This is a genomic window from Picosynechococcus sp. PCC 11901, from assembly GCF_005577135.1.
Lineage (GTDB): Bacteria > Cyanobacteriota > Cyanobacteriia > Cyanobacteriales > MRBY01 > MRBY01.
Genome location: NZ_CP040356.1, coordinates 37,305 through 88,148 on the forward strand (window position 1 = coordinate 37,305; position 50,844 = coordinate 88,148).

Annotated in this window: 41 protein-coding genes and 5 pseudogenes; 21 read left to right on the top strand and 25 right to left on the bottom strand. The window is 45.1% G+C overall.

The features are described from left to right. Positions 1-216: 216 nt before the first annotated feature. Genes FEK30_RS00225 through FEK30_RS00240 form a run of 4 tightly spaced genes read right to left on the bottom strand, consistent with a single transcriptional unit; the run spans position 217 to position 2,098 of the window. On the bottom strand, positions 217-738 hold the full coding sequence (locus FEK30_RS00225) for a hypothetical protein (RefSeq protein WP_138071037.1): 522 nt from the start codon (positions 736-738) through the stop codon (positions 217-219). An 11-nt stretch (positions 739-749) separates the two neighbouring features. Further along, positions 750-1,094, bottom strand: a complete 345-nt coding sequence (locus FEK30_RS00230) for a hypothetical protein (protein WP_138071039.1) — start codon at positions 1,092-1,094, stop codon at positions 750-752. Then, entirely contained in the window at positions 1,087-1,749 is a 663-nt protein-coding gene (locus FEK30_RS00235) for an acetate and sugar kinases/Hsc70/actin family protein (RefSeq protein ID WP_138071041.1), read from the bottom strand. The genes FEK30_RS00230 and FEK30_RS00235 overlap by 8 nt, the downstream gene beginning before the upstream one ends. Next, positions 1,730-2,098 (bottom strand): acetate and sugar kinases/Hsc70/actin family protein, encoded by a 369-nt coding sequence (locus FEK30_RS00240; RefSeq protein ID WP_138071043.1) that lies wholly within the window; start codon positions 2,096-2,098, stop codon positions 1,730-1,732. The genes FEK30_RS00235 and FEK30_RS00240 overlap by 20 nt, the downstream gene beginning before the upstream one ends. A 147-nt stretch (positions 2,099-2,245) precedes the next feature. Here FEK30_RS00240 and FEK30_RS16590 point away from each other — a divergent pair, with 147 nt between their 5' ends. The 8 genes from FEK30_RS16590 to FEK30_RS00280 all read left to right on the top strand — a co-directional run bounded on the left by FEK30_RS16590 (position 2,246) and on the right by FEK30_RS00280 (position 10,926). Continuing rightward, positions 2,246-2,407, top strand: a complete 162-nt coding sequence (locus FEK30_RS16590) for a hypothetical protein (protein WP_168191081.1) — start codon at positions 2,246-2,248, stop codon at positions 2,405-2,407. Between the two features lie 85 nt (positions 2,408-2,492). Continuing rightward, positions 2,493-3,764: an IS256 family transposase gene (locus tag FEK30_RS00245; RefSeq protein ID WP_138071019.1), complete on the top strand. Its 1,272-nt coding sequence runs from the start codon at positions 2,493-2,495 to the stop codon at positions 3,762-3,764. Between the two features lie 1,988 nt (positions 3,765-5,752). Continuing rightward, entirely contained in the window at positions 5,753-5,977 is a 225-nt protein-coding gene (locus tag FEK30_RS00255) for a hypothetical protein (protein WP_030008031.1), read from the top strand. Further along, entirely contained in the window at positions 5,974-6,366 is a 393-nt protein-coding gene (locus FEK30_RS00260) for a type II toxin-antitoxin system death-on-curing family toxin (RefSeq protein ID WP_030008032.1), read from the top strand. Before FEK30_RS00255 ends, FEK30_RS00260 begins: the two co-directional genes overlap by 4 nt. A gap of 243 nt (positions 6,367-6,609) precedes the next feature. Further along, the gene (locus FEK30_RS00265; RefSeq protein ID WP_255447801.1) at positions 6,610-7,095 is read left to right on the top strand and encodes a hypothetical protein; all 486 of its coding nucleotides are present in this window, start codon (positions 6,610-6,612) and stop codon (positions 7,093-7,095) included. Positions 7,096-7,100: 5 nt separating this feature from the next. Further along, positions 7,101-7,442: a hypothetical protein gene (locus FEK30_RS00270; protein WP_065711970.1), complete on the top strand. Its 342-nt coding sequence runs from the start codon at positions 7,101-7,103 to the stop codon at positions 7,440-7,442. Further along, positions 7,442-10,207: a putative type IV secretion/conjugal transfer ATPase gene (locus FEK30_RS00275; RefSeq protein WP_138071049.1), complete on the top strand. Its 2,766-nt coding sequence runs from the start codon at positions 7,442-7,444 to the stop codon at positions 10,205-10,207. Before FEK30_RS00270 ends, FEK30_RS00275 begins: the two co-directional genes overlap by 1 nt. Before the next feature lie 2 nt (positions 10,208-10,209). Next, positions 10,210-10,926: a hypothetical protein gene (locus FEK30_RS00280; RefSeq protein ID WP_138071051.1), complete on the top strand. Its 717-nt coding sequence runs from the start codon at positions 10,210-10,212 to the stop codon at positions 10,924-10,926. 119 nt (positions 10,927-11,045) lie between these two features. Here the strand turns inward: FEK30_RS00280 and FEK30_RS00285 are convergent. Beyond that, a protein-coding gene (locus FEK30_RS00285; RefSeq protein ID WP_138071053.1) for an IS5 family transposase occupies positions 11,046-11,839 on the bottom strand; the annotation gives its coding sequence in 2 pieces (ribosomal slippage) (positions 11,046-11,506 and positions 11,506-11,839; 795 coding nt in all). A 96-nt stretch (positions 11,840-11,935) separates the two neighbouring features. On the opposite strand from FEK30_RS00285, the pseudogene FEK30_RS00290 reads away from it, so the two are divergent. Together FEK30_RS00290 and FEK30_RS00295 are read left to right on the top strand one after the other, a co-directional pair. Continuing rightward, positions 11,936-14,048, top strand: a pseudogene (locus FEK30_RS00290) (N-6 DNA methylase); the annotation flags it as partial. A gap of 550 nt (positions 14,049-14,598) precedes the next feature. Continuing rightward, positions 14,599-15,392 (top strand): IS5 family transposase gene (locus tag FEK30_RS00295; protein ID WP_138070974.1). Its coding sequence is split into 2 segments (ribosomal slippage): positions 14,599-14,932 and positions 14,932-15,392, totalling 795 coding nucleotides; the frame shifts between segments, so codons are not numbered across the junction. Here the strand turns inward: FEK30_RS00295 and FEK30_RS16595 are convergent. Beyond that, positions 15,389-15,529: a hypothetical protein gene (locus tag FEK30_RS16595; protein ID WP_168191082.1), complete on the bottom strand. Its 141-nt coding sequence runs from the start codon at positions 15,527-15,529 to the stop codon at positions 15,389-15,391. The two genes, FEK30_RS00295 and FEK30_RS16595, sit on opposite strands and share 4 nt — an antisense overlap. A gap of 121 nt (positions 15,530-15,650) precedes the next feature. Here FEK30_RS16595 and FEK30_RS00300 point away from each other — a divergent pair, with 121 nt between their 5' ends. The 5 genes and pseudogenes from FEK30_RS00300 to FEK30_RS00320 all read left to right on the top strand — a co-directional run bounded on the left by FEK30_RS00300 (position 15,651) and on the right by FEK30_RS00320 (position 19,923). Further along, positions 15,651-16,124 (top strand): double zinc ribbon domain-containing protein, encoded by a 474-nt coding sequence (locus FEK30_RS00300; protein WP_138071056.1) that lies wholly within the window; start codon positions 15,651-15,653, stop codon positions 16,122-16,124. A gap of 198 nt (positions 16,125-16,322) precedes the next feature. Next, positions 16,323-16,565 (top strand): annotated as a pseudogene (locus FEK30_RS00305) (IS1 family transposase); the annotation flags it as partial. 315 nt (positions 16,566-16,880) lie between these two features. After that, complete coding sequence (locus FEK30_RS00310) at positions 16,881-17,699, top strand: ABC transporter permease (RefSeq protein WP_138071058.1); 819 nt, start codon at positions 16,881-16,883, stop codon at positions 17,697-17,699. A gap of 39 nt (positions 17,700-17,738) precedes the next feature. After that, the gene (locus tag FEK30_RS00315; protein ID WP_138071060.1) at positions 17,739-18,491 is read left to right on the top strand and encodes an ABC transporter ATP-binding protein; all 753 of its coding nucleotides are present in this window, start codon (positions 17,739-17,741) and stop codon (positions 18,489-18,491) included. A gap of 136 nt (positions 18,492-18,627) precedes the next feature. Then, a complete protein-coding gene (locus FEK30_RS00320) occupies positions 18,628-19,923 on the top strand; it encodes a glycosyltransferase family 4 protein (RefSeq protein WP_138071062.1) in 1,296 nt (431 codons plus the stop codon). A 40-nt stretch (positions 19,924-19,963) separates the two neighbouring features. Here the strand turns inward: FEK30_RS00320 and FEK30_RS00325 are convergent. From FEK30_RS00325 to FEK30_RS00360, 8 genes are all read right to left on the bottom strand, one after another. Continuing rightward, positions 19,964-20,912 (bottom strand): IS630 family transposase gene (locus tag FEK30_RS00325; RefSeq protein ID WP_138071064.1). Its coding sequence is split into 2 segments (ribosomal slippage): positions 19,964-20,573 and positions 20,572-20,912, totalling 951 coding nucleotides; the frame shifts between segments, so codons are not numbered across the junction. An 80-nt stretch (positions 20,913-20,992) separates the two neighbouring features. Continuing rightward, the gene (locus FEK30_RS00330) at positions 20,993-22,081 is read right to left on the bottom strand and encodes a glycosyltransferase family 4 protein (RefSeq protein ID WP_138071066.1); all 1,089 of its coding nucleotides are present in this window, start codon (positions 22,079-22,081) and stop codon (positions 20,993-20,995) included. A 60-nt stretch (positions 22,082-22,141) separates the two neighbouring features. After that, positions 22,142-24,565 (bottom strand): ELWxxDGT repeat protein, encoded by a 2,424-nt coding sequence (locus FEK30_RS00335; RefSeq protein WP_138071068.1) that lies wholly within the window; start codon positions 24,563-24,565, stop codon positions 22,142-22,144. Between the two features lie 88 nt (positions 24,566-24,653). Then, positions 24,654-30,359, bottom strand: coding sequence for an ELWxxDGT repeat protein (locus tag FEK30_RS00340; RefSeq protein ID WP_138071070.1), 5,706 nt, complete (start codon positions 30,357-30,359; stop codon positions 24,654-24,656). A gap of 88 nt (positions 30,360-30,447) precedes the next feature. Further along, positions 30,448-34,005 (bottom strand): cadherin repeat domain-containing protein, encoded by a 3,558-nt coding sequence (locus FEK30_RS00345; RefSeq protein ID WP_138071071.1) that lies wholly within the window; start codon positions 34,003-34,005, stop codon positions 30,448-30,450. A 109-nt stretch (positions 34,006-34,114) separates the two neighbouring features. Further along, positions 34,115-35,791, bottom strand: a complete 1,677-nt coding sequence (locus tag FEK30_RS00350; protein ID WP_255447802.1) for a beta-barrel domain-containing protein — start codon at positions 35,789-35,791, stop codon at positions 34,115-34,117. 35 nt (positions 35,792-35,826) lie between these two features. Further along, positions 35,827-38,886 (bottom strand): peptidase domain-containing ABC transporter, encoded by a 3,060-nt coding sequence (locus FEK30_RS00355; RefSeq protein WP_397428993.1) that lies wholly within the window; start codon positions 38,884-38,886, stop codon positions 35,827-35,829. Positions 38,887-38,920: 34 nt separating this feature from the next. Beyond that, positions 38,921-39,664 carry a peptidylprolyl isomerase gene (locus FEK30_RS00360; RefSeq protein ID WP_138071075.1) on the bottom strand — a complete coding sequence of 248 codons (744 nt, stop codon included), beginning with the start codon at positions 39,662-39,664 and terminating at the stop codon, positions 38,921-38,923. Positions 39,665-39,864: 200 nt separating this feature from the next. Here FEK30_RS00360 and FEK30_RS00365 point away from each other — a divergent pair. Then, a pseudogene (locus FEK30_RS00365) lies at positions 39,865-40,359 on the top strand (transposase family protein); the annotation flags it as partial. 22 nt (positions 40,360-40,381) lie between these two features. On the opposite strand, the gene FEK30_RS00370 reads toward FEK30_RS00365, so the two are convergent. Then, a protein-coding gene (locus tag FEK30_RS00370) for an IS5 family transposase (protein ID WP_138070974.1) occupies positions 40,382-41,175 on the bottom strand; the annotation gives its coding sequence in 2 pieces (ribosomal slippage) (positions 40,382-40,842 and positions 40,842-41,175; 795 coding nt in all). Positions 41,176-41,273: 98 nt separating this feature from the next. Between FEK30_RS00370 and FEK30_RS00375 the strand changes: the two are divergent. Both FEK30_RS00375 and FEK30_RS00380 read left to right on the top strand, forming a co-directional pair. After that, positions 41,274-41,882 (top strand): annotated as a pseudogene (locus FEK30_RS00375) (IS4 family transposase); the annotation flags it as partial. 119 nt (positions 41,883-42,001) lie between these two features. Beyond that, positions 42,002-42,418 (top strand): annotated as a pseudogene (locus FEK30_RS00380) (transposase); the annotation flags it as partial. Here the strand turns inward: FEK30_RS00380 and FEK30_RS00385 are convergent. From FEK30_RS00385 to FEK30_RS00420, 10 genes are all read right to left on the bottom strand, one after another. Further along, entirely contained in the window at positions 42,404-43,675 is a 1,272-nt protein-coding gene (locus FEK30_RS00385; protein WP_138071019.1) for an IS256 family transposase, read from the bottom strand. The pseudogene FEK30_RS00380 and the gene FEK30_RS00385 sit on opposite strands and share 15 nt — an antisense overlap. A 24-nt stretch (positions 43,676-43,699) precedes the next feature. Beyond that, on the bottom strand, positions 43,700-45,577 hold the full coding sequence (locus FEK30_RS00390) for a DEAD/DEAH box helicase family protein (RefSeq protein WP_138071077.1): 1,878 nt from the start codon (positions 45,575-45,577) through the stop codon (positions 43,700-43,702). Positions 45,578-45,865: 288 nt separating this feature from the next. Beyond that, the gene (locus tag FEK30_RS16600) at positions 45,866-46,018 is read right to left on the bottom strand and encodes a hypothetical protein (RefSeq protein WP_168191079.1); all 153 of its coding nucleotides are present in this window, start codon (positions 46,016-46,018) and stop codon (positions 45,866-45,868) included. Between the two features lie 291 nt (positions 46,019-46,309). Then, a complete protein-coding gene (locus FEK30_RS00395) occupies positions 46,310-46,519 on the bottom strand; it encodes a helix-turn-helix domain-containing protein (protein ID WP_138070983.1) in 210 nt (69 codons plus the stop codon). Positions 46,520-46,558: 39 nt separating this feature from the next. Next, positions 46,559-46,810, bottom strand: a complete 252-nt coding sequence (locus FEK30_RS00400) for a hypothetical protein (RefSeq protein ID WP_138070985.1) — start codon at positions 46,808-46,810, stop codon at positions 46,559-46,561. Further along, positions 46,794-47,390, bottom strand: a complete 597-nt coding sequence (locus FEK30_RS00405; protein ID WP_138071079.1) for a nucleotide-binding protein — start codon at positions 47,388-47,390, stop codon at positions 46,794-46,796. The genes FEK30_RS00400 and FEK30_RS00405 overlap by 17 nt, the downstream gene beginning before the upstream one ends. A gap of 54 nt (positions 47,391-47,444) precedes the next feature. Then, on the bottom strand, positions 47,445-47,852 hold the full coding sequence (locus FEK30_RS00410; RefSeq protein WP_138070989.1) for a type II toxin-antitoxin system HicB family antitoxin: 408 nt from the start codon (positions 47,850-47,852) through the stop codon (positions 47,445-47,447). Positions 47,853-47,863: 11 nt separating this feature from the next. After that, on the bottom strand, positions 47,864-48,223 hold the full coding sequence (locus tag FEK30_RS17260) for a type II toxin-antitoxin system HicA family toxin (RefSeq protein ID WP_397428990.1): 360 nt from the start codon (positions 48,221-48,223) through the stop codon (positions 47,864-47,866). Between the two features lie 103 nt (positions 48,224-48,326). Further along, positions 48,327-48,458 (bottom strand): hypothetical protein, encoded by a 132-nt coding sequence (locus FEK30_RS16940; protein ID WP_255447803.1) that lies wholly within the window; start codon positions 48,456-48,458, stop codon positions 48,327-48,329. A 625-nt stretch (positions 48,459-49,083) separates the two neighbouring features. Beyond that, positions 49,084-49,503 carry a hypothetical protein gene (locus tag FEK30_RS00420; RefSeq protein WP_062436943.1) on the bottom strand — a complete coding sequence of 140 codons (420 nt, stop codon included), beginning with the start codon at positions 49,501-49,503 and terminating at the stop codon, positions 49,084-49,086. A 197-nt stretch (positions 49,504-49,700) separates the two neighbouring features. Here FEK30_RS00420 and FEK30_RS00425 point away from each other — a divergent pair, with 197 nt between their 5' ends. The 3 genes from FEK30_RS00425 to FEK30_RS00435 form a co-directional block, all read left to right on the top strand. After that, positions 49,701-50,045, top strand: a complete 345-nt coding sequence (locus tag FEK30_RS00425) for a hypothetical protein (RefSeq protein ID WP_138071081.1) — start codon at positions 49,701-49,703, stop codon at positions 50,043-50,045. Positions 50,046-50,059: 14 nt separating this feature from the next. Then, a complete protein-coding gene (locus FEK30_RS00430) occupies positions 50,060-50,257 on the top strand; it encodes a hypothetical protein (RefSeq protein WP_138071083.1) in 198 nt (65 codons plus the stop codon). Positions 50,258-50,316: 59 nt separating this feature from the next. Next, positions 50,317-50,844: antirestriction protein ArdA (locus FEK30_RS00435; protein WP_138071085.1), on the top strand; the 528-nt coding region annotated here is incomplete at its 3' end.

Genomic DNA, 50,844 nt, shown 5'->3' on the forward strand with positions numbered 1-50,844 from the left:
ANATGANTTAANGAAAAAAGAGTTGCACAAAAAAGATGCCAAGAACAAAGGCGATCGCCATCAGAGCCAAGATGGTGAATAAAGACTCACAGAAGCGGTCAAATTCCCGGCGTTGACGCCGCCGAAAGGAAATTTTCTGTTCAATCTCAGCTTGTTGAAGCTGTAATTGTTTGTCCCGGATTTTCAACGCCCGTTCATGTTCCCGACAAAAATCCATTAAGAATCGGAGGAGGAACTCTCTGGCAGCACAGACGACTCCCCCGGCAACACAGAAATATCGAGGATATCATCCCCATAAAGAGCAGCATCAAACTTGCGTTGGAACTCTTCGGAGCGTCCAATCTCATTGATACGCTTCCAGAAAGACTCAACAACAATTTTACGAGCAGCAGCCCGTTGTTCCTTGAGAACATCAGGGGTTTCCCGAATGATCTGCTCAGCAAAAGTCGTCGATTTCTGCTGTAGGAAGTCAGTCAGTTCCGACTCTAAAGCTAAAGTTGGCTCTGAAAGATTCGCAGAATCTAAGGCCTGAACTGTGGGAGTTTGATAATGGAGGACATCAAGAGCTTCTTTACAGGAAAGATTATCTTTGTCCATCAGCTGCCAAACTTGATCAAAAATATCAATTTGTTCAGGTAAAAAATCTACGGCATTATGGTCAAAACCGAGAGCCTTAAGAATTTTATTGACCTTAGCAGTCGAAGTAGCGTAACGAGAAACAAGAGTTTGCTTATCCATGATGTAAAAACCTAAAAATTGTCTTGAATGTCAAAAATGTTCAGGGAATCTTCCTGTATCACCGCATCAGGCTGAAATCGAACAGCATTAGATGAGGTTCCATAAGTTGCCAATAAAGTTCTAAGAGCAGAAATGTCCTGTTCCAAGCGGCGAATTGATTCCTGTGCCTGCATCGCAATTTGGTCAGGGGAAGCACCTAATCTCTGCAAAACATAGGGATAACGCGAGATGAGCAAAATATCCTCCAATTCCTTTTGCAATGTGCAACCGGGGATATTTTTTAGATCCTCAATGATCTGACGGAGTGGACTGTTGTTGGAGGAATAAAAAGAATGTCGAAGCCGCTCCCTAGACATGGGTAGACCCTTCCAAACTAAGTAATAAACCATAACAATCAGTAAAACGATGGGCCATCACAGAATCGGCAACACCAGACTTAAGGACAGCACGGGAAAGATGCTTGGCCCAGCCCAACTTACAGGAGAAAAAATCAGCAACTTGACGCTGGAATAGAAGAGCAGTCCCGCCGCCACAAAGCACGTAATCAGCAGGATATTGTTCAGCCAAAAAATCCTGTAGCTGTTGCCAATACGCAGGTAAAACAGCGTCAACAGCCCTTTGCAGATCCCGTGGAAAATGGCGACTTGTAAAAAGCATTTGAGCCAACGTAATCTCATCCTTATAGCCAGTGCGGGCCTTGACCTCTTGGACGAACCAGCGAAAGCCCAGATCATTGGTGACGGATTCTTCTAAAACAGGAAAACCATTTTCAGTCACAAGCCACGAGGCATTACGATGACCGATCACAAAAATAGCGACTCGTGCGGCACGGATATCGAGGGTTTTCGGCAGACCCTTTAAAAAGAGTCCAGCCCCTTCTGGTCGGATGGCAATTTTAGTAAAGGCGAACGATTGAGCCCGACCGCAATATTCAACGGCGGCGGCAGCCAGTTGTAAATTTTGGGTCAACTGCTCTTTGGTGGCATATTCATCAAAAGGGTAAGAGAACACCCAGCTCAATCGGCAAGGCACAATGCTCATGGTTTTGAATGTGGGATAAAACCCCCAAAATTTTGTAGAGCGCTTTTGTAAATTTACGATCCTGATTGCGAACAGCTGAACCGTAAAATTTTTTCGCAGCAGCCCCAAGCAGATAACAGCCATCAGGATCACTCACCCAAGCATTTTCAATGTGCGGATAGGCATGATTGGGCTGAAGACGACGATGATGGGGATAGTCGAGGGGAACCTCGGCACAGTAGGGCGTCATCGCGAAACATTTAATGGAATGGTTTGGCAGCTGATAGGCGACTTTAGTGGCACTACTACCAGGGTCAATGGCAATTTTGAGTAACGTCATAGAAATACCTCCTGTCTGAATAGAGCGAAGAGGCAACAAAGTTCGGATAAAAATCAGAAAAAGTTTTGGGAAAGGCAGAAAAAAAGTTTTGCAGGGGAAAAGGAGTTTTTGGGAGGGTGCCAATTATTCGCCAGGTTTGCGCCACAAATGCGCCATTTTTCGGCGATCGCCACAGAACAATTATCTGACGTAACCCAAAAGTTCCTGACACCGATTCGGGGTATCCAGCGGTTGTTCTTAGATTTGGACTATGTCGTTGATCCAGAAGTGGGTAGCGATCGCGTCGATACCCTCAAGCTGTTTTTATAGAGTTATGTTTATTTCTGGTGTATGGAGGAGAGGAAAGAAAAAGCGTATCCTGCTGAATTAAGCAAAAACCAACAAGGATACACCCATGGATAAAGATAGTCTGATTTCGTTACCATCACCAGAAGCAACAGGAACTTTCCAAGACACATTAACGGAAATCCTACGTAAAGGTGCCTGTCAACTCATCGCCCAAGCAGTAGAAGAAGAGTTACAAAATTTTCTAGCTCAGTACAAAGACCAACGAGACAAACAGGGACGAAAAATGGTGGTACGCAATGGCTATTTGCCAGAACGCTCAGTCATCACAGGTATCGGAGAAGTCCAGGTAAAAGTACCAAAGGTACGAGACCGCAGCGGCAGCGGCATAAAATTCAATTCCTTGCTGCTGCCACCCTACCTAAAACGCAGCAAGAGCACAGAGGAGTTACTGCCATGGCTATATCTAAAGGGCATCTCAACAGGAGATTTCCAAGAAGCCCTAGGGTCATTACTGGGAGAGGAAGCAAGTGGATTGTCTCCAGCAACGATTAGTCGCCTGAAGCAGAAATGGGTCGGGGAGCATCAAGCCTGGCAACAGCGTTCCTTGCAACAAAAGCGCTATGTGTATGTGTGGGCAGATGGGATTTATTTCAACATCCGCGCCGAAGAAAGACAATGCATTCTGGTGCTCATCGGTGTGACGGAAAACGGCGAGAAAGAATTGCTAGCCCTAGCGGCAGGATATCGTGAATCGGCATTGAGCTGGAAACCCCTGCTGCTGAGCCTCAAACAGCGCGGCTTGGCCATCGCTCCAGAACTGGCCATTGGCGATGGTTCTCTGGGATTCTGGAATGCCTTGGCTCAGGTTTATCCCGAGACCCGCAAACAACGATGTTGGGTACACAAAACGGCAAATATCCTCGATAAATTACCCAAGAAACAACAAATGGAAGCGAAGGAGGGCATTTGGCAGATTTATCGCGCTGGGACTAAAGCCGATGCTCTACAAGCCTATGAGCGTTTTATCCAAACCTATGAAGCCAAATATCCAGAAGCGACAAAATGTCTGGAAAAAGACCGCGATAGTCTGTTTACCTTCTTTGATTTTCCAGCACCCCATTGGCAGCATATTCGCAGTACCAATCCCATTGAATCGACTTTTGCGACCGTGAGATTGAGAACCGATAAAACCAGAGGATGTGTTTCCAAGGCAACGATTCTGGCCTTGGTATTCAAACTAATGCAGAGTGCTCAGAAACGGTGGTTGCGCATTCGAGGCTTCAAATATCTTGCCGATGTCATTGAAGGAGTTCCATTTAAAGATGGATTGAAAGTTCAAAAAACACCCCCATCATCTCAACAACAGGATGCCGCTTAATTCTTTCTCATACACCAGATTTGACAATAGCCCCTTCTCGACTGAGGCGGGCCTCTAGATGGGCGAGATTCTTAGTTTTAGGGGCTGGTTTCATGGAGGTACGAAGGAATGACAATTGACCATACTCCAAATATATCCGGCAATTTGCCGTACATCTATGAATGCCCGTACTATCGAAATATCACTATACTCCCCGACAGATAAAGCCACTCCAGTAAGTCTACAGAAGGATTTTGACCGATATCTCTCCCTTATAGATCCATCTCCTAGCGTCGAGCTAATTTTCTCTATCTTACGAGTCCGGTTTCAACTACCAAGGCAGCTAAGCCATCATTGGTTTGGCTCTATCAGGGAAGTTTGTAAAGTTTTATTAAATTATTACTGCTTCAATGCCCTTAAACAGACGATGCCATAATCCACGACTTTCCGTCACAGTGACGTAGCAACGCCAGATTAGCTGATATAAATCTCTCCTAGGGGGCTTTCCCTTTCCTGGAGAAGATCCTGTAGAATTAGAGAAATTTAAAAAAGACGAGGGTCAGCGGAAAAGCCCAAAAGCTAGAATCCCACCGACCCATCGAAAAACTTTTGACCGGGTTTTCGATGGTTATATTCTAGCAGCTTTTTTGCTGATTCTCCAACCCCCCCATCTGGAGAATAAAAAAANTGACTGCTTTTGCCATGATTACCGCCGATAGTGACTNCCTCCTCAACCAAGTCAGTCGCTGCGCCGCNACCCTCTACAACTGGCTTCTACGCAAACGTCCCGCCGGTACAACCTTTGAAGTAGACCTCGATACTTTCCGCCACTGGACTGGCAAATTCCGCAAGAAACCCTACTGTTCTAAGTGGATCCGNCAGGCCNTGACCGAACTCGCAAACATTGGTCTCGTCGATATTCAGCGCCAGTACAACAGCAAAATCTACAAACTCGCCGCTTATCGTCCCGGGAATAAAACTTCCCAAATNGAGAACAAAACTTCCCAGTTTGGGAATAAAACTTCCCAAAAACGCGCCTCAAACCCTGATGCTGCCGTACCTTCTTATATAGATACTAAAGATCCAACAGATCAGGCTTGTTCTGCTGTTCAATTAAAATTTTCTTTTTTGGATTTCCAGGCTACTGATGTACTGGAACAGAAAACTCAGTCTAGCCAAAGGAACAATGTTAAAAACCATGAAGCTGGAAATGCAGTAACTGGTGAAACTCACAAATTAGACCAAAAGCAAGAAAAGCTGCCGGGCCAAAGTGTAGAATCAACAAGAAATATCAATGGGGATGATGGTGGGCTGATATCTGGGGAACAAGTAATTAATCCACAGGAAGTGGCTGAAACCATGACTGGGGACAAGACTGGGGCTGTTGGGTTTGCCAAGGAATTGAGGCAAAAAGAGAAAGAGAAAGATAAGCGAACTCCAGTTCAGGAAGCTAGGAACGTTACAACTCAAGCCATTGAGGAAAAACAACTGCAGACGGAAGAAGCGGATAAAGCGGATGTGGTGGTAAATNCCCAAGCCAAGGCTCATTTGGAACGGCTTGATGATCTAGGGATTGTGNTGAATCCTTCTCTGGTGCGGTTAGTGAAAACGACGGCGGCAGAAATTATTGAAGGGGCGATCGCCGCCTATCAGCGGTATCGGCGTGACCACTATGTGAAAAATCCAGCGGGCTTTTTTGTNTATGCAGTCAAGAATGCAGTGGCCAACAATCACACAAGCGAAAGGGCGAATTTCTTCTACTGGTTTGAGGCGATGAAGAAGTTGGGGCGTTTGGGTTACTACGAAGAGGTGGATGGGGATTATCTGGTGCGGGATGGCATTCATCTGGTGTCCTGGCAGGTGCTAGTGGACCGGGGCTGGACTTGTGAGTATTTGCAGAAACGACTGCAGCGCTAACTTGGCTAATACTCTCGGTAAAGTAGAGATTCACAATTGATCTTTAAAATCTGCTTTTCAGATCCCAAACACCAATCACACCACAAAAAACCATGGCGATTACTATTGCACTACCCGATGATCTTGCAGAACAATCCATCGCTCTTGCGCTCCACCTCGACCTTTCCTTGGAAGCTTTGACTGTTATGGCTCTTGAGGAAATCTTGGATAAGCATCGACGCCAGTCTCCGGCAGATTTAGAGTTGGCGCAAAAAATGAAAATTGCCCAATGTGGTATCGAAAAATATCAGCAAGCCTTAATTGAGTTAGCCCGATGAAAAAACCGATTTGGTTAAATGCCGCAGATATTTATGGCATCCATCAAGCAGTGATTGCAGCATCAGGTGGACAGCCCGGTATTTTAGCTGCGGGGTCAATTATGGCAAGTTTGCATAAAGCGAAAAATGTTTTCTACTACTCCCAGAATCGAGATCTTTGTGATTTAGCGGCAGTCTATGCCTATGCCTTTACCAAAAATCATTGTTTTGTCGAAGCAAATGAGCGAGTGGCTTTGATCGTTGTCTATACGTTTTTAGCGATTAATGACGTTGAATTAAATGCGCCACCAGCAGAAGCTGCTAGGCTATTTCGGGAAATATCTATGGGCCAGGCTCCCCAGGTTACAGAAATCGAAAAAATATCTTGCTGGTTAAAACGTCATACCTAGTTCAAAGCCTGGAGATTGGTTGCGCTGGTTGGTTACCCATAACGTTATGGGTAATCGCGCTAATGACTCACTCATGTTCGGAGCCTAGAGCCTCTCAAGCTTGGATGATTCTCCTCTTTTGCCCAGGTCTCGAAAAAATAATTTTGCGACTTTATCCGAATCTGGAATGCCCTTTGCTCTTAGGGATTGAAGCGTTCAAAGTTTTTTATGTCGCACTCAATTCATTTCAGACCCACTCGTTTGGTGGAAACCCTCAGCGTTCCCCTCAGTTTGTTATTGCTGAAATCGGGACAGCCGTCTTGGGCAATGATTCCCCTCTGTATCTATGCCCTTCTATTCACTCCCCAAGGGCTACGGGCATTTCAACGGTTAAAACCTCGGTCTAAATTCCTTGCGGCCCTGACTGGGTTAGCGATGCTGGGTTTATGCATCAGTCCTCCGGTAATGGCGATCGAGTATTCGTTCTTACTCCAAGCCACTCAAACCGCGATGGAAACCTGTATTTTCAGTCAAATTGCAGGTTTAGCGGTATTGTCTGGGTTAATTTTTACGGCGATTCGGGGCAGTGTTGTCCTTGGTTTAGCGTTCGTTGCCTTTGAGGCTTGGCAGGAAAAACGGAAACAGCAGGATTCTTCAGAGCAGATTAAAACGATTGTCTACGCAATTGTTTCCATTGTCGTGGTGGGGGCAATTGAACCGCTCATCATGGGTAGTGGTTGTGGGGGCTAAACATCATGTCTGTGAAAAATACGAAGGTCAATAAATCTTTTCGTCGCCGCGCCAATTTCTTTATCTTCAGCCCTGAACACATTATCCCGTTTGGCTTGTCGCTGTTTTTTGGCTTTATCGTTGTCGGGGTTTGGTGCCAAGCAAATTTTATCTGGGTCATGGTTTATACCTGTGCGCCCTTCATTACTTGGCTGATTGTTGCGGGTCACTCTCCGGCAAGAACAGCGGCGAAATATCAGCAGCCGCCCCGCTGGCGTCGCGGTCGGGGGCGACATTCGATGTGGCTTAAACGGACGCCGACTGTGGCAGTTAGTCGGCAAGTTTCAATTCAGGAGGAACTACGGTAATGGGTTTAGCAACGGCAGTTCAGGCTTTGCGGGGTTCTATGCCCACGGATTATTTGCCTGCAATTGAGAATTTTTTGGATCTCGTCAAAATTGTTTGTCTGCGAAAAGGGGGTCATGATGTCTGGGCGATCGCCAATACCCAAGGGGATTTAACCCAGTTTTCCTTTAGTGCCAGTTATCAGTGTATCCATAGCAATGAAGCCCATGAGCCTTCGATGGCGGGTTTACTATCGGTCTTGAAGGGGTTATCGGAGCAGGAAAAGCTCACTTTTTCGACCCAAGTAAATTCCCATTTCGAAGCTTCTCGAACGGAGCATTTACCGAATCCAGCGGCACAATTGCTTTGGCTGAACAAGGATCATACCCGCCGCCATCTCGCCCACAGCAAACAACGCAAACAAATTACCTATCGCATTGATAGTACGTTTACGGTCGATGGGTCAGCAGTGGATTCGGATAATGGGGTCGAAAAATTCTTCTCCAAAGTGATTCGCCGTTGGGAAGCTCTGTTCACCGATACCGAATATGAGCGGGAATACGACCAGTTGTTGACGCTATTTCAGTCTGCTTACCGGGCGGGAATTGAGTTTGAAAAAACCCTCTATGCCACGCTGAAACTAGATCAGGCGCAACTCTATGATGGCGATCGCCTCTGGGAGATGCTCAATCAAGCGATCGGCGGAAATTCGGCATTACCTTACTATTTGTTTGTCGATCTTGATGATCCCCAATCGGAAATTCTAGAGTTCAATCGAGCGGGTGAAAGGCTGATGGGACAACCGTTATCGCTATTATCCCAGCTCTTTACCGACGACAATTTTCCACGGGCGCATCAGGAACATCTCTGGCTTCCCGCACGGCAAGAATATTGCGCGATTCTGGGTTTTGAGGATTTGCCCGACGAGTTCACTTCACCGGAACATAAATATCGTTGGCTCTGGGATTGCTTGATTTCACTGGATCTCAGTGATTATGACCTGATTACCCAATACAGTTATGCCTCGGTGGATGGCGTGCGCAAATCCCTACAAAATTACACCAAACAGCAGCTCCGCACCTCCAACAAAAATGGGCAGGCAGACCAAACGGCGGTGGTTACCTCCGAGGAGGCGATGGAGGCGCAACGGCTGATTCAGCAAGGGGATTATCCGGTTTATGTCGGTGTGGCAATTCTCGTTTATGCCCCTGATTTAGACATTCTCCGCGATAAACTCACCCTCATTCGGAAGGGGTTCAATCGTCCCACTCGCCTGTTTCAGGAACGGGATTATGTCTGGCGAATTTGGCTACAAACTTTGCCGATCAAGTTGGAATTATTGTGGCGTTGTGCGGGTTTTGTGACGGGTGATTATCGGCTCTCCATCAATGCTTCAGCGGCGTTGGGCTTGGTCAATCTCACGGGCATCGTCAATCAGGCGGAGACAGGCACGGAATTTATCAGTATTCAGGGAGGCGTACCGTTTCGCGCCAGTCTGGAGGATGAATTTGGCAGTCCGCGCCACGGGGTCGTCTACGGCAGAACGGCTTCGGGTAAGTCAGTTCTGGTGGGCGATATGCTCGTGGAAGCAGCGTTTACAGGGGCGCAGATTACCTCCATGGATTTGGTCGTACCGTCTGAAACTGAGTCTTTAGAGGAGTCCCAGAAGACTTCCTCTACCTATTCGGCGTTGATTAAATTTCTTGGTGGCACGGAGTTTGATCCTTCCCGTGAAGCATCCAATATTTTAGAATTGCCAGATTTTTCTAACTTTTCGCCCCAAACTCAACTGGAGCGACGGGAGGCGTTTGTGGAATCTATTGAGGCAATGTTGCAAGCCTTGGTGCTGGATGGGGTTACTGATTCGGGTTTAGCCACGCAGGTTGAGTTTATTCTCACGACGGCGATCGCTCGTTTTTATCGTGATCCCGAAATTCTTGACCGCATTGCCCAGGCTCAAAAACAGGGAATTCATTCTGCGGCATGGCAAGCCTATCCGACCCTCCAAGATTTCTACGAGCGGATCAATTATTCACTAGTGCAAAACGACGACGAGGGGCAACGGCAGGCGGTTAATTTCATCCGTTCCGCCCTGATGAGTTGGATTGAAGGGGCAATGGGTAAGCAGATCGCCCAACCTTCTAGCGTTGATTTTTTCCGCACACCCTATCTGCAATTTTCCTGCCTCAAACCCAGTTCTGAGAAGAAAGCACGGGTTTTGGGACTGATGATTTGCAATATCGCCCAACGGCGCGCCCTGCAATGTTCCCGCTCTATTTTTTACATCGATGAAGCTTCTATCTGGCTCGAATATGCCGGTCTAGCAAGATATGTCGGTGTGCAAATGGCAACGGCGCGAAAGTCTGGTTTGACGGTTATTTTAACCACCCAAGATCCAGTGATCATCGAAACCAATGCCGCCAGTGCCAAGATGCGTACCAATCTTTCCTTGCGAATTACGGGACGAATCAACGGCGATGACATTGACCATTACCAACGAATCCATCGCACGCCTGAAGCCATCATCAGCGAAAACGTTGCCAGTACCTTTAAGGCCGACCCCCGTCGCGGCACTTCCCAGTGGCTCGTGGATGGCGATCGCCGCTATACCCACGGACGCTATTTTGCCAGTCCGATTCTCGTCGGTTTACTCGTCAACAACAAAGCACAGGTCATTGCCCGCGATCGCTTTTTTGAACAATACCCTAATCCCCTCGAAGCCGCTGCTCGGTGGGGCGCCCACTTCCAAACCTGTATGCAACAGGGCAAACAATTAGAGGATTTTTAACCATGAAAAACCGCACCAAAAAACTATTGATCATCATTCCCCTTTCCACGAGCATCATCCTCATTTCCACCGCTAAAAGCGAAGCCTCAGCCCTCGACATTCTCAGAAACACTTGGAACCAAACTACCCAAATTATTTCTGGTGCCTTTGAAACCTATGTCGCCAGCCATGTTGAAGACTTCCTTCAAGTCTATGTACCCCAAGGGATCGAGGCGATCTCAGGCGCATTAGGCTTGCCAGATCCCAGCGGTATTTTTGCAGAGATTCGTGACCAAGCCACCCTCAATCAAACAGATATTAACGACATTGCAGAAGGCATTTTAAGACAAACCGAAGTCGCTGCCGGTACTTCTAGTACCCTTGGAGAAATTGTTTTTTCTGCTGAAGGCCAACAAAACACCGAACAATTGGCGGAAACTGCCACACAAATTTCCAGCTCATCGGGCGAACTGGCAGAGCAATGTCAAAGTCTGAATATCACTCAGGAAGTTATGAAATGTATGACGCTACAGATGGCCAATGAAACCCAGCTTTCCCGCATTCAGATCGAGCAGAATCAGCAAATTCTTCAACAGCTTGCTACAAATAACATCGCTCAAGCTAATGTTGTCAAAACCCTGACTCGCGATGAACGCACTAAGCAAGCAGCACAGGATCAGGCTGCCAATCAGATTCTCCGTGAGGTGCAATTTAATAATGCACTAGTTGATGATCTTTAAGCTAGTTTATTTTCTTGAATAAAAAAGGAACAAGTTTCAAATTGGGCTTGTTCCTTTTTTATTCACTCGGCGATTCTTAGCTCTTTAGGACAATTAGAGACCATTTATAAAGTAAATCTTTAGGAAACTAGCCGACGCAACATCAGACGACTCATGGAAGCATAAATCCCTGCCTCCGACACTTCTGATAATTGCTCATAGTCTTTACTAAGGCGACGATAATAATTCAACCAACCAAATGTACGTTCAACAATCCAACGCTTCGGGAGTACCATGAATTCTTTACTGTTTCTNCTAATCACTTCCACCTTGGCTTGCACCATTAACCAGAGACTTAAGGCAAAGCGTCCTCCTCGATATCCAGCATCTACCCACATCAACCGCAATCGCTTCAACATCTGCTGTTGCTGCTCCCTTAGCTCCATCACTGCAGCAAGGGCAAAGGTTCGTTCTGAGCTATTTCCCTCGGAGACCATCACTTTGTAAAGTAACCCTAAACTGTCGACTAGCAAGTTTCTCCGTCTTCCTTTGACCTGTTTCCCGCCATCGAAGCCATAGACATCGCCCTTTTTTCTGTCGTCTTGACCGATTGGCTATCGGCAATCAGGACGCTAGGTTCTGGGGTTTTCCCCACTGCTTGACGGCAGCGAGTCCGCAAAGCATGGTTGATGTTTTCCCAAACTCCCTGCCTCTGCCATTTGCGATAGTAGTAGTACACCGTGGAGGAGGGAGGAAAGTCCTTGGGCAGATAGGCCCATTGACAACCGGTTTTGAGGAGATAGAAAATCCCATTGCAGACCTGTCGCATATCAGTAGTACGTGGATGACCGCCGGACTTTGGAGCAGGAATCAAGGGTTCTAGTAAAGCCCATTCTGCATCGGTCAGGTCACTGGGGTAAGAAGCTTGAGACATTGGTGCTATTCTCCTGTGTCGTTACGCTTATGCTTGACCTTAACGACTTCACGGGCAAAAATCCTGTTCTCTTTATCTTTACTTTATAAACACCCTCTAAAAAATAAGATTCAAGATCTNNNTGANCGAGCGNAGGAAAAGTGGGAGGGGGTCTTTAGTGAGGATTCTAAGATTACACTCACGCCTTCTCATTTATCAGTTTGTGTGCGATCGCTGGAAAATGTAAAGCTGTTCAACTCAAATTTAGACGTGATTGATGAAGCGTTTGAATATTTGGTGAACCAGAGTAGCAAAGGTGAGAAGGGGCAATATTTTACGCCGCGCTACGTGATTGATATGTGTGTAAAGATGCTCAATCCGCAAGAGGATGAGTACATGATCGACACGGCGGCGGGTTCGTCTGGGTTTCCTGTACATACAATTTTTCATGTGTGGAAGCAAATCCTAGAGGATGAAGGGATCGAGGCGAGTCATCTTTTTACCATCGAGGAAAAGCCCCATCGTTGTACGGAATATGTGGAGAAACGGGTTTTTGCGATTGATTTTGATGAAAAGTCGGTACGGGTGGCGCGGACTCTAAATCTTATTGCTGGGGACGGTCAAACGAATGTAATGCGTCTGAATACATTGGATTATGACGGGTGGGACGAAATCACTAAAGAGGAGTCGTGGAATGATACTTACAATGATGGTTTTAAGCGTTTAAAGAAGCTGCGGAAGAATAGCAATAGTTATAAAGAGTTTAAGTTTGATGTTCTTATGGCGAATCCGCCGTTTGCTGGGGACATCAAGGAAGGGCGCATTATTCATAAGTATGCGTTGTCAAAAAAGCCGAATGGTAAGTGGCAAACGAAAGTCGGGCGGGACATCCTGTTTATTGAGCGGAATCTGGATTTCCTGAAGCCGGGGGGCAGAATGGCGATTGTTTTACCGCAGGGTCGGTTCAATAATTCGTCGGATAAGCAGATTCGGGAGTTTATTGCGGAGCGTTGCCGGATTTTGGCGGTGGTGGGTTTGCATGGGAATACTTTTAAGCCACACACGGGCACAAAGACATCGGTGTTATTGGTGCAGAAGTGGAATGATGATCCGAGGGCTGGGGCGTTGTGTCCAAGGCAGGATGATTACAATATCTTTTTTGCGACCATGCAGAAGTCGGGTAAGGATAATTCGGGGGAAAAGATTTATCGGCGAATTGTGCCACCGGATGAGGAAGGTTTATCGGAGAAGGAAAAGGACAGGGAGTTATTGCTCGATGAGCATCAGCATTTGGTGATTGATCATGATCTGTTTAACCATGAGGGGTTAACGGAGGATGGCATTGCTGAAGCGTTTATGGAATTTGCGAAGAAGGAAAAGCTCAGTTTTTTTGAACAAAGCCCATTTGTTACGCCGTTTGATCAAGAAAAGTATGAGCGGTTAATGGATGGGCTAGAAGTTACAGAATTATCTTTAATTGATGTTTTAGAAGATAACAGATCTATCAGAATAGATAGTGAATATTTTCAATGGTCTTATTTGAAAAAACTAAAGCAAATTAAAAGACATAACTATCAATACGTTAGTGATTTTGCTTATGTGACGGATGGGATTCACGAATCAATCGATTTTGATGTAAATAGTCCAATCAATTTGATTTCAGCAAAATCTCCTAAAGAAAATATTTTTGATCTATCGAGAAATGAATGCATCTCTAATGTCCAACACAAGAAGAATCCAAGAACAGCTTTGAGTGAAGGAGATGTGATTCTATCAACTGTTGGAACAATCGGAAACTGTGCTGTCGTAGACTCCAATATTTTACCTGCAAACTCAGATCGACATGTAGGGATTATACGAGTTGAGAAAAGTTTCAAGCCTTACTTTTTATCTACATTTCTCTTATCTAAATATGGCAGATTCCAAACACTGCGAGAATCTACTGGCAATGTCCAACTCAACTTATTTATCTACAAAATAAAGTCTCTTAAAGTTCCTGTTTTTTCAGACGATTTTCAAGAAAAGATTGAGTATACTGTTTGTTCTGCCTTATATATGTTAAAGCAATCAAAAAAAACTTATCAAGAGGCTGAAGATCTATTATTGTCGGAGTTGGAGTTAAAGGATTGGGAGCCGACGGAGGAGACAGTTGCAGTTAAGCGTTTTTCTGAGTCATTTTTGCTGGGCGATGCAAGGTTAGATGCTGAATATTACCAACCCAAATATCAGAAAGTAATGAAAATCCTGCAACAATCTAGTTTGTGTATTGGGGATGTTACAAAATTGCAAAAACAAAAATTTAAACCATCGAAACAAGGAGTCTTTAATTATATTGAGATTGGCGGCTTAAATAGTGATGGTATTGCAAATGGGGAAGCCGTGAATATGCAAGATGCTCCGAGTAGAGCACAGTGGATTGTTCATAAAAATGATGTTATCACTTCTACCGTAAGACCAATTCGTCAACTATCAGCATTAATTGAAGCAGAGCAAGATCATTATGTTTGTTCGTCTGGATTTGCAGTTTTAAAGCCCATTAAGATAAAGCCAGAATTGCTGTTAGTCTATCTTCGTTTACCAATTGTCTGTGAGATTTTGGATCTCCATACAACAGCTAGTATGTATCCTGCGATATCAGTTCAGGACTTGCTGAAGATTCNAATTGCAATACCAAGTGATGTTAGAGGGTGTTTATAAAGTAAAGATAAAGAGAANAGGATTTTTGCCCGTGAAGTCGTTAAGGTCAAGCATAAGCGTAACGACACAGGAGAATAGCACCAATGTCTCAAGCTTCTTACCCCAGTGACCTGACCGATGCAGAATGGGCTTTACTAGAACCCTTGATTCCTGCTCCAAAGTCCGGCGGTCATCCACGTACTACTGATATGCGACAGGTCTGCAATGGGATTTTCTATCTCCTCAAAACCGGTTGTCAATGGGCCTATCTGCCCAAGGACTTTCCTCCCTCCTCCACGGTGTACTACTACTATCGCAAATGGCAGANGCAGGGAGTTTGGGAAAACATCAACCATGCTTTGCGGACTCGCTGCCGTCAAGCAGTGGGGAAAACCCCAGAACCTAGCGTCCTGATTGCCGATAGCCAATCGGTCAAGACGACAGAAAAAAGGGCGATGTCTATGGCTTCGATGGCGGGAAACAGGTCAAAGGAAGACGGAGAAACTTGCTAGTCGACAGTTTAGGGTTACTTTACAAAGTGATAGTCTCCGAGGGAAATAGCTCAGAACGAACCTTTGCCCTTGCTGCAGTGATGGAGCTAAGGGAGCAGCAACAGCAGATGTTGAAGCGATTGCGGTTGATGTGGGTAGATGCTGGATATCGAGGAGGACGCTTTGCCTTAAGTCTCTGGTTAATGGTGCAAGCCAAGGTGGAAGTGATTAGTAGAAACAGTAAAGAATTCATGGTACTCCCGAAGCGTTGGATTGTTGAACGTACATTTGGTTGGTTGAATTATTATCGTCGCCTTAGTAAAGACTATGAGCAATTATCAGAAGTGTCGGAGGCAGGGATTTATGCTTCCATGAGTCGTCTGATGTTGCGTCGGCTAGTTTCCTAAAGATTTACTTTATAAATGGTCTCTACTGCTTGGGCGATGAGTTGACAGGCACCTTTACGTAGGATTTCCGTTAATGTGTCTTGGAAAGTTCCTGTTGCTTCTGGTGATGGTAACGAAATCAGACTATCTTTATCCATGGGTGTATCCTTGTTGGTTTTTGCTTAATTCAGCAGGATACGCTTTTTCTTTCCTCTCCTCCATACACCAGAAATAAACATAACTCAGAATATTTTTAGTACACATACTATTCACTACATTGTGACAGCCACTTCTGATTCTGAAAAAACGCCTCTCCCCAATGAATCCATCGCCCATTATCTGCAGCGGGTACGCCGTCTACTCGGTCTTTCCCAGAAGGAGGTGGCGGCCAAGGCTCAGATCCATGTTCAAAGTCTGGGCAAGATTGAGCGTGTCCAAACTGGCACAATTCATGACAAAACGCTTAATGGCCTCGCCTATGCGCTTCAAATTCCGGTAGACCATTTGGACTCTCTACAGCGAGGGGTTGCTATTAGTGATGCCAGTACTTTCCGCTTTTGTCCCCAATGCTGGACGCCAGGGACACCGCCTGAGCCGCTATGGATGCATCAGCGGGCTCGTTTCTGCTTTGAGTGTGGCTCTGTGCTTCGCTCTCGTTGCCATAGCTGCCAAGAACCCATCACTTCTCTTCGACATCGATTTTGTCCCCTCTGTGGCACGCCTTACAAAGAATCAAAGGAATTAAATGATTGAGGCTTGAAACGTATACCCAGCAAAGCTTCTAGAATCTACTTGCACTTTTTTACATGTATCTCGGCATGACCTCTACCTTCTCATCATTACATATTGGGCACTACCTCGACCGAAACGATTAACCAAGCTTTGGGGATTACCCAACGGTATCAATTTAGTTATTTCGATAGTCTAATTGTTGCGAGTGGGGTATATTAGCGATGTGGAGTCTTCTACACGGATGAGTNGGAAGCCTACCGTGGNGTATTCCCTTCAAAGCGTCATCGGGTGGTTAGCAAACAGANTGGTAAAACCAGTTATATTGAGCGCTTTAATTGTACTGTGAGGCAAAGGATGTCACGGTTTGTGAGACGCAGTCTAGCCTTCTCCAAGTGTGTATTNAATCACATTNGACTATTGTGGAATTTCATCCATCACTACAATTCATCATTACCCCTTTAGTACTACCAATATTTGAAGTACTCATAATTTCTTACATCTTAAAATATCTCTCTGTACTCTTCACAATATTGATCAATGAAGCTCGCTGTTGGGTGAGCATCACGACGTAGATGTTTTCGGACTTGTAATTCTACATCCATTGCAGCCTATACCTTCCAGACTCTCTTCTTCTCACTATTATATTCCCAATAATCGGAAAGTGACAGAAGAGGGGTATCTGTACTTTACTAGACTTAAAGATACTATGTTATGGAATCTTTGATATATAATATTCTCGAACTTTTTAAATCTTATATTAAAGCCAATTAAAAAATAATGAAATTAAAGCTATTCACTCACCAGGATAATCAATACTTGAGTTTAGGAAGACCGCATTATTTTGAACTATTACATGTTTTAGTAGATCGTAATCTCAAAGTACGCTATCGTGGGTCTTTCCTTGGAGTTTACTGGTCTTTATTAAATCCTTTGATTATGACTGGGTTATACACAACAATTTTTGGGGCGACATTTGCAGAGTATTATGATAATTCTATTGTTAACTATATTCTGGCAGCATTGACAGGTTTGATCGTAATCAACTTTTTTTCAGCGTCAACATCCCAAGCTCTCAGTAGTATAGTAGGAAATGGTCAGCTTTTAAACAAAATTTGTCTTCCAGTCAGTGTGTTTCCAATCTCAATAATTATGGCTAATGTTTTTCAATTTATGATGGGATCCTTCCCACTATTAGCTATTGTCACTTTGATTAAATCTCATAGTCTATTCAACACAATTGTTGTTCTTTTACCTTTCACTGCACTAGTATTGTTTGTTATAGGTATTAGTCTATTAGTAAGTTCATTGTATGTTTTTTTTCGTGATTTACCTTATTTTTATGAACTAGTAGTCTTTGTTCTTTGGATTAGTAGTCCAGTTTTTTACCCAGCAGAGATTGTTTCGCCACGAATAAAACCATTTTTAAGTATCAATCCCCTATCTCGCATTATTGAAAGCATTCGCCAAATTACTTTATCAGGTAGTACGCCTGATTTTTCTCTCATTGGTGCGGCATTATTAAGTGGTTTATTTTTTGCAGGATTAGGTTGGTTTTATTTTCGAAGTACACGATCACATTTTATGGATTTATTGTGAGCATAACCTACATAAAAAACAACTTAATTCAATACAACAATGAATATAATTACACTAGAACATGTTAATTTATGGCGGCGAACCCAAGAAGAATTTTCCTATGACCTCAAGAAAACAATTTTATCTATTGTTGAAGGAAAATATCGCAAGCCTGCTAAAAAACTAGTACTTAAAGATATTAATTTTGAAGTTGAACAAGGTGAAAAAATTGGAATTATTGGTAGCAACGGAGCTGGTAAATCTACTCTTTTAAAAATCATCTCTGGGATTCTTGATCCTACTAGCGGAAATGTAAGTGTTCGTGGTAATATAGCGCCGCTGATAGAATTAGGGGCAGGATTTGACACTGAAATTTCCGTTCAAGATAATATTTTACTTTATGGCGTCTTACTCGGCTTTACTAGAAACGAAATGAAGTCTAGAACAAATTCTATTTTAGAGTTTGCAGAATTAGAAGAGTATCGTTATGTGCCAGTTAAAGCTCTTTCTTCTGGGATGGTTGCTCGCCTTGGTTTTTCTATTGCCACGGATGTCCAGCCTGATATCCTTATTCTTGATGAAGTATTATCAGTGGGCGACGAAAGCTTTAAAAATAAATGCCAAAAAAGAATAGAGCAATTTTGGAAGTCACATGTAACAATCTTAGTTGTTTCTCACTCAATGGAGTTTATTCAAGAATCTTGCAATCGAGCAATTTGGCTAAATGGAGGAAGAATTGAAATGTCGGGAAACACAAAAAATATTGTAAAATTATATCTAGAAAATGCTAACTTTAAAAAAACATCATTATGAAGATTTTGTGTTAGCTTTATTATTCTAGTTTTAAATAGAAACCATGTTTTTATTGTAGTAATATTTTTGCTGAAACAATTACCTAAATAGCTAACATCAAACCTTGTAAGATTCTATTAGAAATAAGGGAAATTTTATGAATTTAAGCTCAATTAACGTTGTTGTAGATGGATACAATTTAGAAATGCAGAAAGGGACTGGTATAAAGACTTATGCTGCTACTCTAATCAAAGCACTTATATCTCTCAATGCAAACGTAGATGTACTATGTAGTCGTCATATAGGGAATACAAAATATATGGACTCTACATTCTTAGCTGAAACTACTTTCTTTGACAGGCATGACAACAAAAGCTATTCAGCTTTTGATTTATTACGGTTTTTTATTGGGCAATATTTTGGTGGCGTCAAAGAAATTCCAATTACAAATTTTGTCATAAAACAAGAGGGAGATTTTGTCTTTGAGATGCTAGCAGAAAAAGGCAAGATATTTAATAGTAGTGGTTGCTATAATATGGCAAATGCTTTATATGGCGCCTTAAAGCTCGATATATGTATTAATGTTCCCAAAAAAGTGGATATTTGGCATGCCACCTATCCTATGCCAATCAAGCTAAAAAACGCGAAAACAATAACAACTATTCATGATTTAATTCCCCTTAAGCTTCCATTTACGACTCTAGATAATAAAAAGCGTTTTTTTGATGTTGTTAAAAATGCAATTGAAAAATCAGATCTGATTTTGACAGTCTCTGAAAATTCGAGACAAGATATTCTTAAATCTTTTGATGTAGACCCTGAAAAAGTATTTTTAACTTATCAACCTATTATTGAAAAATCAATTTTTTTTAAAAAAAAGTTAACTAGTAAGGTTTTAGAAAAATATTCATTACAGGTTCATAACTATATTCTTTTTGTCGGTGCAATAGAACCAAAGAAAAATGTACGGAGACTTATAGAAGCATATAAAGGTTTAGACAAAGAGATGAAGCTAGTTATAGTTGGGAAAAAAGCATGGCTTTGGGAAAATGAACTGAAAAATCTTGAAAGCATGTTTGGAAGAAATTTTCCAAGGAAAGTCAAAATCCTTGACTATTTGCCGAGGGCAGACCTTGATTATCTTTATCATGGTGCTTTTTGCTTTGTTTTTCCATCCATGTATGAAGGATTTGGACTACCTCCATTAGAAGCAATGTCATTTGAGTGTCCTGTGGTCACTTCACAAGTCTCTTCTTTACCAGAAATATGCGGCAATGCTGCTATATACGTAAATCCCTATGACTCAAATGACATTAGATCAGGAATTGAAAAATTAATTAACAACCCTCAAATGAGACACCAGTTAGTTGAGTTAGGTAAAGAGAGAGTGAAGTTTTTTAACTCAGAAAACTATACAAAAAGAATTTATGAAGCATATCAAAAAGTGATGTAATTTCTTGATTCGGTCAAAGAANTTACAGCGTTTTTCGGTCTTATGAGGCGGAGTAGCAACAATGGGTAAACCAATTCTGCAAGTCTTGGCTTGATACTTGTGAGAAGGCGGCCTCAATCCCTTGTGCGAGCTCTGGATAAGTACGGGCTCCCCACGAACGTAAAATACTTTTGACTTTGGAGAAACAATTCTCAATCGGTGAAAAGTCTGGCGAGTATGGAGGAAGAAATATCAGTCTTGCACCAACTGCTTCAATACAGTCCCTAATGGCTTTCCCCTTGTGGATAGAGCAGTTGTCCATAATCACACAGGCTCCTTGCCATAACTGAGGTACTAACTGGCGATGTATGAAAGCTTCAAAAGTGAGACCATCACTACTGCCCAGTAGATTTACATTGGTCAGTACCTTCTCAAGACTAATGGCACTAATCATGGATACTCGTTTCCCCCTTTTGCTGGGACGTTTCCCATGGGCACGTTTTCCCCTGGGTGCTCGACCCCGTAATCGAGTCAGCGCTAAATCAACCCCTGATTCATCAATAAAGATCAAGTCTTTTACTAAAATCTCCCGCACCAGTTGCCAAAATTCATATCGTTGCTGCTGTACTCGTTCTGTTTCTTTCTCATCGGGATGCAGTGTTTTTTTTGAGGGTTATCTTGAGTTTTTGGAGCATCCGAAACATTGTGGTCACACTAATCCTGACGCCAACGGTTTCTTCGAGAAGGTCACAGAGTTCGGCTAAGGTTGCATCATTATGCTGCTTTACTAGCTGTTGCAGGGTGATGAGTTGAGTCTCATTGAGTTTAGTGGGGGTTTGTTTGAGGCGCTGCTTGGGTTGAATATCTCCTGTTTCACGATATTGCTTAGTTAGTTTACGCACGAAACTGTAGGCAACCCGGAATTGCTCAGCAATTTGGCGCTGTGATAGTTTGCCTTCGAGATAGGTGTCAATAATTTTTTGGCGTAAATCAACAGAGTAGGGTCGCACTGCAAATTTTGATTGGGTAGATTACAGCTTTATCTTACTCGCTATCGCTTTACTAGCCCGAAAAATGCTGTAAGAGAACTTTATAGAAAGTGTTCTAGAATTTCAACCGTTGCTTGTCCTGTTTTTTCCCAACTGAAAAGTTTCGCTCGTGCCAATCCTTTGTCCACAAGATTTTGTCTTAAAGATGAATCTTTAATGATCACCTGCATTGCATCTGCAATCTCATCGGTGTGATAAGGATTAACTAGGATTGCAGCATCTCCAGCAACTTCAGGTAGTGAAGAAAGATTAGAGGTGATCACCGGAGTTCCACAAGCCATTGCTTCTAGTACAGGCAATCCAAATCCCTCCCAGAGAGATGGAAACACCAAGGCAATCGCCCCGCTAATAATCTTTGGCAATGCACTATAGGGTGTATAATTCAAAAATTTGACAGACCCTTCCAAATCTAACTCTTGAATCTGTTGCTTAAGCTGAGGCGTATACCGTTGATCTATAGGCCCCACAAGCTTCAACTGAACATCTTTATAAGCTGTGTTTTTCTGAAATTGGTAGAAAGCATCAATTAAGCGCTTGAGGTTTTTATGGGAATCATGGCGGCCGATATAAAGAAAATAAAACTCAGTAGATTTTACTGCCATAGGCTGAAAATACTTAGAATCATATGCCAAGAGAATAGGGGTGATTTTTTGACTAGAAATTCCATAAGTCGTAACTAAATCGTCCGCCGTCGATTGAGAGACTGTGAGAATATGTTGTGCTTGCCGACAAACTTGAGGAACATAATATTGATAGTAAAAAGATAAAGGGGAAAATCGACCCGGAAAACGAACCGGGATCAAATCATGCACTGTTGTAACAAAACTTACTTTCTGGCAAAGAGGAGCTTCTGGTACAGGAGAAAATAATAATTGAGAAGATATTTGTTTGTATATTTTGGGCAGCTCATATTGCGTCCAAAACAAACGCTTAAAATGTCCTTTTTTGCCATTTTCAGAAGTCATTCCTCGGGGAATAGAATATCTTTTAAACTCTGAATAAATTTTGTTGCTTAATAGGGTGGGGTTAAGCGAGCATAGATGAGGAATGATATTTTTTAAATAGGTGCCAATTCCCGTAGGTTTATCAAAGTCAACAGAAAGATTAACTAAAAAATTTGAGGTGAGCATTTATAAATGTTTATTTTTGAAATTTATTGATTACAACATAAAAATCCTAGATGTTTTTTTCTAAATAATGGATTGAATGGCATCGGCATTACCTGTACTGGTCAGGTAATCCATCATCTGCTGCTCGCTCTGATAGTTCGCATATTGGATATTTCCATCCGCATGCATCAGTGACCGTAGATACGCCGTCCCATCTGCCACCTTCCAGTACAACTCCTGGAATCCATCGCCATCATAATCATTTGCATCTCGCATGATTAAATTGTCTATCTCTAGATCATTCTGGAAGCGACGTTGGCTATCAAATGGCCCACCGATCTTTTCTGGTTCATCGGCTAGGGTTGGGTCGATGTAAATCCCCACTACACGGGTAGTTCCTCCGGCTCCATTACGAGAATAGTCAATTTCTCCCGTGAGGGGATCAGCTTCTACTGTTGCCCATCGTCCCGATACACGATTCGTAAAGATTCCTTCCCGACGACCATTCCCTTGCACATCAAATTGCCCTTGGTATTTGTAGCCGTTGACAACATCACTGGCGGCATTATCTAGGCCATGCAGATTGCCATCATAGTCTCTTATCGAGGGCAGGGCATAGGTTTGACCCTGAATAAACGATAAATCAGGGTCTTCATTGATATCTTCATCTATTGCCTCATCGATCACCCATAATTGAGTGCTATTAGAATCATCATCAGCACTGAAAAAGAGTTTATCTTCCACTACTGTCAAATACTTAGGACGAGACGATTCGAAGCCAGAATTAATATCTTTGACGAGTTGAGTGCCAGCGGCTGTGCCATCACTTACCCACAATTCATAACCATTGGCGTTATCACCATTAGCACTGAAAAAGAGTTTATTACCCACTGCTTTTAAATTCTCAGGCGAAGATGAGCCAGAGCCAGGGCGAATATCTTTAACGAGTTGGGTGCCAGCAGCAGTACCATCACTCACCCATAATTCTTTACCATTGACGCCATCATCAGCTGAAAAAAAGAGTTTATCTCCTACCGCCGTTAACCAAAGGGAAGACGAGGCAGTACTAGGGCTAATATCTTTAATCAGTTGTGTACCAGTAGCCGTGCCATCACTCACCCATAATTCAGTACCGTTGAGGCGGTCATTCGCTCTGAAAAAGAGCTTATCTCCTACTGCTGTTAAATCTCTGGGACTAGACGAGCTAGAGCCTGGATTAATATCTTTAACGAGCTGGGTACCAGCGGTCGTACCATCACTCACCCATAACTCATCACCATTGATACCATCAAGAGCAGAGAAAAAGAGCCGATCTCCCACTGTTGTTAAATACTCAGGACTAGACCGGCCCGAACCAGGATAAATATCTTTGAAGAGTTGTGTACCAGTAGCCGTGCCATCACTCACCCATAATTCTCGACCATTGACGCCATTCTCAGCAGTGAAAAAGAGCTTATCTCTTACTGCTGTTAAATATGCAGGAGAGGACGAGCTAGAGCCAGGGTTAATATCCTTAATGAGTTGTGTACCAGTAGCCGTGCCATCACTCACCCATAATTCCCGGCCGTTGACGCCATTTTCGGCTCTGAAAAAGAGCTTATCTCTTACTGCTGTTAAATATGCAGGAGAGGACGAGCTAGAGCCAGGGTTAATATTCTTAATGAGTTGTGTACCAGTAGCCGTGCCATCACTCACCCATAATTCTCGACCATTGACGCCATTCTCAGCAGTGAAAAAGAGCCTATCTTCTACTGTTTTTAAATACTGGGGAGAAGACCAATCGGAGCCAGGGTTAATATCTTTAACGAGTTGTGTGCCAGCTTCGGTGCCATCACTCACCCATAACTCATCGCCATTGACGCCGTCGTGAACAGCGAAAAAAAGCCTATCTCCTACCGCTGTTAAGCCACGAATAGGGGATGAACCAAAGCGGATATCTTTAACGAGTCGCGTATTGGCAGCAATAGTGCCATTACTCGCTTCAATCTCAATCTCCTGACCGTCAAGTTGAATCGTCGTAGTGTCATCTTCATTCTGTAGCCGCGTCAGTTCGGCCCCAGAGAATTCCTGCCCGACCACTAACCCCGCAAAATATTCCCCTTCATCGCCTGGAGTATCTGTCGCTTTCAGTTCNCCATCTAGCCAATGGCCAATCTCCTCCAGGAGCACCGCTGTGATCTGTTCCCCACTACCCTGACTGAGTAAGTCTGCCGAGAGGTAAATCCGATCAGTCTGGGCCGCAAAGGCACCATTCGCCTCACCCAACACATCTGCAGGCAAAATCTCGATGGGAGCAATGTCACTAAAATCACTCGTGAGCCATCTCTGTCGGATAGTCTCAATTACCCCAGGGTCAACCTCATCCCCAAAAACGGTGCGAATAATCTCTGAAAAGCGAATCCCATCACTGGCAACCTCCGTAAGTAGAGTTTCAATGGCGCTCACTTGAGAAGAAAGTTCTGCAGCGAGGGTATCGGGGAGGGTTCCTTTGATGATAAAACTCATGGCGGGCACAAGGGCAGATTGTGAAGAGTACTATAAGACTAATCACCCACCGCCTAAGTGTCAATACTTTTATTTCTCTTTTTAATTTCTAAATAATGGATTGAATGGCATCGGCATTACCTGTACTGGTCAGGTAATCCATCATCTGCTGCTCGCTCTGATAGTTCGCATATTGGATATTTCCATCCGCATGCATCAGTGACCGTAGATACGCCGTCCCATCTGCCACCTTCCAGTACAACTCCTGGAATCCATCGCCATCATAATCATTTGCATCTCGCATGATTAAATTGTCTATCTCTAGATCATTCTGGAAGCGACGTTGGCTATCAAATGGCCCACCGATCTTTTCTGGTTCATCGGCTAGGGTTGGGTCGATGTAAATCCCCACTACACGGGTAGTTCCTCCGGCTCCATTACGAGAATAGTCAATTTCTCCCGTGAGGGGATCAGCTTCTACTGTTGCCCATCGTCCCGATACACGATTCGTAAAGATTCCTTCCCGACGACCATTCCCTTGCACATCAAATTGCCCTTGGTATTTGTAGCCGTTGACAACATCACTGGCGGCATTATCTAGGCCATGCAGATTGCCATCATAGTCTCTTATCGAGGGTAGGGCATAGGTTTGACCCTGAACAAACGATAAATCAGGGTCTTCATTGACATCACTGACATTAATGGTCAGGACTTTTGTGAAAGTACCGCCATTGCCATCATCTGTTTGTATTTGGACTTCAAAACTATTTTGGGTTTCGTAATCGAAGACAGCATTTGTCTTGAGTTGCTCGCCGTCAATGGTAAAGAGACTGTTGTCACCGTAGCCATTCGTCAGGCTATAGGTGTGACTATCTCCTATATCTGGGTCTATCGTGGATAAATTGCCTACTACAGTATCAATCGATAAATTTTCTTCAATGACGTTGCTGCTTAAATTCAAATCTGTAGGCGCTTGATTCAAGTCATTATTCCCATGGTCAGTAATCTCAAATCTGAGACTAGCGACATCATTATTTTCATTGAGATCGTAGGTTGAGCTTTCAATGTAACTTGTCGTTTCCAATAGTCCTAGCTCATTAGGTGCTCGCACCGTGATATCAATCTCACGACTACCGCCAGCAACGATAGTTCCCAACTCAAAAGAATATTGATCATCTTCTCGGTCTTCGGAGTTTACAGTAGAGGATATTATTTCGAGGCCTTCCGGAAGCTGCTCGCTGAGGATGACATTCTTGGCATCTGTACTGCTGTCATTGCGAATGCTTACCCTGTATGTGAACAGCTCATTTGCATAGGTCTCGGCTCCGAGCAGTATTTTTGCCACTGCAATATCTGTTGATTCTGTGATCGTGATGGTCTCTGTCGAATAATTGCTCAATACTGGATTGTTCGACTCGTCTAAGGCCATTGAGTATATGTAGTATTGTCCCGGAGCAATCCCTTCCGTATTCCAGATATAAGTGCCATCCCCATCTGTCTCTGTCACACGACCTGCTATGGCTAGACCATCATAGTCTTGATTATCATTGTCATAAAAGAATCTAATCTCAGCATTCGAATCAGGATCTGTTGCTCGGAAATTAATCGAAGCTTGGTACTGCGAGGGATCATAACTAAGGGAGTTAATACTCACAATTGGTGCGCTTGAGTCGGTGAAAGCTGAATACTCTACATTGCCTAGACCGGTCTCGTCCACCAACAAAATATCCCAGATGCCAGCTTCTGGATTATCAATGACGACAGCCCGTGAAGTCTCTGAGCTGAGAATGTCAACGATTTGAATGTTATTTGTTGCAAATTCTGCCTCTGTGATCTCCGTTCCATCTGGCTTGATGATTTTGATAGCAGCTGATTCATTGACATTTTCCCAGACAGCATTTAAAACTAACCAGTCCGAATTCTCCTCGACTAAATAACTGCCAATTGGCAATAGGAAGTTACCAATATTCGCTTCTACGTCACCGTCAAAAAATACTTTGACTGACGCATTTTGTTCACCAATTACAGGAATATTTATTTGCCCCGATACCCGGATAAAATCATTGGATAAATCATCATCATTACTAAAATCTAAAATATATTCAGCACTGCCTAAATTCACTGCACTTGTGTTGAATTTTAGTAGGCCTAATCCCGGAACATTACCAACTTCTAGGGCTGCGCTGGGTATAATAACGCTTGCTTCTCCTGCTGCATACAGGTTGAAATTTTTATCTGCCCTAAAACTACTGGATGCTTCTAGGAAATTCGCAACTTCGATATCCCAGTTTCCTTTGAGGAATCCTTGATTCCAATTGAATTCTGCATCGCCTTCTCCTGTCGCTAAACCATTAATGAATTGGATTGTCCCATTTCCTGATAGCTTATCTTTATCGAGACTGCCAGATATATCTAAACTGAGCAATGAACCACTAAATCCACCGCCTAGCCACTCTGGCAAGATTAGGCTAATGGTTGGCCCTGCTGTTATTCCTAACTCGCCACCAAATGTAATTGGCTCCAAGGCGGTCGGTGCCACATTGTTGATTGAGCCGCCAATATCTTGTAAAAACGCTCCTGTTGTCCCTATTGGTCTGTTTAAATCCTCTAAGAGGATACCGATTGAATTGAAATTACCATCCTGAAACCCTAAGCTACCCGTTAAAGATATTCCTGTGGGAATTAATAAGGAAGCCTCGCCGGTAAGTGTCTGAAAAATAGTATCCACGCTTAGGGTTGCTTGATTAAGCTCCCATACATTAGGCACAATCACAACTTTTTCTACACTAATTGTGCCGACTATATCTAGCTCTAGAGACGAATCAACTTGCAGAAAGTTTTCGCCACTGACATCAGCCGTAACATTATACAGGCTAGGAATTGATAGGATTCCTTGTATTTTAAAGAAGTTTTCTGGGTTTTCTATATAGCTAACTCTTAGTGCTTCGGCTTCGACTTCTAATAGGTTTAGAATTTTAAAGGATTGATCTGGAAAGTCAACTGTTCCACCTGTGTCTTGATCATCACCAATGCCTAATTCTTCTAAAATTGGCAGCAATTCTTCCCCAATTTCTTGTCTTTTTTGTTCTGTGGTACTTCTAAACAGTAGTGAGGCGATTAGTGCTTGGGTCTCTGGAAAGCTGCTTGTTGCGGTCAATGCCCCTAATAAAAAAGCAAAGTACTCTGGATCTATATATGTAAAAAATTCTGAGTTGAGTTTTTCTACACTACTAAAGCTAGTGATTTCAATTTCTGTTGGCTTAATTAAATTATTTGTACTATTGTTTTCCTGGCCGTAACTGATGAAGTCCGTTAGGAATGGATTGAGGTGTTTATTAAAGCCGCCGCTTGTTACATACTCAACAAATCCTGAATAGGATACGAGGTTATAGTTGCCTTCGATAAAGGCTTCTCCTCCCAATGAAACGAAATCTCCTGATACGATATAGTGCTCTACTTCTTCGGTGTTTTCTCGTCTAAATTTTTCGGCAAAATTTTCTGATATTCCTGGTGAGTTGAATGTGAATACGTCGCCTAATGTTCCGCCTGTACTTGTATGGTCTGCTGCTGCGAGTTGGCTGAGGGCCCCCCCTAGGCTATGCCCGACTATATTTGGCGATTCGTATTGCCCCAGCCATGTCAAAATTTCATTTTTATTTTGGTCATATTGTGTAAAGCCAATACCATTTGGGTCTAAGTCGGCAAAGACATCGAAAAATAAATCATTGGTCGGCTCTGTCCCCCTGAAGACAAGGGTTGGTGACAGGGTCGATGATACTAAACCCAGGCCGTATAGCCCGGTATCAGGGTCGTTGAAAATACTGTCCACCGTAAAACTGACTTCTGGGGTGAAATCAATTTGTGCTCCACTTTCCCAGGTTTTATAAGCAATATCTTTGGCCAGAAATTCGTAAAATTCTGCGGTTGGGTCTTGGATGCCATTGGATGGGGGGGGAACAGTATCATCACCACTATCAACCACCCATAATTCTTGACCATTAACGCCATCATCAGCAGCTAAAAAGAGCTTATCTCCCACCACCGTCAAAGCAACTGGGCGAATATCTTTAACGAGTCGAGTGCCGGATTCTGTGCCATCACTCACCCATAATTCCTGACCATTGACACCACCATCATCAGCATTGAAAAAGAGCTTATCTCCTACTGCTATTAAACCTTTGAGATTGGATGATCTAAAGCCGGGACGAATATCTTTAACGAGTTGTGTACCAGCCGCCGTACCATCACTNACCCANAATTCATCACCATTAACGCCATCATTGGCANNNAAAAAGAGTCGATCTCCTACTGCTGTTAAATNCCCAGGATTAGACGAGTTAGAGCCAGGATTGATATCTTTAACGAGTTGNGTACCAGCTTCGGTACCATCACTCACCCACAATTCTCGACCATTAACGCCATCAAAGGCCGTGAAAAAAAGCCTATCTCTCAATGCTGTCAGCTTGTCAAGAACAGATGTACTAGAGCCAGGGTTAATATACTTAACGAGCTGAGTGCCGGCTTCTGTGCCATCACTCACCCATAATTCATAGCCATATCTATCACCAATACCGCTATCAGCAGTGAAAAAGAACTTATCTCCTACTGCTGTTAAACCTCTGGGACTAGACGAATTGAACGAGTTCGAGCCAGGGTAGATATCTTTAACGAGTTGTGTACCAGCAGTCGTACCATCACTCACCCATAATTCATCACCATTAACGCCATCACTGGCAGAGAAAAAGAGCCGATCTCCTACTACTATGAAACCTCCAGGAAAGGACGAGTTAGAGCCGGGGCGAATATCTTTAACTAGTCGAGTGCCGGATTCTGTGCCATCACTCACCCATAATTCAAAGCCATTAACGCCATCATTGGCACGAAAAAAGAGTCTATCTCCTACTGCTGTTAAACCCCCAGGATCAGACGAATTGCCGAACGAGTTCGAGCCAGAGCCAGGGTAGATATCTTTAACGAGTTGTGTGCCAGCTTCGGTGCCATCACTTACCCATAATTCATCACCATTAACGCCATCATTGACACGAAAAAAGAGTCGATCTCCTACTGCTGTTAAATCTCTGAGAAAAGACGAGCCAGGGGAGATATCTTTAACGAGTTGTGTGCCAGCAGCGGTACCATCACTCACCCATAATTCAAAGCCATTTTCGCCATCACTGGCAGAGAAAAAGAGCCTATCTCTCAATGCTGTTAAATCTCTGGGAAAAGACGAGTTAGAGCCAGGGTCAATATCTTTGACGAGTCGCACGTCAAGGGTCGTGCCGTCATTGGCTTCAATCTCAATCTCCTGACCATCAAGTTCGATCATCGAAGTATCATCTTCCATTTGCAGCCGTGCCAGTTCAGACTCAGAGAATTCCTGCCCGACCACTAACCCCGCAAAATATTCCCCTTCATCGCCTGGAGTATCTGTCGCTTTCAGTTCCCCATCTAGCCAATGGCCAATCTCCTCCAGGAGCACCGTTGTGATCTGTTCCCCACTACCCTGACTGAGCAAGTCTGCCGATAGATAGATCCGATCAGTCTGGGCCGCAAAGGCACCATTCTTCCCACCCAGCACAGCCGCAGACAAAATCTCTATCGGGGCAACATTGCTAAAGTCCCCCGCCGCCCAGCTCTCTCGGATAGTCTCAACCACCCCAGGGTCAACCTCATCCCCAAAAACGGTGCGGATCATCTCTGAGAAGCGAACCCCATCCCTGGAAACTTCCGTTAACAAGGCTTCAAGGCTGCTCACTTGAGAAGAAAGTTCTGCAGCGAGGGTATCGGGGAGGGTTCCTTTGATGATAAAACTCATGGCGGGCACAAGGGCAGATTGTGAAGAGTACTATAAGACTAATCACCCACCGCCTAAGTGTCAATACTTTTATTTCTCTTTTTAATTTCTAAATAATGGATTGAATGGCATCGGCATTACCTGTACTGGTCAGGTAATCCATCATCTGCTGCTCGCTCTGATAGTTCGCATATTGGATATTTCCATCCGCATGCATCAGTGACCGTAGATACGCCGTCCCATCTGCCACCTTCCAGTACAACTCCTGGAATCCATCGCCATCATAATCATTTGCATCTCGCATGATTAAATTGTCTATCTCTAGATCATTCTGGAAGCGACGTTGGCTATCAAATGGCCCACCGATCTTTTCTGGTTCATCGGCTAGGGTTGGGTCGATGTAAATCCCCACTACACGGGTAGTTCCTCCGGCTCCATTACGAGAATAGTCAATTTCTCCCGTGAGGGGATCAGCTTCTACTGTTGCCCATCGTCCCGATACACGATTCGTAAAGATTCCTTCCCGACGACCATTCCCTTGCACATCAAATTGCCCTTGGTATTTGTAGCCGTTGACAACATCACTGGCGGCATTATCTAGGCCATGCAGATTGCCATCATAGTCTCTTATCGAGGGTAGGGCATAGGTTTGACCCTGAACAAACGATAAATCAGGGTCTTCATTGACATCACTGACATTAATGGTCAGGACTTTTGTGAAAGTACCGCCATTGCCATCATCTGTTTGTATTTGGATTTCAAAACTATTTTGGGTTTCGTAATCGAAGACAGCATTTGTCTTGAGTTGCTCGCCGTCAATGGTAAAGAGACTGTTGTCACCGTAGCCATTCGTCAGGCTATAGGTGTGACTATCTCCTATATCTGGGTCTATCGTGGATAAATTGCCTACTACAGTATCAATTGCACTGTTTTCATCTACTGTATTGCTGCTGATATCAATATCTGTGGGGTCTTCGTTTACATCTCCTACATTAATCTCGAATATCTTGGTGTAGGTGCCGCCATTGCCATCGTCTGTCTCTACTTCGATTTGATAGCTGCTCTGGGTTTCGTAATCAAAAACGGCATTTGTTTTTAACTCGTTGCCTGCAATGGTGAATAAGCTGTTATCGTCATAGCCGTTGGTTAAGACATAGGTGTGGGTATCTTCTGGGTCTGGGTCTGTGGTCGAGAGAATCCCTACAGAAGAGCCGACAGGTGCGTTCTCATCTACTGTATTGCTGCTGATATTAATATCCGTGGGGTCTTCGTTCAAGATAGGAGTTGAAGCAAACTTAATCCTAAAAGCAGCTTCATTGTCTGGATTAATATTTATTTGGGAGATTGTATCTCCAATTAAACCATTACCCATTGTTGCTGTGAGGAAACTGCCATCGTCGTAATAGCGACCTCGCACAGTTCCTAAGTAGCCATAACTTGGTTGACTATCTGCTAGACCGACTGCGGAGAGAAAAATTGCATAGTTATCTCCTACGGTCATTGGGGTTTGATTGCGGAAGAAAATAGATTGATATGCTGAACTTCCTCCTGAATCTGTTCGGAGGATTGTGGTTGCATCTCCAACTTCGATAATTTCGTTAGTGTCTAATTTCACTAAAATGGGTTTAATATCTAAATCATCGGGAGATGCATTAAGCGTGAAAGATGCGGCTTTCAGTTCAATTTGACTGTATTGATTACCTGCGACAAAAGATTGTCCAAAACCTTTATTTTCCCAAGAAGAGCTATCACCCAATGGCGATGTTCCACCAACACCATTCCAATACTCAAGTGTACTAATAGGACTTTCGTTAATATCTTCAATATTGATGGTAAAGTTTTTTGTAAAGGTACCTCCTTTACCATCGTCTGTTTTTATTTCAATTTCAAAATTATTTTGAGTTTCGTAATCGAAGACGGCATTCGTCTTTAGCTGTTCACCATCAATAGTGAACAGACTGTTATCACCGTAGCCATCTGTTAGTCTATATGTGTGTGTGTCTTTTATATCAGCATCAGTTGTTGAAAACGTACCAACTACTGTACTGATAAAACTATTCTCTAATACATGTGCATTATCCAGAGAGATATTTGTTGGAAAATGGTTAGTATTAAAGCGTTGAGCATAAATGCCATATCCACTTCCGTCTTGTCCATCTGAAGACCAAGTAACAACAAAGTCTCCACTATTTAGTGTTGTTACTGATGATAAAATTTGATTGTTTAAGCTGTAAGTATTGACTTGAAACTCAGCTCCCACTGGAACACCATTAGCATCAAAACGTTGCCCATATATTCCGCGATAGCTTCCATCTTGAAAGTCAGATTGCCAAACAACAACAAAACCTCCATTATTTAATCCTATTACTGATGGTTGTTCTTGATAGCTCAAGGCATAAGTATTAATTTGAAACTCGGCTCCCACTGAAACACCATTGGCATCAAAACGTTGTCCATATATACCTCCTTGATCACCATCTTGAAAATCAGATTGCCAAACAACAACAAAACCTCCGTCATTTAATCCCGTTACTGATGATTGCCACTGAGAATCATCAATATAGGTATTAATTTGAAACTCAGCTCCTACTGGAACACCATTGGCATCAAAACGTTGTCCATATATTCCAGATGCACCACCATAAGTTCCTACTGAGCCACCATCTTGATCGCTTGAGGTCCAAGTAACAACAAAACCGCCACTATTCAGATTTGTAATCGAGGGACTTCCCTTCGAACTCCCAGCATGAGTATTAATTTGAAACTCAGCGCCCACTGGAACACCATTGGCATCAAAACGTTGTCCATATATTCCGGTAGATAGAAACGGATAATCGACATTTTCATCTTGAGCGGATTGCCAAATAACGAGAAAACCTCCATTATTTAATCCTATTACTGATGCACCATCTTGCCAATTTGTTGTATAAGTATTAGCTTGAAATTCAGAACCAATAGGATTTCCGTTAATATCAAAACGTTGACCATAGACACCATACCCACTTCCATCTTGACCATCTGAAGACCAAACGACAACAAAGCCTCCATCATTTAATCCGGCTACTGACGAAGACCTTTGATCGTTTGTTGTATAAGTATTAACCTGGAATTCGCCATCTGCCCTTACAAGATTCGATGACTGTTCAACAGCAATTTCCTGACCTTCAACAAGGATAGTCGCGTTGTCATCTTCTGCTTGCAGTCGCGCCAGCCCACCCTCAGAAAACTCTCTACCCAACACCAAACCCGCAAAATATTCCCCTTCATCCCCTACCGTATCTACGGTGTTCAGCTCACTATCTACCCAGTGACCTATCTCTTCTAGAAGTACTGCTATAATCCTTTCTTGACTTGCCTGGGCTAAAAACTCTGCCGAAAGATAAATTCGATTCGTCTGAGCCGAAAACCCTCCATTTGCCCCATTCAATACATCTGCAGACAATACCTCTATGGGAGCAACATCGCTAAAGTCACCCACAAGCCAAGCCTGTCGAATTGCCTCTACCTTTGCAAGATCGAAATTCTCACCAAAAACCTTATCAAAAACCTCGTAGAAGCGAGTCTCATTGGCTGCGATCTCTCTGAGAATGACTTGAACAGCGGCGGCATGGTCTGAAACGTTACTTGGAAGCGTGCTGGAGGTGCTTGCCTTGATGACGAGACTCATAATTTTGTAAAGACATATTGTGGCTTGTACAAGAATCTTAACGAAGTATTACTTTAGTGTCAATTAAATTAAAAGTTCATCATGAAAAATATGATCAGCTGTATCAGCTTTATGATTGAAGCCGTTTGAGACTGTCAACACGCCGAGTAAACAGATCAGTCAATAGGCTTAGGACAGACCGCTTCTCTTGAATCTGGATGTTAACGCTAACAGACATACCAGATTGTAAAGGTAAGCCCTTTAAACTTTGCTCTTCTAAAGCAATTTTCACAGGAAAACGATAGTAAGGATAAATATCATCAGGCGGTAAAGCGTCAGAACCAACACTAACTACTTGTCCTTTAATATCGCCAAACTTGCTGAATGGAAATGAATCAATCCGAATATCAGCACTGACCGATTGCTGGGTATTTTGTTCTGCCTGGAAACGCTCAAGGACAAAGCCAATGTCACGGTTAGTGACAAACACTTCAGCAACTAGAGCGTCATCGGGGACAATTTTGAGGAGAGCTTCAGCCTGACCAGCACGGGAGATAAAACTGGGGCTGGCTTGGAGATCAAACACCGTACCAGCAATTGGAGCTTTCACTTCCTGGTAGGCCAGTGTTTCATTAACCTGGGCCAGTTGGCTTTCAACTTCTGATAAGCGTTTGTTATTTTCGACAATAATTTTGTTTAATTCGCTATCGATCGCTGCTAAACGCTGTTGGGAATCGTCTACTTGTTCCCGTTGGGAGCGATCAACGGATGATTTAATGTTAGTTAACTCTGCTTGGGCTTGACGGATATCCAATTGTAAACGCTGTTCTTCTTTGAGAAGTTGGTCAATTTCGGCGCGACGACCATCAATTCGCTGTTGTTGTTGTTTGCGTTCGATTTCACCACTAGAACGTTGTTCGATTAGTTGGGCTCGGCGATCGCCCACTTGCTGTCTTTGGCGTTCAATTTGGAGAGCGGGAATAGCTCCCACGAGTTCAGGGTCTTGCACGCGATTTAAGATTTCGGTTTCAATGCGTAGGCTTTCTGCCGATTGTTTTAGGGCTTCTTGGTTGCGATCATAAATATCTGCAAGCACCTGTTGATCGATGGTGAGTTGTGTCCTGGCATTCGCCAATTGTGATCTGGTTTGTGCTAAACGTTGTTGCAATTGCTGTAATTCGAACTGAGCAGCCATCACCCGGGATTCAGTTTCCTGTTTTGCAGCAGATACTCGTGCAGTTTGGCTAGAACTGAGTGGACTACTATTTTCACCAATTTGGGCACGGAGCACTTGGGTTTCGTTAATGAGACTGAGACGATTTAGGGCTAGAGCGGTCACCTCTGACGGTAATTTCATGCGGGCAATCTGCTGCTGCAAAATCTGAACATTCGCAGTGTCGCTAAGAATGGCACGGTAAAGCTGATTTTCTTGGATCAGGGATTGTTTAATCGCCAGGAGAGATTCCTGGCTGGCATCGGCAGCATCAGAGTTAAAGGTCAACAAAATCTCATCTTTTTCTACCTGATCACCATCTTCTATGAAAACGTCTTGGACAACACCATTGATAGGAGCTTGAACTTCCTTAACAGTTTCTTGAGGTTGTAGTTGACCGGTGGCGGTTATAACTTGCTCGATTTTGGCGATCGCCGCCCAAGCAACCGTGGACACAGTGACCCCAAGAATTACCCAAATGACGGCTCGGGAGAAGGTGGGGGACTGGCGTAATATCACAGGCTGATCAAAGACGGGTTCCTCTGGTGTCTTGCCGCTTGAATCTTTTGAAAAGCTAGGAGTAGTTTGAGTCATGGTTTTGGCGACCGCTTCAAGAATAATATATGGTCTTATGTTCCACTACGAGCCTGCTGCTGATAAAGGCTATAGTACCTGCCCCGCATGGCCATAAGTTCACTATGAGTACCTTGTTCCGCCACATAACCTTCGTGCATCAAGACAATAACATCTGCATCTTTAATCGTATCTAAGCGATGCGTAATGAAAAAAACTGTCGTATCATTAAACGCTTCTTTCAGGTTATTACAGACTTCCCGTTCTGTTAAATAATCCAAAGCACTTGTGGCTTCATCTAGTACTAAAATTCGGGGTCGTTGTAAAACCGAGCGGGCGATCGCAATCCGTTGTTTTTGCCCCCCTGATAGGGTGGCTCCCCGTTCCCCCACCTGGGTGTTATATCCATTCGGCAAGGATTCCATAATAAAATCATGGGCCGACGCCACCCGGGCCGCCGCTTCAATTTCCTCCGGTTCCGCCTCCGGATTGGTCAAGGCAATATTCTCCTGAATGGTTCCTTCAAACAAAAGGGTTTCCTGAGGCACAACCCCCACCTGCCGCCGCAATGAATACAACTCCACTTTATTCACGTCGTAACCATCGATGAGAATCCGACCCGATTCTGGTTCATAGAGTCGTGAGAGCAATTTAGTCAGGGTACTCTTGCCTGCACCACTCTGGCCCACAATGGCGACAAATGTCCCTGCCGGGAAATGCAGGTTTACATTGTTTAGGTTGAGGGGGCCATGTTTTTTAAAGCGGAAACTGATATTTTCGTAGGTGACGGCCCCTTTAATTTGCGGCATCGGCATATTTTCGCGATCCGCTTCCCCTTCCTGGGGATGATCGACGATATCCGCCAAGCGCTCTAGGGAGATGGAGGTATCCTGGAAATTTTGCCAGAGTTGGGTTAAACGCAGAATTGGCGAGGTGACATACCCTGCAATGATCCGAAAGGCGATTAATTGTCCGAGGGTGAGCACTTCTGGCCCCTGCAAAACCAGAGAGGTACCGTACCAGAGCACCAACAACCCCGACAGTTTATTAAGGAAATTGCTAATTGAACTGGAGGCCGTTGAGGTGATCACCGTGTTAAATCCAGCGGAGACATACCGGGCATATTTCTCCTGCCATTTCCAGCGAGATCTCAGTTCAATGTTCTGGGCCTTAACGGTTTGTACGCCAGTCATCACCTCCACGAGATAGGATTGGCTCTCGGCATTTTTCTCGGCCCGATCCCGCAATTGATAGCGGATAATGGGGGAAAAGATTAACGTTGCGACGATAAAGATGGGGATGACGCTGAGGGCGACGGCAGCTAGTTTGCCGTGATAGTAGAACATCACAAGGATATACACCACGGAAAAAATGGCATCGAGCACCACCGTCAGGGCTGTACCCGTTAAGAATTGCCGAATTTTTTCGAGTTCTCCTACCCGGGTTGAGATTTCTCCCACGGGGCGTTTTTCAAAGTATTGCAGGGGGAGACGGAACAAGTGATCGATGATCTCCGAACCGAGATTCATGTCAATCCGGTTGGTGGTATCGACAAATAAGTAGGTTCTGAGGCTACTGAGGACAGCTTCAAAGATCGCGAGAATCAGCAGCAAAGCACCATAGATCTGCAGGGTATCGCTACTTTGCTGCACGATGACTTTATCAATGATCTGCTGAATAATCAGGGGATTGGCCAGGGCAAATAATTGCACCAGGAATGAAGCTACTAATACTTCAATGAGAATCCATCTATATTTTTTGAGGGAAGGAATAAACCAACTGAGGCCAAACCTTTCTTCGGGGGCATATTTACTTTTTTGAAGGAGAAGGACATCAACGCCGGTTTGTTCGTCTCCCCAGCCTGAAATAAAATCCTGGGGGGAACGTTTCACTAGACCGAGGGCCGGGGCACCAATGGTGATTTCTTTGTCGCTCACCTGGTAGATGACGGCCAGTTCGTCGCGCCATTTTACTAGTAGGGGCGTTGTTAATCGAGTGATGGCTTGGGGGGGGATTTTCACCAGATGGGCATTGAGCCCCATCAACTCGACAATGGCACCGCAACTGGGTAGGGACAGTTGGCCGTAACGGCTAAGCTGCTCTTTGAGGATTCGTCGGATACTGTCTCCCCTGAAGCGCATTTTGTAGTGTTTCGCCAACATTTGCAGGCAGGCGATCGCCACTTCCTCTTCTTTTGTTCCTTTGATAAATGGGTAATGGCGAGTTTCTGTGTCTGCTTCTGGAGGTAAGTCTAAAACTTCGACGGGGGCATAGGGAATCTCTTCTGCTTCGATTTCGGAGACTTCAGCCTTTTCCCCTGGGGTTTGCTCGAAGGGATCCGGCCATGTTTTGGGTTCTGCTCCTGACGCTTCTGGGATGGCTGTTACTGCTGCTGAGGAGGCCCATATTGCAGTGGGAAATCCAACTAACCGGGCGGCTTGATTGCCTTTGATGACAACGGTTGCAGCCGATATTAATGGGAGACGTCCCCGGGGCGGATATCCTTCTAAGAGTCCACCACTGCTCACAAACCAGATCCGCTCTGATTCTTTGAGGGGTCTGATGGCTGGATTGTCCTCGCCATAAATCCCTGGAGCCAACTCGTATACTATGGCGGTTTCACTGGCCTGTTGCGCCATGTCCTTTACATTCCGCCTGATTTTTGCCTGGTGGGCAAAATCCTGGGACAGGAGTTCAAAGGCTTCTGTTAGGCTGCAACTTTCTTTGAAGGTCTTTTTCAGGGGCGCTGATTCCTCCAGTAAAGTCAAAAATTCTGTGTTTGTCAGACTTAGGCAGATTGTTTCGGTGGAGGCGATCGCCGTTTCACAGGCCATTCCCCTGACGGCGTTAACGGCACCCATGACGCCACCCTTGCCCCTTAGGGCCAGGCTGATTGGCTGTTTAGTCTGGGGGTCTTTCCCCAAGACTCGCACTTGTCCTTGATAGACGACTGAGATTTGATTTGATTGCTTCCCCTGTTCCAGGATCGACTGTCCCATTCGATAACGGAATGGAGTCACCTGGTGGCTCAATTTTGCCCTGATTGCTTCAGATAATTGATTAAAAGGGGGAGTTGTGGCAAAGAATTCTTCGTAATCCCTAACTTCCATGGACAAATAATAATCGTTTTTGATCGTTAATAATTGATTTTTAGTCCTGGTAGGACTCAATCACCAGTTTCTCTTGGATAGCTTCCCTCAACCATTTTTCAAATTGTTCGTTAATCAGTCGTTGCCGCATAGCTTCGTCCAGCTTGGCGGGCAACATTTTCTCAAGGCGCAACACAGCATACCATTCCCCAATTTTGATAGGGGGGTTCACCATCCCTGGCTTGGCACTTTTTAAGACCGCTACAATCTGCGGGTGCGGAATACCTAGTTCGACAGGGCCCACTAATCCCCCCGTTTGGGCTTCTGGCCCTTGGGAATATTGCTTTGCCAGCTCCCTAAATGTTGAACCATCATCTAAAATCCGGAAATATAGTTCCTGGGCCATATTTCCATCTTTGGTTCGCAGTAATGAATAGGTCACTTGATCTAATTGATGCTTTCGCTCAACAAAGTAAGCTTCTAGATTACTGCCCCATGTCACCTGTTTGAATTTTTCTATTTTTAAGGGACGGGTTGCCACCGCCACCATTTCTGCTTCGTCTAATCCATTTCTTGCCAGCCAGTTTTTTAACTCCGCTTCGCTCTGAATTCCCTGCTTCTGCATCCATTGATTGACTGTTATTTGAATTTCCGTTTCATTAACATCTAAGTTCCCCGTTTCTTCCATGGCTTGGTCTAGGATGATTTCTGCTGCCAATCTTGGCCATAGTCCATATTTCGTCAGTAATTTTGTTACTTCTACTGGGCCTAATTCTTGGCCTCCAATAGCAACCTGAATCGTCATTTTTTCTGCTGGTCCCCTATCGTCTTCTAAAACTATCTCCATACAATATCAACTTAGGGGCTTTAGAGCCCATTTATAAAGTAAATATTTAGNTGGNCNNACNTCTAAANNTTNNGCNGGTCCTCAGTACAGGACAAAAACTTGAAAAGGATAGAGGGAGAGGGTTTGATAGGAATTAGAAGATAACCAAGCAAACCCTCATGAGTCAGATTAGCGAAATTCGCGACCAATTGCGACCCCATATTGGATGGCATGGAGCCAGACTCTCCTTCGTTGCGATGTTCCTGATAGCATTATTCCGGGCGAAAACCGTCAATCTCGCCGAACTCGCCACAGTCTGGGGAGGTGACGCCACTGAGGAGTCCAATTACAAGCGCATGCAGCGATTCTTCAAGTCCTTTGAGGTCAACCTGGATAAAATCGCCCAGATGGTGATGAATATCGCGGCTATCCCGCAACCTTGGGTCCTGAGTATTGACCGCACCAACTGGTCATTCGGAACAACGGATTTCAATATCTTGATGCTGGGTGTTGTCCATGAAGGCATCGGTTATCCACTGATGTGGACAATGCTGGAGAAGAAGAAGGGCAACAGCAACAGTACAGAGCGCATGGATTTGTTCGAGCGTTTTGAAATCTTATTCCCCGATGCGGAAATTGCCTATCTTACAGGGGACCGAGAGTTTATTGGTAAGAGACCATTTATAAAGTAAATCTTTAGGAAACTAGCCGACGCAACATCAGACGACTCATGGAAGCATAAATCCCTGCCTCCGACACTTCTGATAATTGCTCATAGTCTTTACTAAGGCGACGATAATAATTCAACCAACCAAATGTACGTTCAACAATCCAACGCTTCGGGAGTACCATGAATTCTTTACTGTTTCTACTAATCACTTCCACCTTGGCTTGCACCATTAACCAGAGACTTAAGGCAAAGCGTCCTCCTCGATATCCAGCATCTACCCACATCAACCGCAATCGCTTCAACATCTGCTGTTGCTGCTCCCTTAGCTCCATCACTGCAGCAAGGGCAAAGGTTCGTTCTGAGCTATTTCCCTCGGAGACTATCACTTTGTAAAGTAACCCTAAACTGTCGACTAGCAAGTTTCTCCGTCTTCCTTTGACCTGTTTCCCGCCATCGAAGCCATAGACATCGCCCTTTTTTCTGTCGTCTTGACCGATTGGCTATCGGCAATCAGGACGCTAGGTTCTGGGGTTTTCCCCACTGCTTGACGGCAGCGAGTCCGCAAAGCATGGTTGATGTTTTCCCAAACTCCCTGCNTCTGCCATTTGCGATAGTAGTAGTACACCGTGGAGGAGGGAGGAAAGTCCTTGGGCAGATAGGCCCATTGACAACCGGTTTTGAGGAGATAGAAAATCCCATTGCAGACCTGTCGCATATCAGTAGTACGTGGATGACCGCCGGACTTTGGAGCAGGAATCAAGGGTTCTAGTAAAGCCCATTCTGCATCGGTCAGGTCACTGGGGTAAGAAGCTTGAGACATTGGTGCTATTCTCCTGTGTCGTTACGCTTATGCTTGACCTTAACGACTTCACGGGCAAAAATCCTGTTCTCTTTATCTTTACTTTATAAACACCCTCTAAGCCCTGGCTGTCATACCTGATGCTGGATAAGCCCATTCCCTTTCGTCTGCGCATCCGTCAGACCGACAAGATTAGCAAAGGTAAAGGACAACCAGCGATTGCGGGAACTCACTTATTTCGGTCATTGGCCATGGGTGAGACAAGAATTCTGCCGGGAAAACGGTGGGTCTGGGGTCGTCTGGTCTATGTCATCGCTACTCGTCTTGACTCGAAACAAAAATCGAAGCAAACGGATGATGATTTTCTGATTATCATCACGGCCCATGAGCCTCAAAATGCTTTGGCCGATTACCGTCGGCGTTGGGGGATTGAGACTCTGTTTGGAGCCCTCAAAACCCGTGGCTTTTGCTTGGAATCGACTCATTTTATCGATAAGAGACGTTTGTCGAAGCTGCTGGCTCTGTTGGCCATTGCGTTTGTCTGGGCGATGAAAGCGGGTTTATGGCGACATAGTCAGAGGCCGATTCGCATCATCAAGGCCCATGGCCGTCGAGCGCGGAGTTTGTTTCGCTATGGTTTTGACTTATTACGTCGCTTTTTTACCGTTTCTACTCAACCTCTACTTGGGTCAGGGTTTCACCCCATACAATTTTTGTCCTGTACTTAGAAGCGGGTCATACAAGTCAGGACTTACGCATGTGAGTTATGTTTATTTCTGGTGTATGGAGGAGAGGAAAGAAAAAGCGTATCCTGCTGAATTAAGCAAAAACCAACAAGGATACACCCATGGATAAAGATAGTCTGATTTCGTTACCATCACCAGAAGCAACAGGAACTTTCCAAGACACATTAACGGAAATCCTACGTAAAGGTGCCTGTCAACTCATCGCCCAAGCAGTAGAAGAAGAGTTACAAAATTTTCTAGCTCAGTACAAAGACCAACGAGACAAACAGGGACGAAAAATGGTGGTACGCAATGGCTATTTGCCAGAACGCTCAGTCATCACAGGTATCGGAGAAGTCCAGGTAAAAGTACCAAAGGTACGAGACCGCAGCGGCAGCGGCATAAAATTCAATTCCTTGCTGCTGCCACCCTACCTAAAACGCAGCAAGAGCACAGAGGAGTTACTGCCATGGCTATATCTAAAGGGCATCGGGCTATTGTCAAATCTGGTGTATGAGAAAGAATTAAGCGGCATCCTGTTGTTGAGATGATGGGGGTGTTTTTTGAACTTTCAATCCATCTTTAAATGGAACTCCTTCAATGACATCGGCAAGATATTTGAAGCCTCGAATGCGCAACCACCGTTTCTGAGCACTCTGCATTAGTTTGAATACCAAGGCCAGAATCGTTGCCTTGGAAACACATCCTCTGGTTTTATCGGTTCTCAATCTCACGGTCGCAAAAGTCGATTCAATGGGATTGGTACTGCGAATATGCTGCCAATGGGGCGCTGGAAAATCAAAGAAGGTAAACAGACTATCGCGGTCTTTTTCCAGACATTTTGTCGCTTCTGGATATTTGGCTTCATAGGTTTGGATAAAACGCTCATAGGCTTGTAGAGCATCGGCTTTAGTCCCAGCGCGATAAATCTGCCAAATGCCCTCCTTCGCTTCCATTTGTTGTTTCTTGGGTAATTTATCGAGGATATTTGCCGTTTTGTGTACCCAACATCGTTGTTTGCGGGTCTCGGGATAAACCTGAGCCAAGGCATTCCAGAATCCCAGAGAACCATCGCCAATGGCCAGTTCTGGAGCGATGGCCAAGCCGCGCTGTTTGAGGCTCAGCAGCAGGGGTTTCCAGCTCAATGCCGATTCACGATATCCTGCCGCTAGGGCTAGCAATTCTTTCTCGCCGTTTTCCGTCACACCGATGAGCACCAGAATGCATTGTCTTTCTTCGGCGCGGATGTTGAAATAAATCCCATCTGCCCACACATACACATAGCGCTTTTGTTGCAAGGAACGCTGTTGCCAGGCTTGATGCTCCCCGACCCATTTCTGCTTCAGGCGACTAATCGTTGCTGGAGACAATCCACTTGCTTCCTCTCCCAGTAATGACCCTAGGGCTTCTTGGAAATCTCCTGTTGAGATGCCCTTTAGATATAGCCATGGCAGTAACTCCTCTGTGCTCTTGCTGCGTTTTAGGTAGGGTGGCAGCAGCAAGGAATTGAATTTTATGCCGCTGCCGCTGCGGTCTCGTACCTTTGGTACTTTTACCTGGACTTCTCCGATACCTGTGATGACTGAGCGTTCTGGCAAATAGCCATTGCGTACCACCATTTTTCGTCCCTGTTTGTCTCGTTGGTCTTTGTACTGAGCTAGAAAATTTTGTAACTCTTCTTCTACTGCTTGGGCGATGAGTTGACAGGCACCTTTACGTAGGATTTCCGTTAATGTGTCTTGGAAAGTTCCTGTTGCTTCTGGTGATGGTAACGAAATCAGACTATCTTTATCCATGGGTGTATCCTTGTTGGTTTTTGCTTAATTCAGCAGGATACGCTTTTTCTTTCCTCTCCTCCATACACCAGAAATAAACATAACTCGGGCCATTAACATCACCGCATCAAAGTGATCGCCTTCGATGTTAAACCCGGTTCCTAGGATGGGAGTCACGGCTAAAATTTGCGGTCTGTGCTGGCTTAACCAAGCATCGGGATTAGTGAGAAACCCTTCATATTCCTTGGCATTATCAGCGGTGATCGCCGTTGCCCCAAAGGAATGGGCCAAAAATTCAGCGTCACTTTTCCGAGTACAGAGAATGAGGATCCGTAGCCCCGCCGCCTTAAGCTCAAGAAATTTTGCCCACCATTGAGGCGTATCCTCGAAAACAATCGCTATCTGGGGTTTCTTCTCCGTGCCTACCTTCAGGACAAAGGGCTTACGGCCCGTGGTGCGGTGGTAGAGACCCACCTCATAGTCCGTTAAATCCGCTGAGACGCATAAGGCTTTCTGGGACTCCCTAAAGACCGTCCAGAACATCTCGGTATGTTTCCGCCGTTGCCCCGTTTTCCCGTGGGTAGAACTAAGGGTGAGGTTTTCAATTTGCTGATCGAACTCATCCCCGAAAGCGAAAGCACCATTTTTGAGCAGATTTTTGATCGGACGGATTAACCCTAAAACGCCCTCATTGCAGTAGGCAATTTTGGAAACGACATCGTAAGAATTGCTCCCAAATTTGACCAGCTCACCACCGAGGCGATCGCAGACCGTCCGATACTCCAACCCCATCCGAGTCGCTGCGTTTCGGGCTAGGGAGATTCTAGGGAACGGGGCGATTACCCGCCGCCACAGTCGAGCCACCATTGCGGCTAACTTGGTTTTCCCGGCGGCGGTAGGGGCGGCAATGAAAACATCCTGTGCCCCATTGGTGAGACGTTCTAGTCCCTCAGTATCTAACGCCCTAAATTCATCTAAGGTGATGGTTTTATCAGGGGTGAGCTTGTCGGTTCTGGCTAATCTGTTCTTAGCCTCACGGCGGGTTTTCTCGAAGGCGAAAGGCTTAAGCCAGTCCCAAGGCGATCGCCGTCTGTACCGCCCGAAATATTCATCCCCATCACCCTTGGATTTATCGCGCCATTGGCCCCAATCTGCAAACTTAATCGAGGGAATGGCCTTCGCTAATTTGCCATAACCCGCATAGAGATTCTTTTTGCTGAGGTTCTGGCTATCGGCATCGGGGAAGTGAGTGAATTTTTCCGCCTCACCATAAACCCCTAAGAATCGCTTAAGGGACTGAGGGCCAAAATTAGCACCGGGGGCACCAATGACAATGACCTGGGTATCTTTTCGCCATTCCCAAAAAGCACGGACTAACGGCTTTAAGAACCCTTCAATCGTCAGCACCCGGTAAGGCTTGGCTTTATCGAAGGCGGGATGCACCCAGACCGCGATAGGATTTTCCCCCGTTTCCTTGACCTTATTCCGCCCGGTGAAGATACCCCAATCATATTTACGCTCTGAGCGATTATCTAAGGCCCGTTGAGCGCCGCAGAACATCCCGGTAACTGGATCTATTGCTGAAATGCCATAGCCACCCTGACAGGCAAAGAGCAAGTGATTAGATAGAGCAAAATTAATTTCGTCCTGGGTTAGCCCCCGCCGCAGAAGATCAGCGTTCTGTGACTCAGTGAGTTTTGCCTCGAACCCTAAAATCTCTTGATGACGATCGCCAATAGTGACATAGCCCGCCCGTTCCTTGGCTTCTCTTTTGGCCCGTGCCTCAGCCCTCAGCCGTTTGATTTCCGCCCGGTGATTCTCTGAGCGATCGCCCCGTTCCGGTGAGTACAAGCCCCATAGACCCTGCGACTTATCCCGCCCGTGGTAACGCCATCCTGGTACGTCCCCATCGGGTAGGCCCATACAAAGAGCTAAGTCGCCATCGGTAGTTCTACACTTGCCCTTCGTATCCCCACAGACCGGGCATGGGTTGTTCCGTTTCGTGGGGTAAAATCTGCCGGAAGGACGAGAATGATATTCGTTCCCAAACCCCCTACCTCTGGTAGAATTGAGGGTATCGACAGGATCGCTAGTCTGTATTACGATATTTGCCATAATAGAAACAAGTCGGCCCCCATTTTTGTGGGAGTCGGTTTAATAAGGTTTAGTGAAACCCCCTGCATCCGCCAAGATTTGGGGGTTTCGCTGTTTTTAGGCAGCGGTTGAGCCATCATTTTTCAAAACATCACTAAATAATTTCCGGGAGAGTCGGGAGACATTCGTCCCGTTTTCACGGGCATAGGCGGCGATCGCCTTATGTTGGCTATCTTCGACTCGGATTGAAACTACCTTGTATTTCACCATGGTTTTTGGGGATCAATTGAACCTATAGTAATACAGGATTTCGCGAGGAAACAACTTTTTCATCAATTTTTTTTAGACAATCAAAAAGCACCCCTCAATGCAACGAATAAGGCGCTGTTTTAACATCTCGCTTCAATTTTTATTATTTCTGTTACTTCTTAAAGAGCCTAAACTCCCTTACAATCAAAGTTTTCAGCAATCAAAAGCCAAGTTTTGTTGACGCATTTTAGGATTTGTTTTTAATGAAGCAATGAGACTGATTTATGCGGTAAAAAAGCCGATATATTGGGCTTATTCATCCACTTCCGCCTCTAGTTCCGCAAACTTTAAAAGGGTACTCTCTAGGGGCCAGCTACCCCCGTCGAGGAAAGTCATGATCGTTGCCCCCGATAGCCCCAGGGCTTCCCCCAAGGAATGAATATCGTGGCCCGTCGCCTTCATGTAGTGGTGGAGGCGATCGCCTAAACGCTGGGTATCGGTGGTCGTCGCAAAAAACATCATTCAAGTCCTCATAAGTCAACTGTTTAACCGTCTAGTCGTCTAACTGTCTAGCTGTTCAAAATACTCCCCCATAATTCGCTCCACCAATTCCGACATATCTTCTTCTGTTGTTAGAGTCTGGGAGCGCATCTTTAGGTGCAGTTCCTTCGTTAAATAAAGCGTAACTTTCTTGAAATCAGGATTCTTGCTTTTTGCCTGTCCCTGAACCCCAGGCGATCGCCCAGGAGGTTCGGCCTTAAAATCTTCAAATCCTTCAAATCGATTCCCCTTCGACTTAGCCACAAAGCTCATCTCCTACCGCACGATAATTATTCCAGGCAATGCCAGAGTAGCGATCGCCTTTCACCTCGGACACAATACAACCCTCTAAAGCGGCCTTCGGATAAACAGCTAACCGTCTAACCATCTGATCTAAAACGGGTAGACCGACCCCCTCTAAAAAGTCCCTGGCTTCCGGCCCAGCGGTTGAGGGCTTTGGTGGAACAATCGTTACGAGGATTTTGTAATTCTGGATGTCTAGTTGTCTAAGCGTTTGGACGTTTGACTTCAAAGCGCCCATTGCCAAAACGTCGGGACTGGTCGGGAGCAGGAGCAAATCACCCCCCCTGGACAAAGATTTAATTTCTTCAACTTCAGGACGAGCGGGCGTATCAATCACAACGTGCTCATACTTGCGAGCAGCCCTAATCCCCTCCCTTTCATCAACCACGGGGTAGGGGAGATTGCCCTTACTGGCCCAAAGTAAAGCGGAACGATTTAGGTCACCATCAATCAAAATTGTTGGGGCAGACTGGTTAAGATAGGCCGCCAAGTGAACCGCTGATGTCGTTTTCCCTACGCCCCCTTTAAAGGCCGTTATAGTGAGAATCATAATAGCTGTCTAGCTGGTTAGCTGTTTGACCGTTTAACCGTTTGACGAGAAAAATCACTCAATAGTCGATGTCGTTTCCCTTTGGATCTGATCCAAAGTCGCCCGCCACATCAACCCAGACTTTGAGTTCCCTGTCTTTTTTGCATATCGATCAATCTGGGAATTTGCCCATGAAGGAATCGTTAAATTGATCCGCTCCGTAACCCCATCCACCAACCTGTCGTCAATTTCTACCAGGGCGTAAATCGCGTCTGTATCGCCAGGATATTCAGATCGCTTACGGGGCATGGGAATAGCCTCTCCATCCTCCAACATTGCTTCGAGGTGTAAGGCGATCGCCTCCTTCGCTTGCTCCAGGGCTTCTTCTAAAGAATTTCCCGCCGAGAAGCACCCCGGTAAATCAGGCACCGTAACCCCAAAGCTCGAACCTTTATCCTTATGAAGAATCACCGTCCAGTACATCGTTCTTCTCCTTATCTACTTGACCAGTCCCATCCGGCTTGCTGAAAAATACTTTTCAAAGTCCCCGTGGGTAAATCGCTTTTCGGGTGGGGAACCGTGACTCGTCCCTGCTTTGTCGGGTGCTTGAAGTGTTGATGGCTTCCTTTCGTCCGGGCAACGTACCACCCTTCCTTTTTGAGTCGCTTGATTACCTCACTACTCTTCATAACCCCGATTAATATAATACACACTATACATATTGTACCCCCCTTAACGCAACTATCCCCTTGGTTTTTATGAATGTAGTCGCTTTGTTCTTGACGCAGAGTATACTTACTACTCTTTGCCAGGGAGAGGGAGATATGGGCGTCTCCCAAGGGCCGGGCCACCATCGCAAAGCGACCAAGCCGTCACAGCGCCTATCGGCCTTTTAACGCTGCTAGTCTTGGGCCAAGCTGGTACCCCTGACGCGATCGCCGAGGAGATATTTATTTTTTACCCGTAGAAGTAAAAATTAGCCCCAGGAAGAATTAGGCGATCGCCCCGTTGTTTTTCCCCGTAGAGAGAATTAGTCCAGGCCACCAGTCTAAGTTCGAGGGGACAGGAAATAAGGTGTCGTCCGCGCAAAGCGCCGATGACGGTTGTCTTTGATTATTCAAAAAGCCGCATACTGCCGCTTTACCTGTCCCCATTCAGGTTATTGCCTACCTTCCGCTCACTGCCCACCAAGTCTCATCCTGCTATCCCAGAAAGTCCTGTTCCCGAAAGGTTACTTGCCGCCAACGTGACTGCTACTTTCTAAATCCCAATCCCCTACTGATGGGTATAGGCGGAGCGACAGGATAGAAATAAGGATGCCGCACGATTGCGGCGTAATTACGCTTCCTTAGCCGCGAAAAGGCATTTTAGCAACACCAGTCCGCCGGAGTCCGTTAGCCCGTGTCTTTTTACGTTGGCCTCCTACGTCGGCGATCTTCGGCTGTCGGGCAGTTTTTATACGTTGGGGCCTAAGCAAGCTACGTCCCTATCCCGGCGTTTGTGGCGTGCTTTTTTTGTTTCTTGGGCGGCACGTCGCTAGTAGAAAGAGAGAGGGGTGGGTTGGAGGGGGTAGGGGCGCGCGTAGCGTGTGCTTTTGCCCTTTTGTGTGTTGGTGTGTTGGTCGGTGGGTTTTTGTCCGGCTGTTTTCGTGGTCGGGGGCTGTTTGTTTTTGCCGTAGCCCCCTGCCGCTCGTGGGCCTTGCGGCCCTGCGGGTTTAGATCAAAGTTAGCTGTCTTTGTTCTGCCCAGCTCGGCACTTGGCTACCGTCGAGAGGGTAGATTGTCACCCTTAGCCCTTTCTTTACGGCATAGGCGATCGTCCCCCAGGTTCCTGACCCATGGCCGCTGAAGGGTTTAGCCGGGGTGCAGCTTTCTGGACAGGGTTTATTCGGGAAGGCGATTAGCTCAGTGGCATCGTTTACCATGCGTTGACTGCGAGCGGCGAACTGCCATCTTTCTCGGCCTTCTACATGGTAGATGGTGAGGTCTGTTTTTCCTGCGTAGTGTTCTGCTACTAGGGCGTCTAGTCCTTTGGCATCTCCCACCCCGACCGCTGGAGGGTTTGCGGGGAGTAGGTTTAGCACTTGTTTTGTTTCTTGCGGTGTGAGTTTTCTAGGGCCGCTAAATGCGAGCATAGCTTGTTCTCTCTCTTTATTAGCTACCTCTATATTTTACCTTGTATACAAGGCTTATTAGTTTATTTTTATATTAGATTTTCTTATCTATTTTTTGTTTATTTTCCTTGTATACAAGGGTATAATGTAAGAACAGGCGAGGAGAGAACTGCAATTCTCAACCCCGCCCTAACAACCACAACTAGGAGAAGCTAGTTATGACTGCTTTAGATATTTTACGGCAGCTATCGGAGATGGCTGACCGGACGGCCTATAACACTACGATTGGCCGTTACCAGTTTGAGTCTAGAGACGAAGAACTTCCGGCAGGGGTTCGGGTTTGCTGGAATACCCGTTATCGTTTCAGCTTTACCGCTGTTACCAGTTTTCATGGGGAAATTTGCGCCGAATCAGACATGGAGTTTTCCCAGCCCCTCACCAACGCAGACATCGAGAATGAATGGCGTGACCTTGCCTATGGTTGCAGCTATTTTGAGGCGCACAGCTTAGAGATTAAATATCCTTGCTGTGACCTGTTTCCTTCTGATTGGTTGCCTTACTAGGGGAGGGATTGGTGATGCTTTATTTCGTCCATGATTCCCAGGGCGGCCACTTAACCACTAGCCCCCATCCCGCTGACTTTGCCGAGCCTATTGTGATCATCCGACGCGGCGATCGCCCGGCCATTGTTGACCACGGGAAAGCAGTAATCGCCCTATTCAAACAGCACCCCAAAAATACAGCGCATATTCCCTTAGAGGATCTGCCCTTTTAGTCACCTGTTGGAGGCACTGTCCCCCTCAACTTTTCAAGAATTTTAGGAATTTAAAAATTATGTTGACTCTGACCGATACCCCTCGGATCTATGTGGCTTGCCTTGCGGCCTACAACAACGGCTTTTTACATGGAGCTTGGATCGATGCTGACCAAGACGCCGATGATATTCAAGCGGAAGTACAGGCCATGCTCAAGACTTCCCCGGCTTGGCAACTTGGCGACATTTGCGAGGAATGGGCGATCCACGACTATGAAGGATTTGGCGACATCCAGATCAGCGAATGGGAAGATTTCGAGACTGTGGCCGCTTTAGGAGAGGCGATCGCCAACCATGGCCCTGCCTTTGCTGCTTTTTATGGCACTGCTCGATATGGTGATGTTGCCTCAACAGTTGAAGCTTTCGAGGATGCTTATCAGGGTATTTACGACGACAAAGAAGACTTTGTTTATTCCCAGCTTGAAGACCTTGGCACCCTTGACGCCTGGGAGAAAGCCGGAATGATGACCTGCTACATCGACTTTAAGGCGATCGCCCGTGACTGGTTCATTTGTGACTACTTCTCAGAACCGACATCCAAAGGTCAA

Bases quoted from the DNA above. Each gene is read 5' to 3' on its own strand.
- FEK30_RS00225 (WP_138071037.1), bottom strand. From the start codon at position 738: ATGGATAAGCAAACTCTTGTTTCTCGTTACGCTACTTCGACTGCTAAG.
- FEK30_RS00230 (WP_138071039.1), bottom strand. From the start codon at position 1,094: ATGTCTAGGGAGCGGCTTCGACATTCTTTTTATTCCTCCAACAACAGT.
- FEK30_RS00240 (WP_138071043.1), bottom strand. From the start codon at position 2,098: ATGACGTTACTCAAAATTGCCATTGACCCTGGTAGTAGTGCCACTAAA.
- FEK30_RS16590 (WP_168191081.1), top strand. From the start codon at position 2,246: ATGCGCCATTTTTCGGCGATCGCCACAGAACAATTATCTGACGTAACC.
- FEK30_RS00245 (WP_138071019.1), top strand. From the start codon at position 2,493: ATGGATAAAGATAGTCTGATTTCGTTACCATCACCAGAAGCAACAGGA.
- FEK30_RS00255 (WP_030008031.1), top strand. From the start codon at position 5,753: ATGGCGATTACTATTGCACTACCCGATGATCTTGCAGAACAATCCATC.
- FEK30_RS00260 (WP_030008032.1), top strand. From the start codon at position 5,974: ATGAAAAAACCGATTTGGTTAAATGCCGCAGATATTTATGGCATCCAT.
- FEK30_RS00270 (WP_065711970.1), top strand. From the start codon at position 7,101: ATGTCTGTGAAAAATACGAAGGTCAATAAATCTTTTCGTCGCCGCGCC.
- FEK30_RS00275 (WP_138071049.1), top strand. From the start codon at position 7,442: ATGGGTTTAGCAACGGCAGTTCAGGCTTTGCGGGGTTCTATGCCCACG.
- FEK30_RS00280 (WP_138071051.1), top strand. From the start codon at position 10,210: ATGAAAAACCGCACCAAAAAACTATTGATCATCATTCCCCTTTCCACG.
- FEK30_RS16595 (WP_168191082.1), bottom strand. From the start codon at position 15,529: ATGGATAAAGATAGTCTGATTTCGTTACCATCACCAGAAGCAACAGGA.
- FEK30_RS00310 (WP_138071058.1), top strand. From the start codon at position 16,881: ATGAAATTAAAGCTATTCACTCACCAGGATAATCAATACTTGAGTTTA.
- FEK30_RS00315 (WP_138071060.1), top strand. From the start codon at position 17,739: ATGAATATAATTACACTAGAACATGTTAATTTATGGCGGCGAACCCAA.
- FEK30_RS00320 (WP_138071062.1), top strand. From the start codon at position 18,628: ATGAATTTAAGCTCAATTAACGTTGTTGTAGATGGATACAATTTAGAA.
- FEK30_RS00330 (WP_138071066.1), bottom strand. From the start codon at position 22,081: ATGCTCACCTCAAATTTTTTAGTTAATCTTTCTGTTGACTTTGATAAA.
- FEK30_RS00345 (WP_138071071.1), bottom strand. From the start codon at position 34,005: ATGAGTCTCGTCATCAAGGCAAGCACCTCCAGCACGCTTCCAAGTAAC.
- FEK30_RS00350 (WP_255447802.1), bottom strand. From the start codon at position 35,791: ATGACTCAAACTACTCCTAGCTTTTCAAAAGATTCAAGCGGCAAGACA.
- FEK30_RS00360 (WP_138071075.1), bottom strand. From the start codon at position 39,664: ATGACGATTCAGGTTGCTATTGGAGGCCAAGAATTAGGCCCAGTAGAA.
- FEK30_RS00385 (WP_138071019.1), bottom strand. From the start codon at position 43,675: ATGGATAAAGATAGTCTGATTTCGTTACCATCACCAGAAGCAACAGGA.
- FEK30_RS00390 (WP_138071077.1), bottom strand. From the start codon at position 45,577: ATGGGCCTACCCGATGGGGACGTACCAGGATGGCGTTACCACGGGCGG.
- FEK30_RS16600 (WP_168191079.1), bottom strand. From the start codon at position 46,018: ATGGTGAAATACAAGGTAGTTTCAATCCGAGTCGAAGATAGCCAACAT.
- FEK30_RS00395 (WP_138070983.1), bottom strand. From the start codon at position 46,519: ATGATGTTTTTTGCGACGACCACCGATACCCAGCGTTTAGGCGATCGC.
- FEK30_RS00400 (WP_138070985.1), bottom strand. From the start codon at position 46,810: ATGAGCTTTGTGGCTAAGTCGAAGGGGAATCGATTTGAAGGATTTGAA.
- FEK30_RS00405 (WP_138071079.1), bottom strand. From the start codon at position 47,390: ATGATTCTCACTATAACGGCCTTTAAAGGGGGCGTAGGGAAAACGACA.
- FEK30_RS00410 (WP_138070989.1), bottom strand. From the start codon at position 47,852: ATGTACTGGACGGTGATTCTTCATAAGGATAAAGGTTCGAGCTTTGGG.
- FEK30_RS17260 (WP_397428990.1), bottom strand. From the start codon at position 48,223: ATGGTGGCCCGGCCCTTGGGAGACGCCCATATCTCCCTCTCCCTGGCA.
- FEK30_RS00420 (WP_062436943.1), bottom strand. From the start codon at position 49,503: ATGCTCGCATTTAGCGGCCCTAGAAAACTCACACCGCAAGAAACAAAA.
- FEK30_RS00425 (WP_138071081.1), top strand. From the start codon at position 49,701: ATGACTGCTTTAGATATTTTACGGCAGCTATCGGAGATGGCTGACCGG.
- FEK30_RS00430 (WP_138071083.1), top strand. From the start codon at position 50,060: ATGCTTTATTTCGTCCATGATTCCCAGGGCGGCCACTTAACCACTAGC.